The following is a 57671-nucleotide window of genomic DNA, read 5'->3' as shown; positions in this document are numbered from 1 at the left end:
TCTCTAATGTAACCTTCGGTTTATAGGATGTATTACTTACTATATTCATGATTCTCCTCGTCGTTCATCTTTTTTCTTCATTGCTTTCTCCCAATCTTCTTGTATATCTTCCATTGTGGGATGGACATACATTTGCATAGTAGTCTGTATATGAGCATGTCCAGCGCGCTTCTGAAGCGTTTCAGGTCTCATTTCTCCTGTCTTCCATAACTCCGTTATGTTGGTATGACGAAGCATATGAGGAGTTACTTCCATTTTAGTTTTTGTTTTCAAACGTTTGAAAAGGGACTGTACGCTTGCATAATCAAGTGGAGTTCCTTTCCGATCCCCTGTTAGTTTGATGAAAACAAAATCTGAATCTATCTCATCTGTATGTATCTCTAAAATATACCGCCGGTATAAATCAGCCAATTCTTTTGAAATATCTAGAGTCCGAGGACTACATACCGTCTTAATCTCAGCGCCATTAATCAATTCTCCACGATCCTGAATATGTATTTTTCTAATCGTAGGGACAATATCGGATAAATGAAGTGAAAGTGCTTCACCAATCCTCATGCCAGTTTCATATAAAAGAACCAGTAGAAACTTATCTCTGGTGTTACAACAAGCATCAATTAAGATTTGTACTTCATCCGGGGACAGTACTTTTAATGTCTCTTTTGAAACTTTTAGTTTGAGTATCTTAGTATCTTTCATTTTATTCTTAAAGGTATGATGAAGAAATCCCTTGAAATTCCCCCTTGAAGCTGAAGATTGCTTTTTTAATCGTTCTGATAAAGTTATCGAGTAATCTTCATGCCTCATAAGATAATCATAAAAAGCATAAATCTTGTCTAAATAGATATTAATTGTTCTTGCCTTACGCTTCTTTGAATTGTTACGAATACTTGTTACTTTCACATTCTGGAATGGATTTTGAAGCCATCTAACAAATTCAGCTAGCTCATCAATCCCCACATCTGTATAAGACAGTTCCTTTTGTTCTAAGAACTCAAAATAGAGTTTAAGTGCATAGCAGTAAGAACGAAGTGTATTACGTGCTGTACCTGTATTATCTTTATACTTTAGAAATTTCATCACAGGCATAATCATTTCCCTATACTGATTTACCAAGAGATAACGAATCTTATTATCGGAGATAATTACTTCCTCAACCTTCATCTTTTATTCCTCCTTTATCTGAAAAGACGTTTTCTTAAAGTACTTTATTTACGTTATTTTTTCAATATAGATATTTAGTAGATAAAGAAAAAAAAAGGAGCATTCCTGTTCGTTTAATACGTTCAGAACGCTCCTTAATTATAGTCTTGTTTTCTCGAAAAGGGGGAATAAGAAAAAATAGGATTTTTTTGTAGATGGAGCGCCAGAGTTACTGTCATGGACTGAAAAGTATCATTCAATACAATTGTGCAGTACATTTTTAAAAGGAGTTGTAGTAAATATTTTGGTAACATTGATCTGTGTGACAATAGAACCAAATCATGAAATAAAGTGTTAGCGGACATTAACCAGCAATAATAAGAGGAATTTACTATCTTTTCAAATAAATGTTTTTGTACTTATGGTATACTATATTTACTTTCGTTTTTACGAAATCCCTAGAAAGTATGTAGAAAAGGTTCTAACTTTTTTGTTAGAACCTTTTCTTATTTTTTCGTAACAAATGCTTCTTTTAAATTTCTGATCCAAACAGCTTTATGTAAATCGGTATGAGATATCCAATTCCCTGATTCATGAGAACCGACAAATTCATTATAAATGGGATGCCAAATAATAAGATATGTTTCATTTTCATATTGTATCTCATCAAATTGCCGCAGTGATTTTCCTAATATATCGGACTGGCCAATAGGTATGGCCCCTTTTTCTAAAATTTCTTTAAACTGTTTCAAAGGCATCACACTCCTTAGCATGGGTATATGTATATATTTTTTAAAGGATGTATTCTTTCCTCTTTTATTATAGTGAATATTTTAAAAATATATGTAGAAAATGCCCCTCTATACATAAAGAGTGAATGTCAGCTTTGTTATATTACTATGTATATAATGAATGATTTATTAATAGTATAATAGGTTATTAGATAAACAAATTAATTATAATTAATATATAGTTTTAATTATATAAAGAACCATAATAAAGGAAGGAGTGCAATCTTCATTAGAGTGAACTCCTTCCTTTCCTATATTTTATATTAAGACATAGAAGAACCTTTAAATCTTTGTTAGGGGTAAAGATTTAAAGAAAAGTTTAGCTTAATGTCATTTTACATCATTGCGTTTCTAATAAAATTGATAATCAATATTCTTATTATTGAGATTATTTAGGTGTATAATACAAAAGCACGTTCTATTGTAGAACGCGCTTTTCCTGAATGAGTCTATACTAATATTTCAAACCATTTTACATGTACATTATCATTATAACACATAACTGACAAAAAATAACGAAAAATCAAATTATTGAAAGGGGATTTATTTGACTTTTAATAATTTCTCTTGAAATAGGGTAGTATGTAAAAAGAAGCTTTTCTATTTAAGAAAGCTTCTTTTCTTCCAAATTATGTTCATATTCTTTAACTCTTCTATAAAATGTATTACTCTTCATGCCTACTCTTTGCATGGCTTCTACTGCAGTAATTTTATGATTTTTCCATTCTTGATAAGCTCCTTTAAAATTATCATCAATTTCAACTTTTTTGCGGCCAAATTTAACTCCTTTTTGAAGTGCAATTGTAATTCCTTCTTTTTGTCGTTCGCGGATTCTTTTTCTTTCATCTTCAGCCATATAACTTAATAACTGTAAAATCAAATCTGAAATAAGAGTTTCAATTCCATTTAAATCTTTATATTTCATAGTGTTAAGAAGTGGCATATCTAACACAACGATATCAATCTTTTTTTCTTTAATTAATTCTTGCCATTCGTCTAAAATCATTTGTTTATTTCTTCCCAAACGATCTAATGATTGAATATATAAAAGATCGCCTTTTCTCAACATACGTTTCATAAGTTGATATTCAGGACGTTTGAAATCTTTTCCACTTGCTCTTTCTATAAAGATGTATTCTTCAGGAATACTGATCTCTGTTGCGGTTGCGAGTTGTCTCTCAATAGATTGATCTTTACTACTTACTCTAATATAAAAGAATTTTCTCATTATGTATTCCTTCCCCATTTCAAATCCCACATAAAATCTATAATTATAAAAATTTGATGGTTATAAGATATAATTATTACACTTTAATGTCAAATTCTATACAACTCTAATGACATATTTCAAAAATAATTATGTTATAATTGTGAAATATTAAAACCTACTCAAACACACCATGTCAAAAAGTATACTTTTTGACATGGTGTAATCTATTATAACTATAACTCATAAGGAGATGTAGAAAACGATTGAATATGAATATTCAAAAAAGATTAACTATTTTAACTACAGATGAAATAAATCAACTTTATAGTAGACCTCTTTTTACAACTAAAGAGCGCGTACAATATTTTGCTCTTTCTCAAATGGAAACTGAATTGTTATATACTTTACGCTCAATAAAATCTAAAATTTATTTCATTCTTCAACTTGGATACTTTAAGTCAAAGCATTTATTTTTTCAATTTAACCTATGTGAAGTGAAAGAGGAGATTCAATATATTCTTAAAGTCCATTTCAATAATGCTGAGTTCTCAGATTTTGGATCTATTGATAAGAAAACTAGGCTAAATCAACAACAACTTATTCTCAAGCGATTTAACTATTGTCTTTGTGATTCACAATCTCGACTAGATTTAAAAGAACAAGCTCGTAGAGCTGCAGCTATAAGTGGGAAACCAATTTTTATTTTTCGCGAGCTTATAAATTATTTAACTACTAAACGAATTATTATTCCTGGTTATAGCTTTATACAAGAGGTTATAGGAAATGCTATTACATATGAACAAAAACGCCTTATAAGGATTATACAAAAACAGCTATCCGAGACGGATAAACAGCATTTAAAAGAATTATTATATAATCCTTCTGGTTTATATAAGATTACTCGAATCAAACATGAACCTAAAGACTTTAGTATGAATGAAATTAAACGAGAAATTGAATATGGGAAAGAAATGTATCCTCTTTTTCAACTGGCCAATTCAATTTTGCCACAACTAAAAATTTCTAATGAAAGTATTAAATATTACGCTTCTTTAGTAGAATATTATTCCGTATATAAATTAAAAAGGTTTAATGAATCCCTTATAAATCTTTATTTATTGTGCTTTATTTTTTATCGATACCAAAGAATGAATGATAATTTGATTAATAGTTTTATTTATAAAATGAGAAAATACAATGATGATATCGTATCCTTTGCAAAAGACCAAGTATATAACTATTACACAGAAAACCAAGAAGATTTCAAGAAAGTCGGAAATGTTTTACAGGTTATAATAGATGAAAATATTTCCGAATATACAGTATTTAAAGACATACAAAGACGGGTATTTTCTATCCTAGACCGTCCTAGATTAACCGAGCTAGCAAATCAAATCCTGAATACTTCGAAGATAGATGAAAAAGCGTTCCGTTGGGAACGTATTGATACATTAGCTTTACAATTCAAGAGACAAATTCGTCCGATTTTTATGACGATTGATTTTGTTACAACAGATATTGAAGATCCTCTTATGGATGCAATACATTTTTTAAAAGAAGTTTTTATGAAACGAAAAACTTTACTTAAATATGATATCGAAGATATTCCACAAACCTTTATACAAAATGGTACCAAACGTTACCTTTACACGAAAGATGATGTGCATTCAAAACGTTTACTAATAGATCGATATGAATTTTTAATTTATCATTCTTTATGGCATCGCTTACAATCAGGAGATATTTTTTGTAGAGATAGCATACAGTATAGAAGTTTTGAAGATGATTTAGTCGATGAAAATACGTGGGTACATAAAGAGAGTATGATTCAAGATTTCAATTTAACTAAGCTACAACAACCCATCGAACAACATTTAAAAGAACTTGAAAACAAATTGGACGCTCGTATCATCTCTATTAATAAAAGGATTACTTCTGGAAAAAACAAACATGTTCAAGTGAAAAAACATAAAAATCATCATTCTTGGACACTTCCATATACTCGAGCTTCAGCTCTTATTAATCATTCTTTTTTCGATGTATTACCACAAGTTGATATGAGAAGCATCCTGTATTTTGTAAATCAGCAATGCAATTTTCTAGATAACTTTGAACATATTCTGGGACGCTATGCCAATCAAAAAGCAAATGATTATACTCTTATTCCATGTTTAATAGCTTGGGGAACAAATATGGGGTTATATAGAATGGGAGAAGTCTCTGATATGGATTTTTCAAAATTAGCTACTACATCAGCTAATTTTATTCGATTAGAAACATTAAAAGATGCTAATGATTGTATCAGTAATGCCACAAGTCAACTTCCTATTTTCCCGTATTTTAACATTGATGATTTCATCCATTCAAGTAGTGATGGCCAAAAATACGAAACACAGATTCATACACTACAGTCCCGTCATTCTTCTAAATATTTTGGAATGAATAAAGGAATCACTTCTTATACAATGGTGGCTAACCACATTCCAATTCAAGCAAGAATTATTGGTGCAAATGAGCATGAAAGCCATTATGTATTTGATATTTTATACAATAATACAACCAATATAAAGCCTACTATCCATTCTACAGATACACATGGAACGAATGAAGTTAATTTTGCTATTTTAGATTTGTTTGGTTACCAATTTGCACCTAGATATAAAGATATTCAAGCAACGATATCTCGAAATTTATATGGTTTTCAACATCCAAGCCATTATGAAGAATTACTGATTAAACCTGTGCGTAAAATTAATACAGATCTCATTGTAAAAGAATGGGACAATATAAAACGAATTATGGTATCTCTTGCTTTAAAGACGACGACTCAAAATGTTATTGTACGAAAATTAAGTTCTTATGCACGAAAAAATCAAACCAAGCGAGCATTATGGGAGTATGATAACATCATTAAAAGTCTATATTTTTTAGAATATATTGATTCATTATCATTACGTCAAAATGTTCAAAAATCACTAAATCGTGGAGAAAGTTATCATAAATTACGTCGATCCGTATCATATGCAAACTTTGGGAAACTCCGTTTCAAGACTGAACAAGATCAGCACATTTGGAATGAATGTAGTAGGCTGCTCAGCAACTGTATTGTTTATTACAATGCGAGTATATTATCTAACTTACTAATAAAATCTAAAGATACAAGGATTGTGATGAAAATATTACAGCATATTTCACCAATTGCATGGCAACATATCAATTTTTATGGTCGTTATGAATTTAGTAAATCACCAACGGTAGTAAATATAGAGGAAATTCTTGAGAGTATCAATAAAGACGCTATTCTAACCAGCTTAACACGAGAAGACCCCTTGGAAAAATGAAGTATCGCTGTCCTTATTCCCCCTTTTCGGGAAAACAAGACTATAATTAAGGAGCGTTCTGAACGTATTAAACGAACAGGAATGCTCCTTTTTTTTTCTTTATCTACTAAATATCTATATTGAAAAAATAACGTAAATAAAGTACTTTAAGAAAACGTCTTTTCAGATAAAGGAGGAATAAAAGATGAAGGTTGAGGAAGTAATTATCTCCGATAATAAGATTCGTTATCTCTTGGTAAATCAGTATAGGGAAATGATTATGCCTGTGATGAAATTTCTAAAGTATAAAGATAATACAGGTACAGCACGTAATACACTTCGTTCTTACTGCTATGCACTTAAACTCTATTTTGAGTTCTTAGAACAAAAGGAACTGTCTTATACAGATGTGGGGATTGATGAGCTAGCTGAATTTGTTAGATGGCTTCAAAATCCATTCCAGAATGTGAAAGTAACAAGTATTCGTAACAATTCAAAGAAGCGTAAGGCAAGAACAATTAATATCTATTTAGACAAGATTTATGCTTTTTATGATTATCTTATGAGGCATGAAGATTACTCGATAACTTTATCAGAACGATTAAAAAAGCAATCTTCAGCTTCAAGGGGGAATTTCAAGGGATTTCTTCATCATACCTTTAAGAATAAAATGAAAGATACTAAGATACTCAAACTAAAAGTTTCAAAAGAGACATTAAAAGTACTGTCCCCGGATGAAGTACAAATCTTAATTGATGCTTGTTGTAACACCAGAGATAAGTTTCTACTGGTTCTTTTATATGAAACTGGCATGAGGATTGGTGAAGCACTTTCACTTCATTTATCCGATATTGTCCCTACGATTAGAAAAATACATATTCAGGATCGTGGAGAATTGATTAATGGCGCTGAGATTAAGACGGTATGTAGTCCTCGGACTCTAGATATTTCAAAAGAATTGGCTGATTTATACCGGCGGTATATTTTAGAGATACATACAGATGAGATAGATTCAGATTTTGTTTTCATCAAACTAACAGGGGATCGGAAAGGAACTCCACTTGATTATGCAAGCGTACAGTCCCTTTTCAAACGTTTGAAAACAAAAACTAAAATGGAAGTAACTCCTCATATGCTTCGTCATACCAACATAACGGAGTTATGGAAGACAGGAGAAATGAGACCTGAAACGCTTCAGAAGCGCGCTGGACATGCTCATATACAGACTACTATGCAAATGTATGTCCATCCCACAATGGAAGATATACAAGAAGATTGGGAGAAAGCAATGAAGAAAAAAGATGAACGACGAGGAGAATCATGAATATAGTAAGTAATACATCCTATAAACCGAAGGTTACATTAGAGAAAAAAGATGAATTACTGCAGCTATTACAGGGGTATCGGATAAACGATGTGTGGGATTTAAGGGATAACTTCTTCGAAGTATATGATAGCAAAGAATCTTGGCGATCAAATAAAAAAAGAATAGATTTCACATCATTTTCTTTCTATATTCGACAAGAGTTAAAATATTTCTTTGCAATAGAAATATTAAATAGAAGTGTAACTATTGGAACTCTATTAAGTTATTCATTTACGTTTAAACATTTAGCTGCTTTTTTAAACAAACATTATCCTAACATCCATAGTTTTATAGAGATACCATATGAACGTGGTCTTATGAAATACAAAAGTTATTTAATTAATAGGAATGTCAACATCACAAATTCAAAAGGACAGATTTCAAGTAAAGCTATTGCTTTTTTTAATCGAGCGTATCAATTTCTGTTTGATTTCTATGACATAAGAGAAGAGTTTGAAAAAGATATATGGGATGTAAGAAATATTCCTAATGTACGCTATTCTAAAAGTAAAGCTGAATATCGAATATCATTTCATGATATTCATCCATCCTATAGGGAAGCTGTTAAAAAGTATGCTAAGTTTACAACGGTTTCACGTAGTTTTTCATCATTGCAAACAATATTAAGAGGAATCAAACACTTTATAGTGTTCTTACAAAAATATTATCCTAATTGGAACGGTATCACTGATTTGCAAAGATCACATATTGAACAATATTTATTATACGTTAACCATAATTTGGGCCATTTATCTGAAGGAACTAAAGCGGATTATTTGTATGGAGTAAAAGTATTTATAGATTACTTACAACGTACTGAACATCCTAAAGCACCTACTACACCTGTTTTCACTTTGTTCTTCAAGGAAGATTTCCCAAAACAAAGACGATGGAATGAAAATGAGATTAAATATATTCCTGACTCAGTAATGAGTCAGTTAGAATTGTTATTAAGTCATAATCCTGATGAACTCAATCCCCCTATGAAAGATAGCGATAAGAAATATATTCCTGTTATCATTTTACTTATGGCTACAGGATGGCGAATAAGTGATATACTCAATATTCGTTACTATAATTGCTTAATTACTGATACGAACAGAAACTATTATCTTCAAGGAGATATTCCCAAAACTGATGTTAAACAACATCGTATTCCTATAGATAAAGATGTAGCACTAATTATTCAAGCTGTCATTGAACAAACTAAAGATATGTCAACTATAGAAAATAATCCTGATCGATACTTATTCGTTCATACAAAAGGAAAACGTAAGGGGAACCCATTTTGTAGTGGGAATATATCACGAGCATTAAATCGTTTGGCTAAACGATACAACATTGTGGATCAAGATGAAAGTATCTATCATTTTCGAAACCATGCCTTTCGGCACACCAAAGGTGTGGAGCTGATTAATCTAGGAATGAATCTTACTCACATTATGAAATGGTTTGCCCACTCTACACCAGAAATGACACTAGTCTATGCTAAGATAGCCGATGATACATTGAGACGAGAATGGGAAAAGGCACAAAAGAAAAAAGGACCTCTCCTTCGTGTAAATTTAGATAATGGTCAAGTAAATGAAATGGCCATGGACGAAGACTTGATCCATTGGGAATATATACGCAGTAATATCGAGGCTATAAGAGTACCACTTGGGTTTTGCCTGGCTTCGAAGAAGGAAGGTTGTCCTTATGTTGTAACCCCATGTCTGACATGCCCAAACTTCTGTACAACCCCTGACAATCTGTGTGACTTTGAAAGAGAAATCCGGCGAGTGGAAGAACATATTCAGATGACACAAAACTACCCAATTTACAATGAGAAAACCAAGGAACAATTGGATAACCTCATCAAAATTAGAAACCAACTTGTCGAAGGCAAGTCTCATCGGGGGGAGAGTGCTAAAAAAATTCTCTTTGATGCTCAAATTATTAAAGAAAAAGGTGTATCATCATGAAACATAAACGATCTACAGATGCTATTGTAGCCTTGGCTAAAAAGAAGCGAGAAGAAACCCTACAAAAGGTTGAGAAAGCAATTAGACAACTGATTAAAGAGAATAGACGTATTAATTTCAACTCTGTCTCCGACTTCGCAGAAGTGTCCAAGTCTTACTTGTATAGTCATACTACCCTTCGTGAACGAATTGAAACGCTTCGTAAACAACAGCAACGAGCTGTATCTCCAAAATTCGAAAAACGGAAAATGAGTGATGAAAATAAAGATGCAATGATTCAATTATTACGGGATCGAATCAAGGAAGTAGAGTACGAGAATAGGCGATTAAAGGATGAAAACAAAAGACTACAAGGAAAAATGTATGAACAAATTTAATGAAATAAGGCTCTTACTTTGTGGTCATATCCACAAAGTAAGAGCCTTATATTTTCTGTTTATTTTTCATTTTAGTCTTGATTTCTCGAAGGGATGGGCAAAAATACCCTAAATGAAAAACAACCATTTAAAACAAAGATTGATTAAAATGGTTGTCTCTATTTTGATTGTTAATTCAAATCTACAACTTTTCAAAAGAAATTCATCAATATCCTATGACAGTAGTATTAACTTCATTAATAATCTCATTAGATATTGTGCTTATAGGTAACAAATAGACTTTATTTAAACGAGGATTAAATATCCCTAAATTCTCAATTTGTTTGAATTCGGAATGAATAGAATGAACACCCATTAAATAATATATGAGTAACTGTAATGTATGCTTGTTAGTCGGTGCTGATTTTGAAACTTTAAAATCCCATATCGTGTTTTTCGTTAAAAAATCGCCATCACCAGTATTAATAGATGGCGTATAACCACCTTTAAAAGTAAAACCATCCTTTACAATAGGTCCATATAATTTAAAAAAATTCAATCCTCTATTCACCATAATTCTTATATTCGAAATAGTCTCTTTATCAGGATTAATAAGTTCTACTGGTTTATACCCTGCTACTCCTGCTCGATACGCTACATCAAACCCCACCATTTTACATGCACTTTCAATTGAAATATCATCTGTCCCCTGTATATTGAATAATAGATCATTCGCTAATTCAACCTCTTTAAGGGGTACCGCCAGCATTTCGGAAAAAAACCACGCTAAGAAAATCAGAGTTAAAAAATCAGAAAATATATCATTATTCCAAGACACATACAGTGTCTTTTTTTATACAAAAAATAATACAACACAATATTAATTGTGTTGTATTAGGTGTTATAATAAATATAAATCTAGGGGTTTAACGCAACACAATTTATCGATAAATAAATACTTTTAGACGCAACACAATTTATAGACGCGGAGGAAATCACATGGATGTTGCAAAACAGTTTTCTTCTTATCTTAAACAAGAGAATAAAACTGAGAACACTGTTCAGGGATACACATCAGGTATTAGACAGTACATAAAATGGTTTGAAGGTTCCTATGACAGAAAATTAACAAAATTGTACCGACAAAATATCTTAGAGTACATTAGTTATTTAAAGAATGTCAAAATGTTGAACGCCAAGTCCATTAACCACAAGATTAGTAGCCTTGCTAAATTTAATGAATTTCTAATACAGAAAGGAAGTCAACAAGATCAAGTAATTTTAAAAACAGACATGATAAAGGTTCAAACTGTCTATGCTTCTCCAACCCAAATTGTTGAATTAGATGTAAAAAAGTTTTTACAAAGTGTGTTAGAGGATAATAACAAACGTAATTATGCAATTGCCACTCTCCTAGCATATACAGGAGTACGTATTTCAGAGGCATTATCTATCAAAATGAATGACTTCAATTTACAGACTGGGGAATGTATTATTCGAAGTGGAAAAGGAGGTAAACAACGAATTGTATTACTAAATAGTAAGGTACTTAGTGCTATCAAAGATTATCTCATCGATCGAAAAACATACAGTACAGCACATGAATCTCCGTATCTTTTTATTAGTAAAAAGCGAGAAAAGCTCGACCGTACGGTCGTCAATCGTATCTTTAAATCATACAGCAATGTTATTACTCCACACCAATTACGACACTTCTTCTGTACGAATGCAATTGAAAAAGGATTTAGCATTCATGAAGTTGCAAATCAAGCTGGGCACTCTAACATCCATACGACACTACTTTACACAAATCCAAACCAACTGCAGCTAAAAAATAAAATGGAGCTCTTATAAAGGAGTAAAGGGGAAACAATGGGAGTTAAACAATTACTGTCAGAGGCACAACGAAATGAGTTAATGGATTTATCACGTTTAACAGAATGGGATTTGGTAACATTTCATACTTTTTCTAAACATGACTTACATTTAATATTAAAACACCGTAGAGGATACAATCGTTTAGGGTTCGCTCTTCAGCTTGCATTAATTCGTTATCCTGGCTGGTCCTTAACAGAATATAAAGACATTCCACAATATGTAGTGGCTTACGTTGCGAGTCAGTTACAGATTCCACCTGAAGAATTTTTAGTATATGCCAAACGTGGGAATACTTTATGGGAGCATCTTGGGGAAATTCGAACAGAATATGGATATCAGAATTTTTCTTCTGAATATAAAGAAACTTTATTACAATTTTTAGTGCAACAAGCAATGGATAACAATAATACCCTCTATTTAATTGAAATAACAATATCTACATTGCGAAAAATGAAAGTCATTCTTCCAGCTATGTATGTGATTGAAGATATCGTCTGGGAAGCAAAGCAACAAGCAGATCAGAAAGTGTATAGTATACTACATGACGGTTTGGTCCAAGAACAAAAAGATCAATTAGATGCGTTACTTTTACCAACTATAAATGGTAAATCTCCATTAGCATGGCTAAAAGATGTACCGGCCCAGCCTTCACCAGAATCATTTTTAAAAGTAATAGACCGATTACAATTTGTTCAAAAAATTGGTCTTACTATTGATACCACAAAAATTAATACAAATCGTCTTCGGCAGCTCGCTAGATTAGGATCAAAATATGAGCCATATGCTTTTAGACGATTCAATGAAGTAAAAAGATATAGTATGTTAGTCTCATTTTTATTGGAGATTACACAAGACCTTATAGATTACGCAATTGAAATTCATGATCGTCTTATGATGAATCTTCAAACAAAAGGGAAAAAAGAACAAGACGAAATACAGCAAGCAAATGGGAAAAAATTAAACGAGAAGATTTTACAATTTATTACTGTATGCGGGACACTAATTGAGGCAAAAGAAACGGGTAAAGATGCTTTTGCAGCCCTAGATGAAGTAATGTCATGGAATGAGATGGTCGAATCTGTTGAAGAAGCAAAACAACTATCACGGCCTTTAAATTATGACTATTTGGATTTGTTAAATACTCGTTATTCCTATGTTAGACGATATGCACCTACTTTATTACGCAGTCTTCATTTTAGAGCGACGAAATCTGGAGAACCCGTTTTACAAGCACTTGATACGATTCATGAATTGAATGAAACAGGTAAACGAAAAGTGCCTCATGGCGCTCCCTTACACTTTGTATCTAACCGTTGGCAAAAACATGTATATGATGATGACGGAAACATTAATCGGCACTATTATGAATTGGCAGCTTTAACCGAGTTAAGAAATCATATTCGTTCAGGAGATATTTTTGTATCAGGCAGTAGACATCATAAGGCATTTGATGATTATCTTATACCGTATGATGAATGGAACGAAGTTTCAAACATTCCAAATGGCCTTACAGCCCCTTTAAAAGCTGAAGATTATATAACTGACCGAATAAACCGATTAAATGAACATTTAGAATGGTTATCAAAAAATAGCGAGAAATTAGAAGGAGTAGATATTAGTCAAGGAAAACTACATGTTGAGCGATTGGATAGAGGAACTCCAGAAGAAGCAAAAGCATTTAGTAAACTTCTTCATAGTATGTTACCCAGAATAAAACTGACAGATTTACTAATAGAAGTGGCCAGTTGGACTGGATTTCATGATCAATTTATCCACGCCTCTACCAATCAATCTCCTGATCAAGAGGAACAGAATATTGTATTAGCTACTTTGATGGCAATGGGGACAAATATAGGTCTTACAAAAATGGCGGAAGCTACCCCTGGAATCTCCTATAGACAAATGGCAAATGCTTCACAATGGAGAATGTATGATGATGCAATGGTTCGCGCTCAATCTATTCTCGTGAATTTCCAAAAGGAACAAAAGTTATCATCCTATTGGGGAGATGGGACAACTTCTTCTTCTGATGGTATGCGTTTATCCATTGCTGTACGTTCTCTACATGCAGATTCCAATCCACACTATGGAACGGGAAAAGGTGGAACCATTTATCGATTTGTAAGTGATCAGCTATCTGCCTATCATGTGAAAGTCATTACTACCAATGCACGAGATGCTCTTCATGTATTAGATGGGCTTCTTCATCATGAAACAGATTTAAAAATTGAAGAACATTACACAGATACAGCTGGATATACAGATCAAGTTTTCGCTTTAACACACTTGTTGGGATTTCGATTTGCTCCTCGTATTCGTGATTTGGCAGATACTAAGCTTTTTTCTATACCTGGTGGAGAAGAATATGAAAATGTTCAAGCACTTTTAAAAGGAAAAATTAATGTAAAGTTAATAAAAGAAAACTATGAAGATATTAGAAGGTTGGCATACTCGGTTCAAACAGGAAAAGTATCTAGCGCTCTTATCATGGGGAAGCTCGGATCATATGCAAGACAAAATAAACTCGCAACAGCACTTGGAGAAATGGGACGAATCGAGAAAACCCTCTTTACGCTGGATTACATATCTAATAAAGCCGTAAGGAGACGGGTTCAAAAAGGTTTAAATAAAGGAGAAGCAATCAATGCATTAGCTAGAATTATATTTTTTGGACAACGTGGAGAATTTAGAGAACGTGCTCTCCAAGACCAGTTACAAAGAGCTAGTGCACTAAACATAATTATTAACGCTATAAGTGTGTGGAACACTGTATATATGGAAAAAGCCGTAGAAGAATTAAAAGCAAGAGGAGAATTTAGAGAAGATTTAATGCCATATGCGTGGCCGTTAGGATGGGAACATATCAATTTTCTTGGAGAATACAAATTTGAAGGATTACATGACACTGGGCAAATGAATTTACGTCCTTTACGTATAAAAGAGCCGTTTTATTCTTAATATAACGGCTCTTTTTATAGAAAAAATCCTTAGCGTGGTTTTTTTCCGAAATGCTGGCGGTACCCCATGCCCATCAACTTAAGAATTTGCACTACCCCCAAGTGTCAAAAAACGTTATTCTTTCTAAAAAGCTAGCTAGAAAGGATGACATTTTTTATGAATCTTTCAATTCAAGATGAATTACAACTATTTTCTGAAGAGCTGTATCGTCATTTAACCCCTTCTCTTTTGGAAGAACTCGCTAAAGAATTAGGTTTTGTAAAAAGAAAACGAAAGTTTTCAGGAAATGAATTAGCTACCATATGTATCTGGGTCAGTCAACGTACAGCGAGTGATTCTCTCGTTCGACTATGCAGTCAATTACACGCCGCCACAGGCACTCTTATGAGTCCAGAAGGACTCAATAAACGCTTTGATAAAAAAGCGGTTGAATTTTTGAAATATATTTTTTCTGCATTATGGAAAAGTAAACTTTGTAAAACATCAGCCATTTCAAGTGCAGCACTCACGTATTTTCAACGAATCCGTATTTTAGATGCGACGATTTTCCAAGTACCGAAACATTTAGCACATGTATATCCTGGGTCAGGTGGTTGTGCACAAACTGCAGGTATCAAGATTCAATTAGAATATGACTTACACAGCGGACAGTTTTTAAACTTCCAGGTAGGTCCTGGAAAAAATAATGATAAAACATTTGGAACAGATTGCTTAGATACCTTACGGCCGGGTGATCTGTGTATTCGTGATTTAGGATATTTTTCATTGGAAGACTTAGATCAAATGGATCAACGTGGCGTGTGCTATATATCAAGACTTAAGTTAAACCATACCGTCTATACGAAAAATCCATTTCCAGAATACTTTCGAAATGGGACAATCAAAAAACAGTCACAGTATATCCAAGTTGATTTAGAGAACATTATGCACACGTTAAAACCAGGACAAACGTATGAAATAAAAGAGTCGTATATTGGCAAGAATCAAAGATTATTTACAAGAGTAATTATCTACCGATTAACAGAGGAACAAATACTGGAACGTAGAAAAAAACAAAGCTATACCGAAAGTAAAAAGGGGATTACATTTTCAGAAAAGAGTAAACGATTAACGGGTATCAACATATATGTTACGAATACGCCTTGGGAAGTGGTTCCGATGGAACAAATCCATGATTTTTACTCCCTCCGCTGGCAGATCGAAATCATATTTAAAACGTGGAAATCTCTATTTCAAATTCATCATTGGCAAACTATCAAACAAGAGCGATTAGAATGCCATGTGTATGGAAAACTCATTGCCATTTTTATATGTTCTTCCACGATGTTTAAGATGCGCCAACTTCTGTTGCAAAAGCACAAAAGAGAACTAAGCGAATATAAAGCAATTGGGATGATTCAAGATCATCTATCCCTGTTATATCAAGCGATACAGAGAAACACCCGTATAATAACAAAGGTTTTAATCCGCCTGTTTACCCTACTAAAGAAAAATGGCCGGAAATCCCATCGATATGAGAAGAAAACTATCTTTGATATTATGGGTGTTGTCTATGAGTATAATGGATTGAGAAAACAAAAGAAAGCTGCATAAGAAAAAAATGAAACCCGTTAGGGTTTATTTCGTATGCTCATTTTTAAGAGGATTATACTGTTTAAAAGTTTGTTCATTTCAATTAATGGAAAACCGTAGAGTTTCTATCCTTAAGTTGATGGGCATGTGGCGGTACCCCTATAGGGATAAAACATTTATATCAATTTGCTATAATATACAAATGGTCTAATTTTATAATAAATGGAGGAATTTATAATGAAACACAAATTATTAAAAACAACGACAGCATTTTCAATTATGGGTAGTATGTTCTTTGGTGCAAGTTTATCTAGTGCAGAAACACCAGTATTTAAAGATGTACCAGCAAATCATTGGTCTACGGAAGCTATAAATGATTTAGGAAGTAAACAAATTTTTCTTGGTTATGGAAATGGCATCTTTGGTTTTGGTGATAATGTAACACGTGGTCAAGTTGCTAGAATGTTATATAACTTTTTAAAACCAGCAGATGTAGACGGAAGCTTTAGAAGTTCATTTTCTGATATTAGAGGTCATATGTTTGAAAAAGAAATTAAAGCTTTAGAAAACGCAGGTATTATGAATGGGTACGGAAATGGTACTTTTGGCGCAGAAAACATCTTAACTCGTGAACAATTAGCATCTGTTTTGACGAAAGCATTTAAATTAAAACCAAAATCTATGACTACTTTTGATGATGTAGAAAAAAATTATTGGGCTACAGATTCAATTAGTGCGGTGCAATCAAATGGTATTTCAATAGGGATGGGAAATAACACATTCGAGCCAAAAACACTTGTAAAACGTGAACAATACGTACAATTTTTATACAATACTATGAAAAAACAGCCGGATCACAACGGAAACAACAATGAAAATAACAATGAAAATAACAACGGAAACAACAATGGAAACAACAATGATGAAGTGAATTCACCATATTATGTTGCACCTCCAAAAGAGTCTTCAGAAAATAGTGCATTACGTCAAAAGCTTGGAAATTACGGTAGCTATACAGGAGTAAAGAAATCATACTTTGATAGCTTGAATCAAGATATTGCAAGCAGTAAGATCACAGAGGAAGATGCGAAGGTCAAAGCTGGAACATTAGAACCTTGGGAAGATGCAAAAATCCCTTCATTTTTACCTAAAGGAACAAAAGTTGCTGTAGAATCAGTAAATATTCAAAAATTCAATACATCTTCTAATGATTATAAAGTTATTGATAAAATGATACAAAAAGATTATGGTGGAACTTATTTCGGTATTAATGTTTACTGGAATGCTGAAACAAAACAAAATACTGTTTCTGTATTACATGTTCAATTTATATATCAGTAATAAAGTGTTTGTATTAAGTTATTTGTACCTTTAAAACGATAAAGGGAGGGAAAGTGTAATGGACTTAAAGACAGATGAATTTTTTAAAGAAGATATTATTAATTTAAAAGATACAAATCATCAAAATAATGAAGTGGTATTCTTTTGTGAAATTGGTGAATATAGATTAGAAGTACAAGTCATTCGAAAGGATCATGAGGATTGCTTCCTACAAGTCTATAAAAAAAATAATATAGAAATTGATGTTCCTATGTGGCTTTCTCCTACAATAATTAATTTTGAAGTAAGAAAACAAAGATGGAAAGATCTAATTTCGCTTATTAATAGGATGGAAGATATATCGTTTGAGATTAAAGAGACAAGTGAATTAAGTAACGAATTCAAGATTGTAGCAAGGAATCAACCGATTATTGTAATGAAAGAAAATGAGTATAAAGAATATCAAAAGATTATTGAAGAGTTAAATATAAGGAATGTCAAAGTAGTCGAAAAGAGTGTCAGAGTAATTGAAGAGACAAGTGAATTAGACAATAAAACCAAGATTATAGAAGGAGAACAACTAGTTAAAGTAATAAAGCCTTAAAAGAATTTATTACTTTAACTACAAAAATAAGCATTGAATCAGATTCAATGCTTATTTTTTGGGACTTATCTTTATAATATATAAAATTTCACGTACCACTAATTTATAAATAAATAAAAAAAACAAAATAAGCATTAAGGGATTATTGTCATTTCAGTTTTTTATATGAATCTAACCAATCATTTATTAATTGAGCAACATTAGTCGTTCCTGTTTTAATTTCATCCATTAAAAATGATAATAAAGCCCCCCACGATACTTCTTCTTCATATGGATTATGTTCATTTACATATTTTATTACCTTTTCTAATTCTTTTATACGTTTAAGATCCAAGTTTTGTTCAAGATAAGATCTAGCGTTTTCATTGACATAATCTGAATATAGAAGGCATGTTTCTAATAAAATAGCAGTTGCCATAGTTGGTGTAACATCTAGAGCATAGTTCAATTTACAAATGTTTTCATAAGTTGTTTTTGAAACACGTAAAGAAATTCTCTCTTTTGGGTAATCTTCCTTCTTTCTTGCCTTTGCTAATGATGTTCTATTCAAATCACCCATATACAGAGTATTGTGTATCGTTAAGTTTCTACGAAAACTTTCCGATAATATCTCCATAATTTCTTTTGAATGGAGAGCATAGTCACAAATATGTAGAGCAACATCTTTAACAGGTTTATTTGTAATATATGAAAGTCTGTAAATACATTCTTTGAGATCTACTGAAATTGTCGGCTTAATATCTACTTTTTTATCTTTTCTTACCTTCCTCTCTTGCTCAATCATTTCGATTCTCCTTTCAAATTTGCAATTTAAGAATTTGTACAGTGTCTTACTGTCCTAAGGAATAATATAATATATGTCCAAATTTTCGGAATTATGTTTAAGTCCCCTACTTATTGGACATACAAATAATAAAACAGTAGGGGAGAGGAAAACTGTATGAATATGTCGAAAACGGAAGCTAAAGATCTAGCTAAAAAAATAATTAAAAATGCTAAACATTATGGCTTACCATTAAAGAAGAAACCTAAAAAACAATAAAATATTCATCTATTTATAAATTCATAACTTTTTTTCTTATTCCAGCAAAATATAATATACTTACCGGAAAAATGACACTTCAGATTAACTTGTATCAGTTTTTGTATTCGTCCATAATACGATAGGTATCAATCAAACAAAATGCCTATATAAACTAATTTGAGAGTCCTGAATGAATGCATATTAAAAAACGTCAAAAATAAACTTAATTATTGATGAAAACACCATTTTGGGGTCTGTGTAGCAATGGAACCAAATCACGCAATAAGCATTAGCGGACAATAGGAATCCTATATCATGTAGAAATATAGGATTCCTATTCTATTCCATCAAACGATCTTCTTTATATGTTAAATTACGCAATTGGCCATCTTTTATTTCTTCAGGAAGTATAAATGAATAGCGCCCTACTATATTGATATGTTCATGACCAAGTGGAGACAGCCTAGCAATATTATTATCGTCCAGAGTATGACCACGATTTCGGAGAACTTGTAAGGCTGATTCCATATAACGAGTATTCCACACTACAATCGCATTTACGACTAACCCCAGTGCACCCAATTGATCTTCTTGGCCCGCTCGATAAGCTTGATGAAGCTCTCCTCGCTTTCCATAAAATACAGCTCTAGCTAAACTGTGTCTTGCTTCTCCTCTGTTTAATTGCGTTAGAATTTTCCGACGATAATTCTCATCATTTAAGTATAAAAGCAAATAACGTGTTTTAAAAATCCGTCCAAATTCTCCAATCGCTCGCCCTAACATGGTTGGTTTTCCATTCTGTTGCAATGCTTGGATAAGATGAGTTGCATTGACTTTATTTAATGAGAGAGAGCCGGCAACTCGAAGCATGTCTTCCCAATGACGATGTATCAAATCTTCACGAATGCGCCCTTTAGATAACGGATTTAGAATTCCATAATCTGATGTGGCATCAAAACGCCAGAGACGTGATTTTCCAACATCGGCTAATCGTGGACTAAATTGATAACCTAATAATCCAAATAGCCCAAAAATAATATCACTATAACCAGCTGTATCTGTCATGATTTCTTTTGGCTGTAAACTCGTATCTTGTTCTAACACACATTGAAGTAAATATAAAGAATCATGAATGGTTCCTGGAATCACAAGGCCGTGAAGTCCTGTAAATTGATCACTAGTAAAGTTGTAAAAAGTAACTCCACGACCTGTGCCAAAATATTTAGGGTTCGGTCCAGAATGTACAGATTTTACTGGAGTAAAGAAACGTAGCCCGTCTGCTGAGGCGATTTCACCGCCTCCCCACATATTTGCTAGGTCTAACTGACTATGAAAATCTACAAGTCTTGTATTAGCTTCTGTAAGAGTTTCTGCACGAAAATAATTTTGTTCAATCCATGTAAGACGATCACGTGCCAATGCAGGAACACCATCTTGAACAAGAGGTCGTAATCCTATATTACAAGCTTGAGATATAAGTAATGCACAAATACTTATGGGTAACTCATTAATCCTTGATTTAGCTTCACTAATATGTCGGAAATCATTCATAAACCCAGTCCAACGATTTACTTCTAATAATAGTTGAGGAATATCTATGTTTGGTAACATATCCTGTATGCGTTTTTTTAATATCTCTAGTGTCTCTGATTCTTGAAGCTTCTGTAGAGGTGTAAGAGTAATTCTTTGTTTACCAGCAAACGTCTCTATTTGAACTGCAGGATTATTGTCCCAATTTTCAACGGTTTGATGATAAGCCAAGTCTAATTCTTCCTTAAGAGGTGCTAAAGATTCATAAGAATCTAAAGACCAGTCTAGTGAGCGAAGAACATTAGGACGGATTGCTTTCCATTCTTCTCCTTGTAGCAATTGTGCGCGGAGATCTCCATATTTTACACTTCCAACGATATAAAGGTCATGACGGCGTAGAGCATCTACTACCTGTTCAAGCATCCAAAATGTATAAGCACGATGATTTACAGTTCGTGTTTTCTTATCAACTACAATTTTAGACCAATTTGTATTTAAACCAACAAGAGGAGCATTTCTCCATCTTTTCTTGCTAGAATCCCCATGTTCTTTTACAAAATTCCATGCTTGTAAAATAGGAAGTCCAGCGGGTGTTGCTTGTAATTCAATCTCTTCCATGAGTAGCGGAAGGAATTTTCGAATTGTACCGTAATATTGCAATAACTCTGAATATGCTAGCGTTTGATCTGGCGGACAGGTAAGTGAATCAACAATTTGAACAGCCTGTATCAAATCTTTTTCTGGGACTTTCTTGAACACTGCAACCTTTGGATGGATAGAAGGATCCGTATGCTCTAATAATGTTATACAAGCTTCCCGGAGTTGACGTGCCGCTTTATCTAAATCTTTAATTGTACGAAGACGTTCTTTTTGTTCTTTTCGATAAGTCTTAGCAAATAAATCTGTTAAGTATCGATCCAGTATATCAATCACATCATCTTGGGCATTTTGTGTATAAATTTTAGCAAATGCTACTAACACAGCTATGCGACGCTCATCATTCATTCTGGCAATGGCTTGTGATCTCACAGCTACAGCATGCCGAGCAAGTTGTTGCAGTCTTTTGGTAGGGATTCCAGATGTATCCCAATATTCAGCTTCTAATTGCCGAAGCTCTTGTAGTCGGTGAAGAGAATGTTTAATACCTGTAATACTGATAGTAAACGGAGGATTACTCAGACGCTCTAAATGTGTTTTCTTTTTTTTAGGACCTGATTGAAGAAGATTCTCCAATTGTTTGCGCTGTTCAGTACAAGGAAGTTCCGCAAGTTTTTCCCATAGATTTTCTGACGCACGATCACGAACTTTCGCGACTAACTTTGTTAATACTGATACACCAGGTAATAAAATTTTTTGTTCTATACATCGTGCTGTGGCTAGATCAAACAATATACTTGGTCGGTCATTGTGTAGCCAAGCACGTGTATATAACCATCTGATCAGACGCCAATGTCCGGGCTGATCTGTAAAATTTTTGTATTCATAAGTAGAGCGTATTTCATTCATGTGTTGCCAATGATTTCGTTTACTTCGGTAATCAGCAAAGCATTTGGCGTCTAACCCAAGTTGATCTGCTATATATGTCACCACAGCATGTGGTACATCTGTAGGGTCAGATAAAAATGTACCTAGGAACCTCACGGTTCCTAGCTGAACAGCAAAACCAAGTTGATTATGCTCTCCACGACGATTCCATATAAGCTCTTTATCTTTATCATCTAACCAAAAATATTTTGCTAATTGCTCTGATGTTGGAGTGTCACAAAAACAACCATATTTCTCCTCTTGTTCAGGTGTTAAAAAATCTACAGGCATAATCCTTGTTCCTCCTGTTACAATTATTAGTTTGTATCAAATGACAAAATTAGTATGATGATATTTATTCCTTAATTCCAGGCAATCTTCTCCACTTCTCCCTGTAAATCTTCTTGAGTAGCTCTCACATAAATCATCGTGGTATTCAAGTTATCGTGGCCCATAATTTGTGCCAGACGATGTAAGGGTGTACGTTCAGCCATTACATAACCAAAACGATGCCTTAAATCATGGGCACTAAATCCATCTAAATTAGCAAGACGCATGTACTTCTGGAGAATATGGCGGATAGCTCTTTCTTGTAGCCGTTTTCCTGTTTTAGAAGAAGGAAACAAATAGCTATGTGTAATATTATTCGATCCAATATATTCTTCTAGTGCAAAACGAACTGTACTATTCAGAGGAACTTCCCTCTGTTTATTTCGCTTTCCAGATCGAACAATGACATTGCCTCCCCTTTTTCTCATAACAATATCTTCTATTTGAACATCGCAAACCTCCATTGAACGAAAACCAGTATGAAGCATAAAAATAATCATTGCTTTGTCACGTAGCGTGCCATATTTCTCAACAGCATTCATTAAGGCTGCTTCTTCTTTATCCGTCATTTGCTTCGGACTCGTTTTTACTGCTGGAACAAATTTAATTGACTTGGAATAATCAGTTTGAATGATTCCTTGTTGTTTCGCCCAGTCAAAATAACGCTTAATAGAGTTAATTCTTCTATTGATTGTAGCCGGCTTTAGAGATCTGGTAATTTGCATATGTTCTCGATACCTTGCAATTGTTCGAGCAGTAACTTCAGTTGGATGGAAGAAAGTTTCTTCCGAAAGATTTCCCCATAGATGTTCAAACCAGTATACAAAATCTTTAAGATCACTTTTATATTCTGTAAGTGTTTTTGTATGCAAATCTCCTTCAAGAGATAAGCTAGAAATAAAATCTGAGATAAAAGATGTTCCTTGTAGTGAAATAATCTTGATGGATGACATATATTCCTCCTCCGATATTGACTTATATTAGTGGACATGCTAATCTAATCTTATCAGTTACATTAGCGGACATCAATTGTTTATTTCAAAGCATCATATGTCCGCTAATATTAATTAGCGGACATTAAAAATACCGAAGGTAGGTGTAGAATATGGCTGTTCGTAAAGAAGAGTTATATCGATTAATTGATTGTCTTGGTCACCAAGATGAAAAAGCAGCATTTGATTTTTTAGAATTCCTTGTTCAACGCTCAAAAAAGAAACCTAACGATTGGGAAAAAATTGATATAGCGGATTCAGATGATGAACCCTTGTCTAAACAAGAATTAGAACAGTTAAATAGTGAAGAAGGATATGTATCAGGGGAGGACGCAAAACGTGAATTCGGACTACAAATTGATTTACCATAAGTCCGCGGTGAAATTTATTGCAAAACAAGAAAAAGGCATACAAAAAAGAATTGCTGAAGGGTTGAAGGGGCTTCTTGAAATTCCTCCTGAAGGAGATATTAAAAGTATGAAGGGTTACACAGATTTATATCGATTGCGGGTTGGAACCTTTCGAATCTTATTTGAAATAAATCATGATGAGAAAGTCATATACATACAAGCTATCGGAAATCGTGGTGACATTTATAAATAATGCTAACATGAATTTTTAAAAAGGAAGGTTCTTGAAATTAGAGAAACTTCCTTTTTTTGCGCTGATAATGTCCGCTAATGCTTATTGCGTGATCTGGTTCCATTGCTACACAGACCCCATTTTTAATAAAACACATAAAAAAAGAAGGTAACTCCTACAAATGAGTTACCTTCTTTTTAGACTGAATCATCTTTTTCATATCTAAATAATTCATCTAATGATACATTTAATCCTTTAGAAATTCGTTCTATTGTTTTTAGATCTGTACGTTTAAAATCGTGATTTTTTATTTTCCCTATTTGGTTTCTATGAAGACCTACAATAGTAGCTACTTGATCTATATTTAAATTCATTTCTAACATTAATTTATCTAGATTCCATTTTAGTTGTCCTGATCGTTCCATAGGATCATCACTCTTTTGCTTTTCAGCACGATAATACGTAACAAGGCCTACTAATTCATCAAAAGATATATCAAGTAATTTTAATGTCATTTCTAATTTTTCTAATCGCTGATCTATACTTTTAGTGCTATTTTTTCTATCCTTCTTGTGACTTATCTGATTCTGTTCATTACTCATGCATATAATCTCCTTCCTTTATATTCATTATACTTAATAAACCTTTAAAAATAAACTACATTTGGTTTAGGTAATAACCTAATATTGTTATATTGCGTATTTTAATTTAATATTAACTTCTACACTAAATTTACAACCATAAAAATAAACTACATTTGGTTTAAATATGTGTTGATTTTAAAGCACATATGGTTTATTATATACCTATAAGCAATTATTTACTATATTATAAAAATACAATTAAAAAGGGGTTAGTAAAAATGAGTAAATTATTCACAAAAATTTTGATAGGTAAAAAAGCTGTAATTGGTGCAATTAGTGCTGTAGTTGTTGGTGGCGGTGTAACAACAGCAGTCGTAATGACTCAAAATAATGATGAGCAAGCAAAAGATTCAAATCAAAAAAATGTAGAGAAGTACAAAAAAAGGGATCGTAATGAAAAAGAAACAGATAAAACTAAACAAGAAGAACCTCATTCTGATGTAGTAGTAACAGAAGAAAAACCTGTAGATGTTATAGAACCTGTAGAACCTTCTCCTGAAACAATCAACCATAATAACACTGAACCATCAAATAAATTAATTGTTTCCTTAGAACCTACAAAAGAACAACCTTCTACCAATAACATTGTCGAAAAGTTAGCGAGTCTGACGAAGCCCGAAGGTCTTAGCAAACCATTTAGCGAAGACAAAGGGAAACTTGAAGATCTTGGCGAAAAATTTAGCGAAGACAAAGCGAAGCCTGAAAATCTTGGTAAACCATCTAGCGAGGACAAAGCGAAGCCTGAAAATCTTGGTAAACCATCTAGCGAGGACAAAGTGAAGCCCGAAAATCTTGGCAAACCATCTAGCGAGGACAAAGTGAAGCCCGAAAATCTTGGCAAACCATCTAGCGAGGACAAAGCGAAGCCTGAAGATCTTGGCAAACCATCTAGCGAGGACAAAGCGAAGCCTGAAGATCTTGGCAAACCATCTAGCGAAGACAAAGTGAAACCTGAAACAGAGAAGCCTGAGACTAAGCCTGAAACAGAGAAGCCCGAGACTAAACCTGAAACAGAGAAGCCTGAGACTAAACCTGAAACAGAAAAGCCTGAGACTAAGCCTGAAACAGAGAAGCCTGAGACTAAACCTGAAACAGAAAAGCCTGAGACTAAGCCTGAAACAGAGAAGCCTGAGACTAAGCCTGAAACAGAGAAGCCTGAGACTAAGCCTGAAACAGAGAAGCCTGAGACTAAACCTGAAACAGAGAAGCCTGAGACTAAACCTGAAACAGAAAAGCCTGAGACTAAGCCTGAAACAGAAAAGCCTGAGACTAAACCTGAAACAGAGAAGCCTGAGACTAAACCTGAAACAGAGAAGCCTGAGACTAAACCTGAAACAGAAAAGCCTGAGACTAAACCTGAAACAGAAAAGCCTGAGACTAAACCTGAAACAGAGAAGCCCGAGACTAAACCTGAAACAGAGAAGCCTGAGACTAAACCTGAAACAGAAAAGCCTGAGACTAAGCCTGAAACAGAGAAGCCTGAGACTAAACCTGAAACAGAAAAGCCTGAGACTAAGCCTGAAACAGAGAAGCCTGAGACTAAACCTGAAACACAAGATCCATTTTATGTAGAGCCACCAAAAACTTCAGGATTTAATCATAATTTAAGAAGTAAGTTAGGTAGTTATGGAAGTTATAATGGAATCAAAAAATCATATTTTGATAGCTTAGTACAAGATATTGCAAGTGGAGAAATTTTAGAACTAGATGCAAAAGAAGAACTGTATAAATTGGATTTATGGAATGAAAATAATATACCATCATATCTACCAAAAAATACACAAATGGGTGTAGCTGTAGTAAATGTTCAAAAATTCAGCACTTCATCAAATAATTATCGTGATATTGATAAAATGATTAGCAAAAACTATGGTGGGAAATACTTTGGAATCAGCATTTATTGGGATGCACAGGCTAAGAAAAACACCATTGCTGTATTAAATATTCAATTTATGTATCAATAATTAAGAAATAACAAGAGAAAGGAAGCAAAAAAGTTTCCTTTCTTCTTTTTAATATTATGAACTTTAGGAGATTGATAAAAAATGAATTTTTTCTTTGCACTTATCGGATATTTTATATTGAGTACGTTATTATTATTGCTATTTTATATTTATAGTAAACAAACAGACAAAAAGACAAGATATTTAAAAGCTCTCCTTAGTTCCTTATTGGGATTAATAGCATCAATAATATTAATAGTAGTTTATAAATTTAACCAAGATACTATTAATTTTACATATGGTAAAATAAAAGATAATTACCTAGATGGACTACAAGGTGTGTTCTGCAACTAAAAAGTTGTGCGAAATGCAATTTTTTTTGTTAGCACCCCAACTCATTTTATAAATTCATATAAGAATGTTTTAATCGATAACTTTCCCCTGAAAATGTTAACAAATAACTATGATGAACCAAACGATCTATTATGGCAGTTGTTAATCGTTCATCGTGGAAAATACTATTCCATTTACTAAACTCTAAATTTGTTGTGATAATAATACTTTGTTTTTCATAACAACTGGCAATGACTTGGAAGAGGAGCTGCGCTCCTTCTTGGCTTACCGGTATATATCCCCATTCATCACAGATTAAAACCTCTGTTTTTTCTATTTGATTCATCATTTTATATAGCTTACCTGCATTTTTTGCTTCAATTAATTCGTTTACTAATGCAGCTGTTCGATAAAACTTTACACTTTTCCCTTGATTACAAGCTTCTACACCTATAGCGGTAGCTAAATGTGTCTTACCTGTTCCTACCCCACCATATAATACAAGGTTTTCTTTTCGTGTTGTAAAATCAGTCGATTTAAGGTCTTCTACACTTAATTGTTTTGGTAGTTCCACTTCAGTAAAACTATAATTTTCAAATGTCTTTATCACATCGAATTTTGCTTGTTTTAACAACCTATTCTTTTTCTTAATTTGCCTGTGCTGTACTTCTAGAGCTAACAGTTTCTCCAAAAACTCTTGATGTGTAGCTGCTTGAATAGAAGGATATTGTTCCACTATACGGGTTCCTAACTTTAATTCTCGGCAATAGAATTCAATTGAATTTTTCATGTAGCGTCATCCACCATGAGTTTGTCATAGCGTTTAAAGTCTATTTCAAATACTACTTTTTGTTCAAGTTCCGATGGAACTGGTACATCCACACATTTTGGTAATTTTCCATTTAACCGATACCAAGTTGTTAAAATGCTATCAGAATCTTGACAACCACCTTGTAGTGTTTGAATTAACGCTTCTGTCGCTATCGATGCATCTCCATCTTCATGTATCATCTGAGATAATACATGTATTGCACGCTTTTTCTCTGCTGTTTGCGTTAAATATTCTTTCCATGGATGTGGTAATTCTTCATAAAAAGCTAAATTTTGAATGGACTTAGGACGCTGTACCATTAATTTCAAATAAGGAATCCACTTCATTGATTCTAATCCTTCTCCATACAAACGTGGATGGCTTACAATTTTTTGATAGTTCTCATTTAAAATTTCAATTTGCTTATAAGTAACTTTGAGCCATACTTCTCTTTGAGCAAATTCAGGTGCGGTAGAATAAATGTTTTTTGCATAGCGAACTTTCCCGTATTTATCAGCTTTCGCTTTTTGTAAACGGTGAACATCAAACGCTACCTGTGGTAAAGGGATAAAAGCTTGGTGATCTACCTGAAACAACTTATCGATATGTTCTTTTTTACGATAATGTCGGCGATTCATATCATGATCACAACGTTGTAATAATTCCTGATTATATGCTTCTAAATCTGGAATAGATGGTATCGGAACAAAAAAATTACGACGTATATAACCGACTTTATTTTCTACATGACCTTTCTCATGGCCACTGTTTGGATTACAAAATACATGTTGAAAATTATAATGACATGAAAACTTTTGAAATTGTTCTGTCAGTATACGTTCTCCCTTTTTTGGAATACTTGTTACTGCCGCTGATAAATTATCAAACCAAATTTGATGAGGTACACCTGCGGTGTATTCAAATATTTGCTTTAATCCCTGTAAGAGACATTCTTGGTTTTGTGCTGGCAACACTTGTACATAACTGGCATTGCTATAAGGAAAGGAAACCGCTAGATAGGAACCTTTTGTTTCTATTCCTTTTTCATCTAGATAAACAAGATGGCCAAAATCTGCTTGCGCTTCTCCAGGTGAATGCTGTAAGGGGAGATAACCTTCACAACTCTGATACAATTCTTTCTTTTTCCGAGATACATAATATTGAACAGTCCGTATAGAAACAGAGAGGTCTCCACCATATATTTCAATCAAGCGTTTGTAGACACGAGCTCCGGTATGTCTTTGCTTTACTGGAACCTTTTTATCTTCTTTTAACCATTGATCAATTTGTACTTTGTAAGGATCTAATTTGCTTCCGTGTACTTTTCTTGAGGTTGGAACGGTATTTGGGTTCTCCAGATACGCATATTTTTGCACAGTTTGAAAACTATGCCCTGTTTCTTTTGAAATGGCTCGTAGAGACATCCCTTTATACTGGTGTAAATATTTGATATGATGTTGTTGAATCATTGTAAGCATCCTTTCTCCTCCTTCTAACTGTCTTTTCTCACAATTAGAAGGTTAGTGGAACGAGAGGGGTGCTGACAATGATTTTTTATTTATCAGCCTGTTAACCTTTTATTTTGCATAATGCACTACTTTCATTTTGCACTAAACATACAAGGGGATATTTTCTCATATAATTTTAGTGATAATACTTTATTAATCATTATTTCTATTATTACTTTCATCTTCTTTTTCTATGTGGGACGAAAATCTAGTAAATAACAAATGGGGGGCTTGAATTGGAAGAAATAGTTGTTACATTATTTTGGGTAATAGGTATTATGTACTTACTATTAGAAATGAGAGAAACAATACAGAAAGACACTATACAAGGTAAGGATCATACAACACTATGACTATAACAGTATTAATAATAATATATTCATTATTAGCTTTATTGATGGACTCTCTAAATGGAATTAATAATAATTTAAAGTTTAATAGATTAATAAATATCGTACAATTTATTCTATTAGTTATTGGATCAATATTCCTAATCATAGTAATCTATGTTTAATATTTTCAAAACAGGTATTCTTGAATACCTGTTTATTTTATATACGAAATGACAGCGTTGTGATAACAACACTGTCACCTAACATAACCAATTACCTTTTATTTTAGATCCATTAAAAATCCTTCTAAAGATTTAATACAGCTTTTTGCCCATTTTAAACTTATTTCTTTATTAGGTATAACCGCCGAATCCTTCATCATCTCTTGGTAAACTTTTAATTCTTCGTCTATTTCCTGATTAGCACCTAATAAAATAAAAATTTCTAATATAAAGCAATGTAAATACGACATATAAACTACAAAGAAATATCGGAAATCATATAAGTTGTTCTCACTAGCTAATAAATATCCTTGATCATATATGACATGATTGACATCTAAATCATAGATTTGGAATGGAATCTTTTCATAATCAAAAATTTCAAAAGCTACACAAGTATATGCATTATGGACTATATCATTTCTGTTTCGGGATATGGAATAAAACCATGAGTTATCAATTAAAAACATTTTAAAATTATTTTCTTGTGCCTTCATTTTTAAGAAATAAAATATTAACTCTACTTCACTTTTCTTTTTAACGTCTTTTTGTTTTTCCTCTTTTTGTTTTTCCCATTCCCTATATTTTTTCAATTCTTTTTTTAATTTATTACCATAATGGAATTTAACTATATCAATTAGATATCCAATTACTATACGATATTTTACTAAAAATAAATCAATATCTAACGTAATATGCGCTGGTTTTCTATTAATGCTAGATTCATAATCTAGTCCTTCTTGAAGGCGACCAATAATTTGATATATTTTATCAATTTCTTGTCTAATTGCTTGAGTATACCTCAAAATTTTATTCTTTTTTTTCAAATTTTTCTCACTATCTAAACCCAATTCATAGTCAAACATGGAATTGTAAAATATATTTTTTTTACCTTCTCCTTTTTCTAACATCGGTAAATAATACTCAATAATTTTTTTATCATATCTAGTGGCTAATTCTTGCAATTCTAATTCATTCATAAAGAACGCTCCTTTTAAAAAGTTTTGCTATTAGATATAATTTATCACATTAAACCTTAATATTCCAAAATAAACCATCTGAAAAGGTATACCTTTTCAGATACTACATAACAACCTAAAATATATGTCGATAAAGGTATTTTTTTAGTTTTATAGATAGCGTTTAAATCCAATATACCTTTTTAGATACATTTAGTATAATATTTTTGAGGTGTATAAAATGGAACATAAAATTTTTGGCTATGTACGTATATCTAGTGAAGATCAAAATGAAGGTAGACAAATAGAAAAGATGAAAGAATTAGGAATAGCGGAACGTGATATTATTGTCGACAAAAAAACAGGTAGTAATATGGATCGTGAAAATTATCAGATGTTAAAAAATCACCTAGTTCGTTCCGGTGATACAATTGTATTTGATTCTCTCACAAGACTTGGAAGAAATATGGAGAATACATTAGAAGAGTTTAAGTTCTATGAAAACAATAAAATAAATCTTAAATTCATAGAAGAACCGTATATTAACTTAATACATACTGATGATCATACTAATGACATTATTCAAGTTGCCATAAAAAAATCTACACTAACTGTTCTTTCCGCCTTTGCTCAAAAAGAAAGAGAGGACACACACAAAAGGCAAGCTGAAGGAATCGCCTTAGCAAGAAAAAACGGTAAACACTTAGGAAGACCAGCTATCCCAATAACTGATGATTTCATTAAATCCTATGATCGATGGAAAGCTGGAGAAATTACCGCAGTCAAAGCAATGGCTGAATGCAACTTAAAAAAAGACACCTTTTATAAACTTGCAAAAAAATACCAACAACAAACAAAATAAATATTATTAAATTTAAAATAACACTTGATTTAAGTTACTTTTATCATGTATAATAAAGGTAACTTAAATCAAGTTTTTTAATAATTACATTTTAAAAGGAGATATTTTAAAATGAATCCGTTAATCAAAAAATATGTTGAAGAAGTTAATTTTGAACAGGTTGAGAATTTATTTTTAACATTAGAGAAAATCGAAAATTTAAAATCTCAAGAAGGAGTTGTATGTCCCACAAAAACAACAGATTTATGGATATCTAGAAAGTTATCAGTAATTGAAGTATTGGGTGTTCCAACTGTAATGGAAAGTACAACCGAATATATGATTTTAGATTCATTTGGTAATCCATTGTGGGTAGATGATGCAAATGGGACTTTAGACTATATTAAAGGATTTGTTGGATAAAATGACTTTTGTAATACAATTAGATTTTCATAAGAAAAATGAGGTGAAAAAATGAGGTCACATGGAGGAAAGCGAAAAGGTTCTGGAAGGCCTAGTATGGGAGTGACGAAAAAAGTATCAGTTAACTTGCCCGAAGAAGTTTGGGACTTGATAGAGCGAGAATGCGAAGATGAAAATAAAAAACTTGCACAAGTTTTTAGAGAAGCAATATTAAAAAAGTATAGTAAGGAGAATTAAAAATGAATTTCGAACAATTTTTTACTATAAGTTCGTTCATCTTATTGCTAACAATAATACTAGTTATGATAGATCATTTATTATTCACTAAAACAGAAGGTATTTTCAAAAAGGATACTAAATAAACAAATAAAAAAAGACTCCTTTTCAACCGCCAAGCCAAAAAGAGTCTTTTATACAAATACACTTAAATTTGAAAGGATGATTCAAATGTCAAATGTACTACTTAAACTAACAACTGATGAACCCATTTTACCACAATATAAGCGAAAAAATAACCCACTCAAGAAACTATTTATAAGTTTTATTAATCACTATGATAGACTCAATAGATGGTTCGGAATTCAGGATAGCAAAAGTGATCGAGTTTGGTATTATGGTACATTATTTTTAATGATATTTCTTCCTTCTGTTACATATGTACTTTCAAAAATATATTTTGGATTTTAATTAAAATTAATGTATACCATATACCCTTTTTGCCTTAAAATTATATAAAAGGGTATATGGTGAGAAGGAGTGAACAAATTGAAATATTGTGCTTATTGTGGAGAGAAAATTTCAACTAAACCTGAACAGGATCTTACCAAATTGAAATGTACATACTGTGATGCTAAATTATATGATACAAAAAATCGAGTATTAAAGATTTATGATGGCAATAGTAGATTTAAATTTAACAACCTCCAAAAAACGGTTTCTTTAGATGATGCTAAAGGCTCTGTAGAGTTCCTAAAGTCCTATAATATATTTGATTTATATCTACTATTAAAAGAAGTTAGAGAAGCACGAAGCGGTCACTATACTACATTTAACATATTTAAAGAAGCTTCTAAATGCTCTAAAGCGACCAAAGAAGATGCTAAACAATTTTATAAACTTAGTCAAACTGAAAGACAAGCTTATGTATATTGGACACGTAGACAATGTATAATTGAAAACATTTTAATAGAAAAACAGGGTTTTTTCCCTGAAGCTATTACGCAAGAATTACTACATGAGAAGTATGAACAAATATTAAAATCTAAAAATCGGAGAATGGTCTTATCTAACTAAAAATCTTATAATTAGAAATAATAAAATCTTTTAAAAAGACCTGCGGTAGTATGTCAACGGAAAAACAACAGAAATCAAAGTTATCAAAGGACATTTTGTTGAAAAAAGACATTACGAAACTAGACCAGTAATGTATGTAATTTACTGGAAAATATTTGAAAGGTAGCGATGACAGGTTTTATGTCACACTTTCACGCACCTTTCTGGCGTAAAGAGTTGGTGATTGCGTAGTAGCGCATCCACCAATCGCACAAATTTTCTTGCGGTTAGAACGAGTGCACGTTTGTGTTGATGCTTTGGTACTTCATTATATTTTTTTACGTAATATTCTTGGTAATCAGATACATACTTTCTTACAGAGTTGGCGGCTTCAACTAGGTAATAACGTAAGTAGTGATTTCCATTACGAGATAATGAAGTGTTTTCTGCAATGAAACGACCAGATTGATGTTTGCGCCAATATAATCCGGCATATTTTGCAATCTTAGTTTCATCATCAAATCTTTCGATTTGACCAATTTCAGCGATAATACCAGCAGCGAATACGGGACCCACTCCAGGAATGGATTCAAGTGTTTGAGGTAATCCAGCCATGATTTGCTTAATGGACTTTTCTATTTCCTTAATTTGTTGTTGATAGGTACGAATGACCGCAATTGATGTTCCGAGAAGGACATCGATTGAATCTTCCACTACCTTATCTAAACGATAGGAAGAGCGAACAGCCTTTTGAATGGTTGACGCAACACATTTTGGATCACCGAACCGATTCTTTCCTTTTGCTTGTAGGAACTCAGCGAGTTCGTTTAAAGGCATGTCAGCTAATTCCTCTAGACTAAGTTTTTCAAGGAATAGCTCCATCATGGCGTTGCCGAATATAGAAGAATCCACCTCTTGTGAGAACGTATTACACTTATAACTTAGGTGTTGTAGAAAATGTTGCTTTTCCTTTGTCAACATTCTAACGAGCTGATAACGAGATCTTGTCAATTGTTGTAGTGCTACGTACTGGCTTTCTTTTACGATAGACATTTGATTTCGTCCGAACCGTAAATAGTCAGCGATGACGAAGGCATCAATCTCATCTGTTTTATCCATGTCAGAATAGCTTTTCTTGAAGTTCGTAATTTGTTTTGGATTCATTAGAAATACTTTTGCTCCAAAACTTTGTAACTCTTTATCATAATGAAGAAACATAGATGGATGAAAACTATAAACAGATGTAGATTCTAAACCGATTTTAAAAATTTCTACTTTTTGATTGGCTATACGCTGTAATAATCGCTCTTTTAGCGCTATGGCACCTGGTAAATCATTATTGACTGAAAAGGAGTCTAGCTTTTCTCCGTCACCATTTAGAATACAAGTTTTTATATCAAACGAACTTACATCTAATCCAACAAATAATCTCATGTAAGAGACCTCCTTTCGATTTAGAATCATTGCTTGGACGTCTCGAGATATCTCTAGTGTGCACGCCGATCAACAACCTCGTGTATGAGAGCTAGTCCTGAATCGAAAGCCGCCCTAGAGCTACTAACATCTAAGTTCGAGGGTCAGGCTGCTCAGCCTGCGAGTAGGAAGTCCCGCACGTTCACTGAGAAACACTCTTTTTATGTGGTAAATCCACAGGAGAAGAAAGAATTGTCCCAAATGATCCTAAGACCATTATCTAGAAATATCTTGAGACGTCCAAGGATTATTTATAAGTCTCATAGTAGGAAGAAAACCTAAGTTTGAATTACAGCTTAAATATAATATACGAGGAGAATTTACAATGAAAATTCCGTTTAATACCCATACTATTTATGTTACTTTGGATGATGATAAAATCTATGAATTAAAGAGTGATTATACAAAAGTTGAAGTTTCGAAAATTCAAAACTCTAGTAAAGAAAACCCTGTTATGGTGCTTCATAAAAGCCAATTTGACTTTGCGAAAGGGTATTTATTAAATAAAGAAAATCCTTTCAAAATTGATGAAGAAGATGCAAAAATTTATCAACAGATTGGCTTCATAAGTGTTGAAGAATTAAACGAATTTATTATTGTTTAAAGAAATTTATTATTTGTCTACATCCTAGTAAGCCTTGAAAGAATACAAGATACTAATTTCATTTTTTAAATAAAATCACCAGCGCCTTTTTAAGATGCTGGTGATTTTATAATATATAAGGGGTATCTATACTAAGAAAACTATTACCTTTAGGCTATACACCAATGATAAATAGAATACCCTATAGCCATTAACCCAAGTTGAAAACTAGTCATTGTAACTATGCGACTTAATGTATCATCGTTTTCCGTAAACATTCACGATCCTCCTATTATAATGATTCATATTGCTACTTATTTACTAAAATTAGCATCAATATTGGCTGTAGAAATTGGTACTAAACATTTTAACTTTTCATCATACTGTTGTATTGAATATAACACCCTTAATGCTTTAGCTATCTCTTCTCTTAAATAACTAGAGTCCTTTCTTTTTATATGATCGGATATATTATGGATACTATTACTAATCATAGAAATCCAAGAGATTACCTGACTATGTGTTATATCAAAAATCTCAATATAACTAGGATTCATTATCAAAGAACTAAATCTCCTTATTATAAGGATTGAATCTGTTAACACATCATATCCTAATTTGAATACTTGCTCTTCTGAAAATCCAATTAGTTGCTTCTCTAATTTTGAAACATGGATTTCCCCTTTCTTAAAAAAATGGACGTTCCTTTCATTTGAGAAAGCATTCATTCCTTTTTCCTTCTTTGAATTCTTTTTAAAATAGCTTTTAAGGTGTGTTAACAATTTCTTACCTCCATATACCCTTAATTGAATAAAAAACACCAAAAAGGGTATTTAATACCCATTAAATATTTTAAACTAACTCACTGATAAACTTTCATATGAACTCAGATCATTAGTTGCAATTGACACTCTAATCCCCTTACAATACTGAGCAATTATATTAGCAACATTCCGATCAGGATATTGATTACCAAAGGCTTTTGCTTGTCTTAATTGATTTTTATTATTTATTTCTAAACAATATTCAATTTTATTTTTAGTAACATTCTCTAAAAAAATTAAATACCCTCGACCATTACTAATATATCCAGCATATAGATCCACACATAATCTTAAATCACAATGAACTTTATATAAATCTTCACCACTCTTAGGTAATATAAATTTAAATCCTTTCATTTCTTTTTCAAATTTTAAAATTTCATCTTCTGAATAATGAAATTTTTTTCCGCAAAGATGCAAATAAGAATCCATACGCATCAAACTGTCATGAATAGTTTGAAAGTCTCTAGCATTTCTAAAAATTCCATGATTATCTTCAAATTCGTGTTCAGTAAGATACATAACCGAGTGCAAAATATACATTTCTAATCTTTCATATGACCTGACTCCATGTATCGTATTGATCATGGCTCTAACAAATGCTGTTTCTGAATCATATAAACCTCTTATTACTTGTAAGTTTATTAGAAGATTACATTCCTTCATTCGACATTTGGGATTCAGGAAATATTTAAAATAGAATTGAGATAGTGAAAAACAATCTGTATTTTTCCATTCACTCATACTTTTTAAAACATTTACAATATGATTATTATCCTTGATTATTCTTTTTAGAATTGGATACATTACTAGATTCAAACTGTTCTCTGTTATTATTTTTATTTCTGATTTAGTAGGTTTAAACCCATGTAATTCTTGAAATAAAGAATATATACTTTCCTCACATTTTAACAATTTATTCTTCACTACAGGAGATATTAATCTTGTACATCTTCCAAGCGGAAAATGTGATAGATGGGGTAGACTCATTAAAACTGGATACCTAATAAGACTAACAAAGTTATAAAAATCTATTTCTTTATTTTGCATCCAATTCGGTAACTCTTTTTTTAGCCTATTCATATAATGCTTATAGTTTTTATCTTTGAGTATTGTATCAAAATGATCTCTATTAACCCATTTAGCAATTGCTCCATTAGATATAGGACTAACCTTAGTTTTTTTTCCTTTAGGAGTTTTTGTGAATATATACAATTGCTTCGACTCTTTATTATAAACTAATTTATAATAGAATTTCTTATAAATAGGCTTATCCCTACCAAGAAAACTCCATTCACTCAAACAGATACTCCATCTAATTTTATTATCTTCATCGTAAATTTTGCTAAACATAACGATATAATCTCTATACTGACCCCTATCCATATAATGTTTAAAACCTACTTTACAAATAGGGCATCTATACCCATATCTTTTCTCACAAGGTTCAGCGAGTAATAAGGTTTCCGAACATCTAGGACAAAAACATTTAGTAATCTCTTTATAATTAAGATCCTCGTCTTGAATTATACATTCTAATAAAACTCTTTTTTTAGGAAAATGTTTTTTCACATAAATCCCTTCCTACATCTTATTTTTTCCTTTTTTTATATTGAAGATAAGACCAACTTATATCAATAATTCCCATCACGCATAACATAATAAGAGCAAATAGAATATTGTTCATATACATTATTCACCTTGTAACTAAAATTCTTCTTCATTCTCTGACTTATTGGAAAGATTTTCACCCTTATAACATGCAAAGAACAAAATTGTTAAAACTAAATATCCCATAATAACTACAAATATAAGATTCCACCAACTCTGTATTAATTCAGGATAAATAATTCCAGCATAACAGCATAAAAAAAGGATCACCATAAGGGTAATCGAAATAACTATAAATAAACTTTCGTAAATCCCCCTAAAAATGTTCACCTTCCTCACCTCGAATTTTTATAGTATCATTTCGGTAATTGAAATTTTAACATCTATGTTTTTTTGCAAAACACGAACATAATTAATTGACTAGATATCTATATTTCATGTTTCTAAATAGAAATAAACTTGTCATAATAATAATAAGAGACATACACTCTACAAAAAACATAATAATTCCAAAGGGAATTGTTATAATGGCAAACAATGTCTTAGTAGATAATACACATACAAACAATATTCCTCTAAATTCTCTTGCTTTTACAAGCGTTGAGATAGTGGAGTAAATATATCCAAATATAAAACCAAATAATATAAAATATGTGCTCATGTTACTATAAATAAAAGGGAATTCTCTTACGATACTGTTAATTTGTCTTACAGCAATATTAACGAAATACAAATCTGTAAAATTTTGATATAGGTAATACCAAATGAAAGCGTATAATAAGGGATAACCAAACAATCTTTTAACAAAAAATGTTCTCAATTGTAGATTCCTCCTTTTTTAAAATTATATCATATTTTGTTTATTTTTTATACATATATTGTTGAATTTATAAACATCAATTGATACTCTGAAATAGTACACAAAAAAGCGTGTTTTTTCTTATAAAACACACTTAAAACTTACATATATATCTAATTATATAAAAATAATGGAAAATATTTTTTTGTAGGAAATAAAACTGTAAAAAAATTAAACAAAATTTGTTTAACAATATTGAGTGAAAAAAAGCGATTGGGGAAAAATTAAATTGGTATTTCAAAAGTTAAGTCATACACATTTATTTGAACATTACTCTTATGAGGATGTGTCGAAAGGGGGGAACTCTGTTGAAAAAATCTCTTGAAGAAATTTATAAAAAATACCCAAAGGTTAAAGAAAGAATGAACGGTACTCTATGTCCATTGACCAATGTTGAAGATACATTTTATCAACTGTCACTTTTTATTAACGATCCTTGTTTATATTCATTTAATATGAATACATTGTATACACATTTAAAAGATAATGATCTCTTATTTGCACTACAAACTATTATTAAATTCTTTCAACAAGATACAAATTTAATATCAGAAAAAGACATATTAAAAATTTCTGAAGAAGATCTTCATAAAGAAAAAATATATAATCAAAAAATGTTCTCAGAATATTTAACTCAGAGCGGAGTTCCATATTCACAAGGTAAATTCCATACTTATTATAAGCGTGGAAAGATAATTGATGCGGATATTATTATTGCTGAAACTCCATATTGGTTTGAGTCTTCAGTTATTAAATTCACAAAAAAAGAACTAAATAAAGCAACTAAAAAAAAGTAAACAGGGTTCGACTTCAATTTAACAAATCCCTAATAACAAAATATCTATATATTTCATTATTTATAATTTAAACCATATTTATTTTACATTCGCATTTGATTATAAACTATATATAGTTTATAATCAAGTTATATTAGAATTTATAAAATTTAATAAGATGTTGGTAAATGTACTATTTTAGTATACAGGAGAAGAAATCTACAATTTAATTGTTTGAGTGATAATAGGAGAGTGATAATTTTCAAAATGCATATATCATTATAATTAGAAGAATAGTTTTGAACTTTGATAAGTTATAGAATAAACTACTAATTGCATTAATTCAAGTGGTAATATAAACCAAATTTAACCAACTTACATACGTAAAATCAAATTTAATACTAAATAGAAGACAAGGATTGGGGACACATGAGTAAACTTAAAGCCAAAACTTATATTATTACATATCAGATTGAAGATCATTCTGAAGTGCAAGAACACACAGTTAAAGCTTTCTCAGAGAAAAATATAACACTACCATTAGAAGAAGAAGTTAAAAGAAGGTTTAAGAAAAAATGTACTATCATTGCGGTAAGCGAATCTAAAACTAATTAAATAAAAAAGTAAAAAGCAACCCTATCTATAAGTAGGGATTGCTTTTTACTTTTTTTCTTTTTCTTTTTCTTTTAAATGCTCTTGCTCTTGTAGGATTTGTTCTATGCCTTCAAAGGAAATAAAAGCGTTCCCGATTGTTTGTCCTTGATCTGTTATTTTACCAGTCACCGCACAAACAAACTCAGGTTGATGCTTTCTAATTTTAATAAACTGTTCATCATGCGTTATTTCTACTTGATCATCCTTTTTTAAACCAAATTTGCCACATAAGTCTTTTGGCAAAGTAATTCTACCTGTATGATCAATTTTTTTTAATAATGTCACCTTTTCACACCTCTATTCAGAGAAAGCTTTTATCTCTTCTAACAATACAGGATTTCCGACCTTTTGAGCAAAATCTTTAGCTTCTTTGTATTTCTTCAGAGACGTAAACGCTTCTACAATCTGTTTTTCTCTTCTTCCATTTAAATCTACTTCATCTTTTAATTCAACAACCTTTTTCCAGTCCTTATTAATATATGCAACTTCAAAATCTACATATGGACTTTTAGATTCCATTTTCTCTTGAATCTTTAATAATTCGTCACCTTTATTATTTGCCAGCATTTCATTTACAATACCTTTTACAAGAGAAGGCTTCTTATCAAATAATTTATATACCTGATCCGTTTTCTTGTATAAATTATCTAATACTTGTTGGTCTACACTTCGAAGGTTTTCATATCCAATGTTTTCTAATGATTCAATTGCCTTCTGATTTTCGCCTATTAAAGCTGTTTGATATGCATCAAACAGTTTATCCTTTTCGTCTTGGCTCAATGGTTTATTATCAAGCTTATTCTTCTTTAAGACTTCAGCATGATACTGTTTCTTTGCATTTTGCTTATTCTTTTCCGCACTCTTACTATCATTTAAAGACGTAAGGGCAAAATTTAAACCTATGGCTAATATTATAACACTACCTAATATAATATAGGTTTTTTTGCTATTATTTTTTTTCTTTTTCTTTTGCTGTTGCTGTTTCTTTTCTCTTTTTTTTATATCATTTTTGTTACTTTTTAACTTTAAACTCCATTTTTTATCCTTAGTAACCTTTTCTTCTTCTACTTCCGTTTCTTCAGGTTCAAAGTGTTCTGATTGAATCATTTTTGTATTAACAAAATGATCTAGATCTTCAAGATCATCAATTTGTAACAAGGTTTCCGCAAATTGAATTATTTCATCACTAGGATCTATAAAGTCCGTACGGCGTGGTTTTCCATAAATTTGAGTTAATTTTGTTAGACTTAACAAAATTAACTCCTTAACGCCAATTAGTGAGTCTTTTGTGTCATAAATTTCCAAATCAGTTGTTTCATAAATAACTACTTTCATCTTGTCTTCATATTCGTCTAAAACAAAATTATATTTATTCCATAAAGTTTTTGTATGCACACTATTTTTAGCTATTTGAATTATGGATGAAAAATATTTTAATTGCTCACTAAATTCTAATGATCTAAGATATTCAAAACTTTTATATTTCTCCATGTCATAATAAAGTATTAAAGATGCATTTAATATTTGCATCTCAAATGGAACTAAATAATGTGGATCATTATCTATACTCTGTATTTTTCTTTTAAGATTTTTTTCAATAATATTAAGATCATCTTGATTTAATTCTGTTATTGGAATCCGATATTTGAGTGTATTATCTTCAATTTCTATGTTTGCTACTTTGTTAATATTAACTCGCACGTTCCATCACCACCATATTTCTTAAAAAATGTTATACGACTTTATTTCTTTTAGTGTTTTAGATTGTTTTTCTATCTTAAGTTCCTCTTCCGTTTTATCTTCTAAAGTTTTAAAATCATTCAGAATTGTTGAACTAATACCTAATCCATGAATTAATTTCATTCCATCTTTGGTTTTTACAAAATGGAACGAAGGTACTATTAAATCTTTCCCCTCATAAGTCATTGGAATAATTAACTCATGCACATTAATATTTTTATAATATACAATTTTCGGAGATTGTAATTTCACCTTATTCCCTTCAAATTTATAAGTTAAAAAGCAATCTGGATCATACGTACCTAGCATTGCTCCTTCTTCTTTCTTATAACAATTATTAGGATCTTCTAAAAAATCATCTTTTCCTGAACGTTCATGATGATTATCTACTATATTGACTTCAACATCATCAAAGTACGCATCTTTTAATTGTTCAGATATATCTTGAGCAATAGACTTATTTACTTCTTCAAACTCATCCATTGTTAATTGTTTTTGATGATTCTCATATGTGTAAAATACCTTTTCTATAATATTTTTTGCTTGTTTCATATCATTTTCGCTAAAAAATACTTTTTCATTTGTTTCTGTTTTCTTATTTGCATCCTCACAGCCAACTAAAGTGGTAAATGCTAATGCACCAACAAGTATTATGTTTTTTATCTTCATAAAGTCCTCTCCTTCTATCTTCTCCTTGAAAGGTATCGTAAGGATTGTCCAATTGCTCTACTAGAACCTGTACTTGCTCCCAATTGTCCAAGTAAATGAGGAATTGCTAAGGCCAAAATAAAGAACGCAAACGCTACTGTAAATGAAACACCATGACCAAAAGCATTATTCTTTACTAGCGCCATAAAACCTAATGAAAACGTTAATGCTTGTAAACACAACGTAACACTATTATTTACAAATAATCTAATCCATAAAGAGAAGTAATTGTATTCATCATTTAGTGCTGTAGGGATCGCTACAACTCCAATGACATATAATAGTCCAAACAAAACAAATCTATACATAAACGCTAATGCGAATACAAACAAAACAAACATTACTATCAATGCAATGAAGAAACCATATAATGAACCTTTTATAAATATCATTAAAACGACTTCTTCCATTTTGATTGGTTCATACAATACGGATGTCACAATTACTTCTTGAAATCCCAATACCCAATTTATAAACGGATCATATATACCTAATAGCACCCCAGCTGTAAGAGTCATAATCATTTTCTCGTTGATTACTAAAAAACCATCCCCATCAGGTTCTACATACCTCATGGAATAGATTTTTAATATTTGCCACATCAAGAATATAGCTAACATAGTTGAAGATAGACTATTAAATGCATTTTTGTATTTTTTAAATTCTTTATTTCCTGTTATATCGCTTGGTTTAATTACAGTTGATTTCAAACTGTCATATGTTACTTTTATTGTTCCAATAATTGATTCATAAGCCAGTCCCGAAACTTTGCAAGAAACATCAAATGTCCCACAATCAAAGTAATTATCTTTGTAATCATAGTTTTTTATAAACTCTTGTTTGTCTTTATTTTTAATTTCTTTTTCAATAGCCTTTTTATTTTGATCGTAAAATTCACCTTTTTTTGCATACGCTGTAGTAAGATTAGTATTCATTGCGACAAATATTAAAAGAACTATAGATAAGATCTGATACATCTTTTTTAGTTTCATAGCGGTTTCTCCTTTAACTTGCAATACTTATAAGACCCATCATGATTAAAAAGATTACAGCAAATAATGAAATTCCTTTTCTCATTATGATAGTTTTTTTAATTTCGAGAATTTCAGAATCATTAGGATCTCTGTGATACAATCTATAAAAGCCCTTTTTTTCTTTATCAAGATTTTGATCTATAGTTTTTTCAATTAAATTGTTTACCTTTTTATTTACTGAAAAGTAAAAAGTAGAAATTTTGTCTGATAGGTCATTCACAATAATCACCAGCTTTTAAGATTATTTTTCTAAACTTTTTAGATAATCATCCAAACTATTTTTTAAGACATTAATTCTATAATCAGAAACTTTATATTCTCCATTAACTTTTTCCCAATCAACAATCATTGTTAAAGTCATTACTTGCTGGGGCATTGAATCTGTTGCGTATGGATTCGAGTTATAGATAGATTTATAGATTGCATATGATTTCGCTGTATTATCTCCTGTTTTCACAGCAAAAATATGATCTATATCTGTTCTTTCTAAAATAGAGTGAGAGCGACTGTCTTCAGCACCCTCACGCTCTTTTTGTTTAATTGCATCTTCAAACATTTCCTTTGCTTGTCCAGTTAACATATCCCCATGATCAGCAATACTAGACTTTTCAATAAACTCTTTTGATCTATCGTAAATAACACTAATTTCTTTTTCCTTTTTTAATTTTTCTTCTAATAAATGAATATCATTATTTATCTCTTTATTCTTTTTATAAACTGAGAAAGAATAAAGTGATGAAATAACCAACAATAGAATTAAAAGGAAATTTATAATTGGTATTTTCTTTTCTCTTTTATTCATTTTTTTCACCTTATAACCTCATATTTTATTTATGAGTTATTCTTCCAGCACCATAATAATACTTTCCCCAATAAGGCGAAAAGACATCATCTATCTTTACACCTGAATTATTCGAATTAATCATTTTTCCGTTTCCAATGTACATTCCCACATGTGTAACAGTTTTCCCGACATACGTTCCGGTGAAGAATATTAAATCACCCGCTTTAAGTTGCTCTTTGCTGACCCTTGCTGTTGCATGATACTGTTCTTCGGCTGTTCTTGGTAGATTAATGCCAACAGTCTGTCTAAAGTTCCATTGCATCAAACCTGAACAGTCAAATCCTGTTGGGGATGCTCCACCCCATACATATGCTTGCCCTAAGAACTTTGCCATACTGTTATACACAACATTAGGATCAAAAATTTGATTTCCACTTCCGTCAATAACTACACCGCCAGATCCTTGACCCACCGCTTGACAATTCATTGATAAACCGCCTAATTCATTAGTCATATTTGTAACTATAGGAACCCAATGAATGTTTAAATTTGTAGGATCATTAGAAGCGCCAACAGGCGCATATTTATTTCCGATTTGTGGTATCGTAACAAGTCCTTGCGATATATATAATCTGAATAAGTTACCAGCCATATAATCTAGTCCTTCATCTAGTGTTGAAAATGTACGTAAACCGCCTTTCCCCATGATTCCCCCGGGGTTATTTTTATTTTTCACAGCGTTAGATGTACCTCTTCCTGTTTCATGGAAAGCAATTGCCGTAAGAAGAACTGGATCAATATTATTTTTCCTAGCAATTTGAATAAAATCCTTCCCCTTTCCAGTAAACACACCAGCCTTTTCAAAGGCCTTCATATACACACCTTCATTTACTTGTCCCTCTGTACACATATAACTTCCATTGCCCATATTATTATCTTGGGAATTATCTTTACTTCCAGCATCGGCAAAGAAAAAGATGGACATTAATCCAAACGTAAAAACAAGCAATAGAAAAAACGCTAAAATATACGGGTTTTTAAACAATAGATAAGTAATGTAACTTCCATTTCTACTATTCATCTAGATCTCACCAATCTATATTGCTATATCTTCTATATTTTTATTTTCAAACCATAATTGTTTTTCTAAAGGCGTTAGTTGTACTTCTAATTTAATTTTCTTAGATCCTGAGAACAGAATGCCTTTACCAGCCTGTTTATCCTTATCTCCTTCTCGTACAACTAATGTCGTTTTCTCCTGTTCGGAAAAATCATGAGATAATTCTTTTTCTAAATAGGTTACTTCTTCTTGTGTCATAGGAAGATATAACCTTTGTACAGATTGACTAATAACAGCCTCACCATAGTTTCGTTTTTCATCTTTTGCACTCATGAAATCTTTTATAGACTGTGTTGCTGGTGTAATCCCAACATTGAAGGAACGTAAGACTTTCATCATAAAGTATACATATTGCATAGCTAATGGTACTTTAGGATCAGCAATTACATGGGCTTCATCTATGTAAACTTGTGTCGCCCTTTTATCTCCTTTAAGGAGTTCGTATGTTGTATGAGAAAGTAAATTATAATAAATAATACGTTGAACTTTTTCGTTATTGTTTAAATCAAAAATATCGTAAGCAATCAAATCATTCGAAATATTTACATTTGTATAACCGTTAAATAAATTGCTATACAAACCATATGTGTATGTTTCTAATGTTGTATGGAAATTTCTAATTTCAGAATATAACTCTATATCTTTATCTTTATATTCAGTTAGTTTTTTGTACAGATCCTCCATAATTGGTACATCTTCTACGCCTAATTGAGTAGTATCGGTATCGTAATCAATTTTTTTATCTTGATATACTTCAATCAAGATTTTGGAAATTATATCTTCTTCTAAATCTGTCATTGACGGATACATAAGCCTAAACATTGTTAATAATTGTGTGATTTTAACTAATAAAATACTTCCAGTATCGAGTTCCTCTGTATCTGTACTACCTGAAGTAATCTTTGGAAGATCAAACGGATTAATTCTATTACCACCACGTAACTTAAATTTCACCCATTCTCCACCAAGGTTTTTGAATTTTCTTCCAAACTCTCCTTTTGGATCAATTGCTATAATCCTTCTTCCAAATATCCATTTCCGTATTATATCGGCGAATAAATAAGTAGACTTACCCGAACCTGAAATACCTATTACGAATTCATGCTTATTTAGTAATTTTTCATCATCAACAATAACAACATTACCTGTCGTCATATTTTTCCCTTTTACAATTCCAGTTTCAGAAAACATTTCATTTTCATGAAATGGGAAGAAATACGAAACCGCTTCAGAGTTCATCATTCTATAAGTCATTTCTGGAATTGTATTATTTGCAAGGGGTAAAAAAGCACGAAATGCATCTAAAGCACGTATAGAGGGAGAATGTGCTGTTCCAATCGCACCCATTCTACTTTTTATTAATGTTGTTAAATTATTTAACTCTTCTAAAGAAGTACAAGATAAATGAATGTACGTGTGAAATAAGTAAATCTTGTCATTAGCGGTTGCTATATCTCTTAACATTTGTATAGCTGAATCAACTTGTGCTTCAGCATCCGCTACAGTATAAGCATCCGCATGTTGAGATTTCATTTTGATTTTATTTTGCTTAACTGACTTTGAAAGTTGTTCTTTAACCTCAGATGAATTAAATTCCTTAATAAAATAAGTAAAACTTACGTTTTCGGATAACTCATTCAACTCTTGGATTCTTTGTTGATGGATAATAGTTTCATAGTCAAGCACTAATAATGTTCTTGTATAGTTAGACCCTAATTTCACTCCATTTTCCATTTCTAAAATGTGTGATGGAGAAATTGCAGTTAATATTTGTTCATTAGGATCACCGACTGTATGAGCAAAATTGTTTTTTTCTTTTTTAGACCTAAATAATTTAGGGATTTTGAGACTGTATTTCATATAACATCTTCCTCATTAATTAATATTTTCATTCACTTTTTTCTGAAGCTGATTAATTAACTTTTGAGCCGATTCACTTCCTAATGATAAATCGAGAGAATTACTAGCCCGCCCAATAATAAACTCACCAACGGACTGTGCATTATCATAGTCAAGGCATGTATAAATTAATTGTAGTAATTCCTCATTATTTAGTGGTTTTGCTATCAACCTTGCATGTCCAGTTAACATATTTTCAAGGTTAGCGGTTACAAGAGAAGCTTTTCTTTCAATATCACTTAATGATTTTTCACGATTGTTTCCAATCGGCTGATCAATAATTACATACCGTTTCCTTGCAACCATATCTCTTGTTTTTTGAATTCCCTCAACGTATTCTTTATAGCTTTTTGTAAGCATTCTTTTTGAAGGATTCTTTTCTCCATGCGTTATTTTATCAACATGAATCAAATGTTTAGATAAATTAACAGGTTGAGCCACTTGTGATATTTGAATTTCATTAACGAATTGCAATTCATTAATGAATGTTTTATAGGAAGTAAATATTTTTTGTCTCTCATTGCTACTCATTAATGACAAATTAACAGCGGATACATCTATTACTTTGACAAAACGATTGTCATTTGTTTCATAACAACTCGAAAAAATATCACGAATACCTAACTCTTTTCTTATGTCCTGATCATTTTGTTGCATATTAATTTCACCCTTTTTATAGAAAAATTCTTTATGTCTTCTTTGATATTTAAATTTCCATATCAGCCGATATTGTAAGAAAGATATATTTGATCTAATCGGGTGTTTAATTAGCTGAAATGCTGTTAACGTAATCGTTGGTGTTAGACAAATTAAGGCTGTGTCTCTCGTAAGATTTCCCTGAGTATAAAAAATCACCATGCCTACAATTGATATTAGTAAAGCTGGTGATACTACGACTAAATCCCAAAATGAGATATTACCTACTAAATATTTTTTGGAATCAATATTAAGGGGAAGTTCAATTTTACCTTCCCCTTTTAACCGATCCTTTCTTTCTCTAAAGCTTTCTATCATTTTTTTTCACCTACTTTTATAGACCAGCTTTGATGTAATCAACGAATGGTTTAGCAAGTAAGAAGACTACTACGCCAGCACCACAGAATAAAAGACCTTTTTTAAATTTAGGTGCATTTTGCTCGTCACCTTGCCAAATCATTAGACCACAAACTAAACCACCAATAATGAATGCCCAAATAAATGTACTTTGCATGTCAGTAAATAGCGTTTGTAATAAATGTTGAATTCGAGTAAACATAATTTCACTCCCTCCTTAGAATAAGTTAGTAAGATCAGATAATACCTATTTTTAAATAAAATAACCAAAAAGGGTATAAAAGGATTGATTTACAAACCCAATTACGATCTTCAGGCTAAATTATACCCTCATTACCCAAAATAGGCAATAAGGGTATAAAAATTTTTATAATTTTTATTTCTATTAAAAATAAAACCATTATTTTCTCATTAATAAGGTTCTATATCAGTTCTTACCGAAACCTGTTGCCGTATAGTAATTCGTCCTTCCCTTCATGCAAGGGGCATTAAATTTTTGAATCATTGTGTTTCGTTTATGCTTTCACGTCGCTCCGCAATTCGCATTGTAAGTTTAGCAAATTTCTACACTTGTAAAAGCCCAACTCAACATCAATTCTAAAAAATTTAATACTATTCCCTTGCATTCCGATCACTCCTCATTACGTATAAGGCAACAGGTAACAGAGAAAAACCTATCAACACTACTACGAAAAGAGGAAATTTTATGTTCTTATCACAATTATCTTTTTATCAATTAGAGATTAAAAACACATCCCCGAAAGAAGCTATTACAAGCTCTACAACTGAATCATTTTATGCTTATGGAAGTGCGTGGTTAAAAGCCTGTAATACTATCAGCAATTTTTTACAACAAAACAATTATAAAAAAGATGATTTAAATATTGTATTCAATGAAGACCCAAAGAATGAAGTTTATCGTTATACTTGGTCAGGAATTCACAAGTCTAGTTTCAAAAAACTTGAAATTACTGTGTTCTGCAACTAAAAAGTTGTGCGAAATGCAATTTTTTTTGTTAGCACCCCAACTCATTTTATAAATTCATATAAGAATGTTTTAATCGATAACTTTCCCCTGAAAATGTTAACAAATAACTATGATGAACCAAACGATCTATTATGGCAGTTGTTAATCGTTCATCGTGGAAAATACTATTCCATTTACTAAACTCTAAATTTGTTGTGATAATAATACTTTGTTTTTCATAACAACTGGCAATGACTTGGAAGAGGAGCTGCGCTCCTTCTTGGCTTACCGGTATATATCCCCATTCATCACAGATTAAAACCTCTGTTTTTTCTATTTGATTCATCATTTTATATAGCTTACCTGCATTTTTTGCTTCAATTAATTCGTTTACTAATGCAGCTGTTCGATAAAACTTTACACTTTTCCCTTGATTACAAGCTTCTACACCTATAGCGGTAGCTAAATGTGTCTTACCTGTTCCTACCCCACCATATAATACAAGGTTTTCTTTTCGTGTTGTAAAATCAGTCGATTTAAGGTCTTCTACACTTAATTGTTTTGGTAGTTCCACTTCAGTAAAACTATAATTTTCAAATGTCTTTATCACATCGAATTTTGCTTGTTTTAACAACCTATTCTTTTTCTTAATTTGCCTGTGCTGTACTTCTAGAGCTAACAGTTTCTCCAAAAACTCTTGATGTGTAGCTGCTTGAATAGAAGGATATTGTTCCACTATACGGGTTCCTAACTTTAATTCTCGGCAATAGAATTCAATTGAATTTTTCATGTAGCGTCATCCACCATGAGTTTGTCATAGCGTTTAAAGTCTATTTCAAATACTACTTTTTGTTCAAGTTCCGATGGAACTGGTACATCCACACATTTTGGTAATTTTCCATTTAACCGATACCAAGTTGTTAAAATGCTATCAGAATCTTGACAACCACCTTGTAGTGTTTGAATTAACGCTTCTGTCGCTATCGATGCATCTCCATCTTCATGTATCATCTGAGATAATACATGTATTGCACGCTTTTTCTCTGCTGTTTGCGTTAAATATTCTTTCCATGGATGTGGTAATTCTTCATAAAAAGCTAAATTTTGAATGGACTTAGGACGCTGTACCATTAATTTCAAATAAGGAATCCACTTCATTGATTCTAATCCTTCTCCATACAAACGTGGATGGCTTACAATTTTTTGATAGTTCTCATTTAAAATTTCAATTTGCTTATAAGTAACTTTGAGCCATACTTCTCTTTGAGCAAATTCAGGTGCGGTAGAATAAATGTTTTTTGCATAGCGAACTTTCCCGTATTTATCAGCTTTCGCTTTTTGTAAACGGTGAACATCAAACGCTACCTGTGGTAAAGGGATAAAAGCTTGGTGATCTACCTGAAACAACTTATCGATATGTTCTTTTTTACGATAATGTCGGCGATTCATATCATGATCACAACGTTGTAATAATTCCTGATTATATGCTTCTAAATCTGGAATAGATGGTATCGGAACAAAAAAATTACGACGTATATAACCGACTTTATTTTCTACATGACCTTTCTCATGGCCACTGTTTGGATTACAAAATACATGTTGAAAATTATAATGACATGAAAACTTTTGAAATTGTTCTGTCAGTATACGTTCTCCCTTTTTTGGAATACTTGTTACTGCCGCTGATAAATTATCAAACCAAATTTGATGAGGTACACCTGCGGTGTATTCAAATATTTGCTTTAATCCCTGTAAGAGACATTCTTGGTTTTGTGCTGGCAACACTTGTACATAACTGGCATTGCTATAAGGAAAGGAAACCGCTAGATAGGAACCTTTTGTTTCTATTCCTTTTTCATCTAGATAAACAAGATGGCCAAAATCTGCTTGCGCTTCTCCAGGTGAATGCTGTAAGGGGAGATAACCTTCACAACTCTGATACAATTCTTTCTTTTTCCGAGATACATAATATTGAACAGTCCGTATAGAAACAGAGAGGTCTCCACCATATATTTCAATCAAGCGTTTGTAGACACGAGCTCCGGTATGTCTTTGCTTTACTGGAACCTTTTTATCTTCTTTTAACCATTGATCAATTTGTACTTTGTAAGGATCTAATTTGCTTCCGTGTACTTTTCTTGAGGTTGGAACGGTATTTGGGTTCTCCAGATACGCATATTTTTGCACAGTTTGAAAACTATGCCCTGTTTCTTTTGAAATGGCTCGTAGAGACATCCCTTTATACTGGTGTAAATATTTGATATGATGTTGTTGAATCATTGTAAGCATCCTTTCTCCTCCTTCTAACTGTCTTTTCTCACAATTAGAAGGTTAGTGGAACGAGAGGGGTGCTGACAATGATTTTTTATTTATCAGCCTGTTAACCTTTTATTTTGCATAATGCACTACTTTCATTTTGCACTAAACAGAAATTACTATTATTTATACTCAATTCGCTGATACAGAGGACTTTTACAGAGAGTGTACATGCTGTAATAAAGTTATGTTTGAAGGATATTGTATACACGAGGGACTAGAATATTTTTGTTCTGATAAATGCTTATATACACAATACACGCCTGATGAATATGAGGAAATGCATGAAGATGATTATGCTTACTGGACAGTATGGCTTGAATAAATAACTAACTAATCATATTACATTTCGGAAAATAAATAATTGGAGGAATTAAAAATGGAATACAAATGGGAAAAAGAGAGTTTACAAAAATATGGAGAAGAAGCTACTCAAATTTTAATTACTAAACAAAAAAAATACGAAGCATTACACAAGGATAATAACTGTGAGTATTGTGGCAAAAAAAATGAAGGTGCACTTATTGAAATAGGAAATGGTATACCTTTTATTATGCGCTATGGAATGTGGAGTAGTAGTGGACGATGTGGATATTGTGGCGAGTTCACAGGTAGACGCACATCAAAAATCTAATAAAACATTTAACATAAGGGAGTAGTTAACATGAAACAAGGACAAGAAGAATTATTGCATAAATTTCAAACAATTTTACTGGAACTTAGTTATGAATGTGAGGTAGATGATACTTTTCATAATACAATTATTAATCTAAATGCTTTTAGTAGATGTATTGATGAAATAGCATCGGATATTTCAATAGATAGAACAATAACTAAAAAGATTAATAACCAAACTTACAGTAACTCATTAATTAATAAATTATTAATATATCTAAAAACAAAATTCTCAAACCTTATGACCCACAATAGATAATTTATAAAAAATTATTATCATGGAGGAATTTTATATGTGTATCCCAATAGTAGTTCTAGTAGAATATGATTTTTATAATGACGGAACAGGAAGCAACGTCTATTTATTCAAAGATATCAATAATGCGATTATATTTGCTAAAAGAGAAGCAAAAACATATCTAGAAGATAATAGCCTTACTCTAGAAGACTTTAAAGGGCAACATGATACTCTAGACATTATGGAAACAAATGATAGTTATTATTTCAATTCATGGAATGATAAAAATTGTGATAAATACAATATTGTTGTCTATGAACAAGAATTTAAAGATAAAACAACGAAACTAATAAACTAACTACCTATACTTAATATACACAGGGCATAGATTAAGTTCAAAATCTTCTATGCCTGTTGTATACCTTTCTTATTCCAAAGAAGGGCTATATACCCCCGAAGAAGTGGCGTGTAAAGGGGCAAAATGTTTTTAATCGCTGTGTTTCGTTTATGCTTTTATGGCGTTCCACAATTTGCATTAGCATTATAGCAAATTGTTCCACTTGTAAAAGCCCAACTCAACATCAACTCTAAAAACATTTGTGCTATTCCCTTGACACGCCACTAGAGAAATCCTTTTATGTAGATCCTACTCAAAAAATCCCTCTTAACATATTAAGCTAAAAATCTTGTAAAGAACGGGTAGTATTTTTTGAGAAACCATTCAAAAAATCTCCACACCTTACTCTTTACAAATTTTTTTCGACTGGGTTATCAGCTATCGCCAAGCTGATAACAAAATAGGGGGTGATGATCATCACAGCTTGGATTAACTAGTATACCCTGTCGAATCGCTAGTTTAACGTTCATAAATAGTTTTTTATTCGATATTAGAATACGGAAGTTCTCAGGGGCTAAGCCCACCGAACCCCCAGCCAATGCTTCCACAAAATAGTAAGGGAAAAGCATTTTTCTATACAATATATTTTTATTCAAAATAACAAAAGGTTTAAAAGGAATTCAAAATGAATTCTAATAGAATTTCAATTGATAATCCAAAGGAATTCATTTTGAATTTAACACTTTATTTTATTGAATCGCATTCTTCATTTCATCAATTTCTTTAAATAGTACGCCTATTTCTGTCCAATCCCATTTTGCATCTAAGTAGATCTTAGCTACTTTCCAATTGTCTTCTGTAATTTCTTCTGTAATATATTTATTTAGCTTTTTTTCATAAAAGCGAATCTTTTCTTTAATAGTTTCAGTAGTCACTTGTACGCTTTCACTGTTTTGATGCAACTCTTTATTAGTTTGTACTTCTTCATCTTTAAGTTTTTGTTCTTTAAGCCACTCAGGAACAATATCTTTCTTTCCGTATGATGGTTTAAGAGATTTTGTTTTTTGTTGAGACTTTGGTTTCTGTAATTGTTTTCTTTCTTCAAGATACGCTTTCTCAACATTTTCAATATCAGAAAAAGATTTCATTCCTTGTGATATCCATTTCTTGATAATACCTTTTATAGTAGCTATGTATTTATCAGTCTTCATGTCACTGATTCTTTTAATTGCTTCATTTACAATATCTTTTCCATATGTAGTAGTTAAATTATTTAATTCAATCTCTACATATTTTGATGGTGAACTTACAATAGCAAATTTAAAAAAGTCGATAGGAGATAGATCTATACTTACATACTTACTAAAATAATTTAATAAATTATTAAGTTCTTTAGTATTATTAATAGGATTCTGTGGAGAATCCTTTAAAGGATTCTGTGGAGAATCCTTTAGTAAAGGTTTCTGTGGAGAATCCTTTATTTCGTTTTTAGGTCTTCCACCCTTTATAGCATAGAACTTTCCTGATGATTTATAGTCTTTTTTCCAATCACGTACTTTTTCTAAAGGCTTTGTTAAAAGAGTAATGTCATTACAAGGGTAACGATAAATAACAATATTCATAGGTTTATGTCCAGCTCTTGCATGTTCTCCTTGATACTCTACTAAATCAACTAAGCCATATTCCCATAATGGAATAAGAATCTTTTGACGAAAATACTTTTCTTTACGGTCTAAAGCTTCCCATAAACTAGAAAGCGCTCGTGGAACTCTATCATATTCTCTATCTTTATCTCTACGATCAGCCATTGTATACATTTTTAAATAATCACAGTAAGCGGATTCTCCTAATTTATCTATCCAATCCATTGCGGTTATAAAATGTTGGTTTGGTAATCTTAATTCTTCTTTTGGGACATGTCCCTGAGTAATAAAGGTAGGTGTTTGACCTACTAATTGTGTTTCAGACATATAAAAAACCTCCTATTTTCATAGAAGGGCACTTTTAACATCGAACTCTCTAATTGGAGGAAATTACAATCTTATTGCATCTTTATATAAGCCAATATAACATTGACAAACAAAATGTAGAAGATTATAATTAAATTAATAATAATAGGAATTAGAGAGGAGTTCGATTACTTGGCGGTTGTCGGTGCTCCTTCTTTTTTTATATTTTTTTATATTTTTTACATCTTTATATGTTGTTTTTTTACAAAAAATAGCAAAGATACAAATTAGAAATCATATCTTTGCTAACGAGTATATCATATTTTGTTGAAATATGGGATTGTTTTTTACTGACACTGGTGAAAAAAGCCTAAAAGGGTATTTTGTGATTAATACAAACGCCATTAAAGGGCGTTTGTATTAATCTGATTATATATATTATCTTTGTCGTCATCAGAACTCTGTTCCTTTTCAGGAATAGAGTTCTTTTCTTCTGTCTCAATCTTTTTTTGAGAAGTATGAGTATCATTTGTTTTCTCAGATTTACTATCATGTGTTTTTTCTATTTCTTTCACAGAATCAAAGGTAGCTTCTTCTGTGCTAATACCCGTTAGAGGGAATTCTTGATGTAGTAATTTCTGAATTTCATGATCAGTAATATTTTTATAACCGAAACGATCTATCATATGAAGAACTAAGCTAGTAAGAGAAACTTGTATTTTCTCTTGGTTATCACACCACTTATTAATCTTATTTCTAGCTTCTTCATCTTTAATGTCTTTTATTTTCCAACTAACGTTGGCTCTCACGTTCTATTCACCCCTTTTTAAAAAAGACTTTTTTATTTAATATGTCTAATCCTTCCATGTTCATATCAACAGCATATTTTTCAGGAATCCACAGTAACTTACAATTTACTTCTTCACAAAACTCTAGTAAATCATCGTAAAGTAAAGATTTAAACTCTATACTTCCACCACCGTAAACACAAATGATATCAGCGTCACCAGCAATTTTTTCTGTGTATTTTTCTTGAATATCTTCTAGTATGCGCATAGCTTGAATATATTTACCGTTTTCTAAGAATCTAGATGCTTCGTCAAACAGACGATGGCTAGGATCTTTTAAGATATTCATATATTGTTGGCGCTTTAAGAGAACTCGTCCATTTGTATCTTCTTTTAAAAGTGCAATTGCTGATTCTGTAGCATGTCCAACGCCACGACGTTCACCGGTACAGTTATCAGGAACAGGGTTTAAACCAACTGTGTAGACATATTCTGTTGTTCCATCGCCAATATCGGCATGAAGAATCTTTTTGTTTACAAAGTCTTTAGGGACAGCTTTTTCTTTATATTGTTCATTATATATATCTAAAATTGCTTGTTCTCCTTCAATTAAGGCATAAAGTGGTGGAACTCCTTCTTTTGTTACTTTTACTTTCTCAAATGTAATTGAAACGGTAACAGATTCTCCGCCAACATAAACAATTACGATATGTTTATTATTAGTGAAACGATCTTCTAAAAATTTAGCTTTATCAACCGTATATTCACTCATAGGTATTGCGGTACTTAACTTTGATTTAATGTTAATAGTGGAAGGTAATTTACTTTCTTCACTAAATGCCTGTTTTACACTTTCACAAGCCATCATACCTAGTGTCATAACAACTGGAATTGTGTGTTTATATTTATTTCCTAGTTTTATATTCATGTTTTCAACGTTGGCATCAGATGTAATAGTTGCTCTTTTACCAATATTGTATAAGCCACTACGTTTAATAGCATTACTTGTAATATGTACAGTTAGTTCATCTTCTAAGTTTGAAACAAGTTTTGTTAAGTTTGTTTCTGTAACAGGCGGTTGTTGTAATAAATATTGGATTACAGATGGTTGTTTTAATACTTTCCCGTTGATCTTAGCTTTTACATTCGCATTACCAACATCAAAAGCTGAATCCATTTTATATGCTTTAGTTAGCATTTCTAATTCCTCATCTTCTCTTAAAAAATCTTCTTTTTCTTTAACATTTGACATGTTATTCACCTCATATTTTATTTGGTTGTTTAAATCATCCTTGAGTTAATTATACAATAAAAGAAAAAATAAAACAACTCTTTTTTGAATTCATTTTGAATTCTTTTTAGTTAAAGAAAACAATGTTCTTGAATTTAGTTCAAATAGAATTCAATTTAAATTCAATTTAAATTGAATTTGAGTTTTTGTTTTGGATTTTAAGAGTGTGAATGAATAAAAACTAATAATGAGTTTAAGTGAAATTTAATATAAATTTTTTTTGAATTTATTTTAGCTTCAT

Annotated in this window: 53 protein-coding genes and 1 pseudogene (1 of these 54 running past the window's edge); 24 read left to right on the top strand and 30 right to left on the bottom strand. The window is 31.7% G+C overall.

What is annotated here, in order from left to right; translation table 11 throughout:
• The 4 genes from QCI79_RS33260 to QCI79_RS33245 form a co-directional block, all read right to left on the bottom strand.
• On the bottom strand, positions 1-49 hold the 5' end (the start) of the coding sequence (locus QCI79_RS33260) for a tyrosine-type recombinase/integrase (protein WP_001028548.1). Its footprint begins 1961 nt before the window's first position; only the first 49 of its 2010 coding nucleotides appear in the window; it begins with the start codon at positions 47-49; the stop codon falls past the left edge of the window.
• Positions 46-1164 (bottom strand): tyrosine-type recombinase/integrase, encoded by a 1119-nt coding sequence (locus tag QCI79_RS33255; RefSeq protein ID WP_000861877.1) that lies wholly within the window; start codon positions 1162-1164, stop codon positions 46-48. The genes QCI79_RS33260 and QCI79_RS33255 overlap by 4 nt, the downstream gene beginning before the upstream one ends.
• Positions 1165-1649: 485 nt before the next feature.
• Complete coding sequence (locus QCI79_RS33250) at positions 1650-1901, bottom strand: hypothetical protein (protein ID WP_031303061.1); 252 nt, start codon at positions 1899-1901, stop codon at positions 1650-1652.
• A 637-nt stretch (positions 1902-2538) separates the two neighbouring features.
• On the bottom strand, positions 2539-3162 hold the full coding sequence (locus tag QCI79_RS33245; RefSeq protein ID WP_021727887.1) for a recombinase family protein: 624 nt from the start codon (positions 3160-3162) through the stop codon (positions 2539-2541).
• Between the two features lie 251 nt (positions 3163-3413).
• On the opposite strand from QCI79_RS33245, the gene QCI79_RS33240 reads away from it, so the two are divergent.
• From QCI79_RS33240 to QCI79_RS33225, 4 genes are all read left to right on the top strand, one after another.
• The gene (locus tag QCI79_RS33240; protein WP_021729420.1) at positions 3414-6485 is read left to right on the top strand and encodes a Tn3 family transposase; all 3072 of its coding nucleotides are present in this window, start codon (positions 3414-3416) and stop codon (positions 6483-6485) included.
• A gap of 184 nt (positions 6486-6669) precedes the next feature.
• Positions 6670-7788, top strand: a complete 1119-nt coding sequence (locus QCI79_RS33235) for a tyrosine-type recombinase/integrase (RefSeq protein WP_000861877.1) — start codon at positions 6670-6672, stop codon at positions 7786-7788.
• Positions 7785-9794, top strand: a complete 2010-nt coding sequence (locus QCI79_RS33230) for a tyrosine-type recombinase/integrase (protein ID WP_001028548.1) — start codon at positions 7785-7787, stop codon at positions 9792-9794. The genes QCI79_RS33235 and QCI79_RS33230 overlap by 4 nt, the downstream gene beginning before the upstream one ends.
• The gene (locus QCI79_RS33225; RefSeq protein ID WP_000681129.1) at positions 9791-10171 is read left to right on the top strand and encodes a DUF6262 family protein; all 381 of its coding nucleotides are present in this window, start codon (positions 9791-9793) and stop codon (positions 10169-10171) included. Before QCI79_RS33230 ends, QCI79_RS33225 begins: the two co-directional genes overlap by 4 nt.
• A gap of 205 nt (positions 10172-10376) precedes the next feature.
• Here QCI79_RS33225 and QCI79_RS33220 read toward each other — a convergent pair whose 3' ends face one another.
• On the bottom strand, positions 10377-10946 hold the full coding sequence (locus tag QCI79_RS33220; RefSeq protein WP_423743002.1) for a hypothetical protein: 570 nt from the start codon (positions 10944-10946) through the stop codon (positions 10377-10379).
• Between the two features lie 203 nt (positions 10947-11149).
• On the opposite strand from QCI79_RS33220, the gene tnpI reads away from it, so the two are divergent.
• The 5 genes from tnpI (at position 11150) to QCI79_RS33195 (ending at position 18482) form a co-directional block, all read left to right on the top strand.
• Positions 11150-12004 (top strand): TnP I resolvase, encoded by an 855-nt coding sequence (tnpI, locus tag QCI79_RS33215; protein WP_000382147.1) that lies wholly within the window; start codon positions 11150-11152, stop codon positions 12002-12004.
• Positions 12005-12022: 18 nt separating this feature from the next.
• Positions 12023-14986: a Tn3 family transposase gene (locus QCI79_RS33210; RefSeq protein ID WP_000538375.1), complete on the top strand. Its 2964-nt coding sequence runs from the start codon at positions 12023-12025 to the stop codon at positions 14984-14986.
• Between the two features lie 156 nt (positions 14987-15142).
• Entirely contained in the window at positions 15143-16579 is a 1437-nt protein-coding gene (locus tag QCI79_RS33205; RefSeq protein WP_001053969.1) for an IS4-like element IS231C family transposase, read from the top strand.
• A gap of 216 nt (positions 16580-16795) precedes the next feature.
• Entirely contained in the window at positions 16796-17899 is a 1104-nt protein-coding gene (locus QCI79_RS33200; protein WP_021729504.1) for an S-layer homology domain-containing protein, read from the top strand.
• A gap of 58 nt (positions 17900-17957) precedes the next feature.
• Entirely contained in the window at positions 17958-18482 is a 525-nt protein-coding gene (locus tag QCI79_RS33195) for a hypothetical protein (RefSeq protein ID WP_012552643.1), read from the top strand.
• A gap of 148 nt (positions 18483-18630) precedes the next feature.
• On the opposite strand, the gene QCI79_RS33190 is transcribed toward QCI79_RS33195, so the two are convergent.
• The 3 genes from QCI79_RS33190 to QCI79_RS33180 form a co-directional block, all read right to left on the bottom strand.
• Positions 18631-19266, bottom strand: a complete 636-nt coding sequence (locus QCI79_RS33190; protein ID WP_000572427.1) for a hypothetical protein — start codon at positions 19264-19266, stop codon at positions 18631-18633.
• Positions 19267-19845: 579 nt separating this feature from the next.
• Complete coding sequence (locus QCI79_RS33185) at positions 19846-22851, bottom strand: Tn3 family transposase (RefSeq protein ID WP_021727715.1); 3006 nt, start codon at positions 22849-22851, stop codon at positions 19846-19848.
• A 71-nt stretch (positions 22852-22922) separates the two neighbouring features.
• A complete protein-coding gene (locus tag QCI79_RS33180) occupies positions 22923-23843 on the bottom strand; it encodes a tyrosine-type recombinase/integrase (RefSeq protein WP_021727716.1) in 921 nt (306 codons plus the stop codon).
• A 152-nt stretch (positions 23844-23995) separates the two neighbouring features.
• On the opposite strand from QCI79_RS33180, the gene QCI79_RS33175 reads away from it, so the two are divergent.
• Both QCI79_RS33175 and QCI79_RS33170 read left to right on the top strand, forming a co-directional pair.
• Complete coding sequence (locus QCI79_RS33175; protein WP_021727717.1) at positions 23996-24253, top strand: hypothetical protein; 258 nt, start codon at positions 23996-23998, stop codon at positions 24251-24253.
• Entirely contained in the window at positions 24222-24485 is a 264-nt protein-coding gene (locus tag QCI79_RS33170; RefSeq protein WP_002163075.1) for a type II toxin-antitoxin system RelE family toxin, read from the top strand. Before QCI79_RS33175 ends, QCI79_RS33170 begins: the two co-directional genes overlap by 32 nt.
• Positions 24486-24661: 176 nt before the next feature.
• Here QCI79_RS33170 and QCI79_RS33165 read toward each other — a convergent pair whose 3' ends face one another.
• Positions 24662-25066, bottom strand: a complete 405-nt coding sequence (locus QCI79_RS33165; RefSeq protein ID WP_000064260.1) for a helix-turn-helix domain-containing protein — start codon at positions 25064-25066, stop codon at positions 24662-24664.
• A 1472-nt stretch (positions 25067-26538) separates the two neighbouring features.
• Here QCI79_RS33165 and QCI79_RS35110 point away from each other — a divergent pair.
• Positions 26539-27072: pseudogene (locus QCI79_RS35110) on the top strand (hypothetical protein); the annotation flags it as partial.
• 379 nt (positions 27073-27451) lie between these two features.
• On the opposite strand, the gene istB (QCI79_RS33155) reads toward QCI79_RS35110, so the two are convergent.
• The 3 genes from istB (QCI79_RS33155) to QCI79_RS33145 all read right to left on the bottom strand — a co-directional run bounded on the left by istB (QCI79_RS33155) (position 27452) and on the right by QCI79_RS33145 (position 31236).
• Complete coding sequence (gene istB / locus QCI79_RS33155; RefSeq protein WP_021727480.1) at positions 27452-28174, bottom strand: IS21-like element helper ATPase IstB; 723 nt, start codon at positions 28172-28174, stop codon at positions 27452-27454.
• Complete coding sequence (gene istA, locus QCI79_RS33150; protein WP_021727481.1) at positions 28171-29673, bottom strand: IS21 family transposase; 1503 nt, start codon at positions 29671-29673, stop codon at positions 28171-28173. The genes istB (QCI79_RS33155) and istA (QCI79_RS33150) overlap by 4 nt, the downstream gene beginning before the upstream one ends.
• A gap of 642 nt (positions 29674-30315) precedes the next feature.
• On the bottom strand, positions 30316-31236 hold the full coding sequence (locus QCI79_RS33145) for a hypothetical protein (protein WP_021728940.1): 921 nt from the start codon (positions 31234-31236) through the stop codon (positions 30316-30318).
• 220 nt (positions 31237-31456) lie between these two features.
• On the opposite strand from QCI79_RS33145, the gene QCI79_RS33140 reads away from it, so the two are divergent.
• From QCI79_RS33140 to QCI79_RS33120, 5 genes are all read left to right on the top strand, one after another.
• A complete protein-coding gene (locus QCI79_RS33140; RefSeq protein WP_000400312.1) occupies positions 31457-32077 on the top strand; it encodes a recombinase family protein in 621 nt (206 codons plus the stop codon).
• Positions 32078-32188: 111 nt separating this feature from the next.
• Entirely contained in the window at positions 32189-32479 is a 291-nt protein-coding gene (locus tag QCI79_RS33135) for a hypothetical protein (RefSeq protein ID WP_001068663.1), read from the top strand.
• Positions 32480-32530: 51 nt separating this feature from the next.
• The gene (locus tag QCI79_RS33130; protein WP_001256462.1) at positions 32531-32716 is read left to right on the top strand and encodes a hypothetical protein; all 186 of its coding nucleotides are present in this window, start codon (positions 32531-32533) and stop codon (positions 32714-32716) included.
• Positions 32717-32926: 210 nt separating this feature from the next.
• Entirely contained in the window at positions 32927-33166 is a 240-nt protein-coding gene (locus QCI79_RS33125; RefSeq protein ID WP_000073193.1) for a hypothetical protein, read from the top strand.
• Positions 33167-33235: 69 nt separating this feature from the next.
• Positions 33236-33772 carry a hypothetical protein gene (locus tag QCI79_RS33120; protein WP_228220138.1) on the top strand — a complete coding sequence of 179 codons (537 nt, stop codon included), beginning with the start codon at positions 33236-33238 and terminating at the stop codon, positions 33770-33772.
• 183 nt (positions 33773-33955) lie between these two features.
• On the opposite strand, the gene QCI79_RS33115 is transcribed toward QCI79_RS33120, so the two are convergent.
• Positions 33956-35185 (bottom strand): IS110 family RNA-guided transposase, encoded by a 1230-nt coding sequence (locus tag QCI79_RS33115; RefSeq protein ID WP_021728073.1) that lies wholly within the window; start codon positions 35183-35185, stop codon positions 33956-33958.
• Between the two features lie 364 nt (positions 35186-35549).
• Here QCI79_RS33115 and QCI79_RS33110 point away from each other — a divergent pair, with 364 nt between their 5' ends.
• Positions 35550-35828, top strand: a complete 279-nt coding sequence (locus QCI79_RS33110; protein ID WP_000701130.1) for a hypothetical protein — start codon at positions 35550-35552, stop codon at positions 35826-35828.
• A gap of 293 nt (positions 35829-36121) precedes the next feature.
• Here the strand turns inward: QCI79_RS33110 and QCI79_RS33105 are convergent, their stop codons facing one another.
• Together QCI79_RS33105 and QCI79_RS33100 are read right to left on the bottom strand one after the other, a co-directional pair.
• A complete protein-coding gene (locus QCI79_RS33105; RefSeq protein ID WP_000955422.1) occupies positions 36122-36589 on the bottom strand; it encodes a hypothetical protein in 468 nt (155 codons plus the stop codon).
• A 75-nt stretch (positions 36590-36664) separates the two neighbouring features.
• A complete protein-coding gene (locus QCI79_RS33100; protein WP_021728932.1) occupies positions 36665-38203 on the bottom strand; it encodes a PcfJ domain-containing protein in 1539 nt (512 codons plus the stop codon).
• Positions 38204-39409: 1206 nt separating this feature from the next.
• Between QCI79_RS33100 and QCI79_RS33095 the strand changes: the two genes are divergently transcribed.
• Together QCI79_RS33095 and QCI79_RS33090 are read left to right on the top strand one after the other, a co-directional pair.
• Positions 39410-39898, top strand: a complete 489-nt coding sequence (locus tag QCI79_RS33095; RefSeq protein WP_000749018.1) for a hypothetical protein — start codon at positions 39410-39412, stop codon at positions 39896-39898.
• A 408-nt stretch (positions 39899-40306) separates the two neighbouring features.
• Positions 40307-40492: a hypothetical protein gene (locus QCI79_RS33090; protein ID WP_000040171.1), complete on the top strand. Its 186-nt coding sequence runs from the start codon at positions 40307-40309 to the stop codon at positions 40490-40492.
• Positions 40493-40537: 45 nt separating this feature from the next.
• Here the strand turns inward: QCI79_RS33090 and QCI79_RS33085 are convergent, their stop codons facing one another.
• The 10 genes from QCI79_RS33085 to QCI79_RS33040 are packed head-to-tail and all read right to left on the bottom strand — an operon-like array spanning position 40538 to position 49071.
• Complete coding sequence (locus QCI79_RS33085; protein WP_000173531.1) at positions 40538-40816, bottom strand: AbrB/MazE/SpoVT family DNA-binding domain-containing protein; 279 nt, start codon at positions 40814-40816, stop codon at positions 40538-40540.
• A gap of 12 nt (positions 40817-40828) precedes the next feature.
• Complete coding sequence (locus QCI79_RS33080; protein WP_001265611.1) at positions 40829-42232, bottom strand: hypothetical protein; 1404 nt, start codon at positions 42230-42232, stop codon at positions 40829-40831.
• Between the two features lie 21 nt (positions 42233-42253).
• Positions 42254-42940: a hypothetical protein gene (locus tag QCI79_RS33075; protein WP_021728930.1), complete on the bottom strand. Its 687-nt coding sequence runs from the start codon at positions 42938-42940 to the stop codon at positions 42254-42256.
• Positions 42941-42954: 14 nt separating this feature from the next.
• Entirely contained in the window at positions 42955-43971 is a 1017-nt protein-coding gene (locus tag QCI79_RS33070) for a conjugal transfer protein TrbL family protein (protein WP_000768554.1), read from the bottom strand.
• 13 nt (positions 43972-43984) lie between these two features.
• On the bottom strand, positions 43985-44233 hold the full coding sequence (locus tag QCI79_RS33065; RefSeq protein WP_000999086.1) for a hypothetical protein: 249 nt from the start codon (positions 44231-44233) through the stop codon (positions 43985-43987).
• A gap of 21 nt (positions 44234-44254) precedes the next feature.
• Entirely contained in the window at positions 44255-44815 is a 561-nt protein-coding gene (locus QCI79_RS33060) for a hypothetical protein (RefSeq protein WP_012552649.1), read from the bottom strand.
• 25 nt (positions 44816-44840) lie between these two features.
• Complete coding sequence (locus tag QCI79_RS33055; RefSeq protein ID WP_001088572.1) at positions 44841-45878, bottom strand: C40 family peptidase; 1038 nt, start codon at positions 45876-45878, stop codon at positions 44841-44843.
• Positions 45879-45893: 15 nt separating this feature from the next.
• Positions 45894-47777, bottom strand: coding sequence for a VirB4 family type IV secretion system protein (locus QCI79_RS33050; protein WP_000877726.1), 1884 nt, complete (start codon positions 47775-47777; stop codon positions 45894-45896).
• A gap of 15 nt (positions 47778-47792) precedes the next feature.
• Positions 47793-48830 (bottom strand): hypothetical protein, encoded by a 1038-nt coding sequence (locus QCI79_RS33045; protein WP_000572920.1) that lies wholly within the window; start codon positions 48828-48830, stop codon positions 47793-47795.
• Between the two features lie 16 nt (positions 48831-48846).
• Entirely contained in the window at positions 48847-49071 is a 225-nt protein-coding gene (locus tag QCI79_RS33040) for a hypothetical protein (RefSeq protein ID WP_000495110.1), read from the bottom strand.
• Between the two features lie 504 nt (positions 49072-49575).
• Here QCI79_RS33040 and QCI79_RS33035 point away from each other — a divergent pair.
• Positions 49576-49857, top strand: a complete 282-nt coding sequence (locus QCI79_RS33035) for a hypothetical protein (RefSeq protein WP_021728929.1) — start codon at positions 49576-49578, stop codon at positions 49855-49857.
• A gap of 46 nt (positions 49858-49903) precedes the next feature.
• Here the strand turns inward: QCI79_RS33035 and istB (QCI79_RS33030) are convergent, their stop codons facing one another.
• Together istB (QCI79_RS33030) and istA (QCI79_RS33025) are read right to left on the bottom strand one after the other, a co-directional pair.
• Positions 49904-50626 carry an IS21-like element helper ATPase IstB gene (gene istB, locus QCI79_RS33030; RefSeq protein WP_021727480.1) on the bottom strand — a complete coding sequence of 241 codons (723 nt, stop codon included), beginning with the start codon at positions 50624-50626 and terminating at the stop codon, positions 49904-49906.
• A complete protein-coding gene (gene istA, locus QCI79_RS33025) occupies positions 50623-52125 on the bottom strand; it encodes an IS21 family transposase (protein WP_021727481.1) in 1503 nt (500 codons plus the stop codon). The genes istB (QCI79_RS33030) and istA (QCI79_RS33025) overlap by 4 nt, the downstream gene beginning before the upstream one ends.
• Positions 52126-52531: 406 nt before the next feature.
• Here istA (QCI79_RS33025) and QCI79_RS33020 point away from each other — a divergent pair, with 406 nt between their 5' ends.
• The 3 genes from QCI79_RS33020 to QCI79_RS33010 are packed head-to-tail and all read left to right on the top strand — an operon-like array spanning position 52532 to position 53423.
• A complete protein-coding gene (locus QCI79_RS33020) occupies positions 52532-52786 on the top strand; it encodes a hypothetical protein (RefSeq protein ID WP_000456046.1) in 255 nt (84 codons plus the stop codon).
• A 30-nt stretch (positions 52787-52816) separates the two neighbouring features.
• A complete protein-coding gene (locus QCI79_RS33015; RefSeq protein WP_000809081.1) occupies positions 52817-53086 on the top strand; it encodes a hypothetical protein in 270 nt (89 codons plus the stop codon).
• Positions 53087-53120: 34 nt separating this feature from the next.
• Positions 53121-53423: a hypothetical protein gene (locus QCI79_RS33010; protein ID WP_021728912.1), complete on the top strand. Its 303-nt coding sequence runs from the start codon at positions 53121-53123 to the stop codon at positions 53421-53423.
• 728 nt (positions 53424-54151) lie between these two features.
• Here the strand turns inward: QCI79_RS33010 and QCI79_RS33005 are convergent.
• From QCI79_RS33005 to QCI79_RS32995, 3 genes are all read right to left on the bottom strand, one after another.
• On the bottom strand, positions 54152-55372 hold the full coding sequence (locus QCI79_RS33005) for a replication initiation and membrane attachment family protein (protein WP_021728913.1): 1221 nt from the start codon (positions 55370-55372) through the stop codon (positions 54152-54154).
• A gap of 383 nt (positions 55373-55755) precedes the next feature.
• Positions 55756-56160, bottom strand: a complete 405-nt coding sequence (locus tag QCI79_RS33000) for a hypothetical protein (protein ID WP_021728914.1) — start codon at positions 56158-56160, stop codon at positions 55756-55758.
• A gap of 7 nt (positions 56161-56167) precedes the next feature.
• Positions 56168-57337: a ParM/StbA family protein gene (locus tag QCI79_RS32995; RefSeq protein ID WP_031310466.1), complete on the bottom strand. Its 1170-nt coding sequence runs from the start codon at positions 57335-57337 to the stop codon at positions 56168-56170.
• Positions 57338-57671 lie beyond the last annotated feature (334 nt).

The sequence above is a fragment of the Bacillus cereus group sp. MG1 genome, from assembly GCF_040460035.1.
GTDB classification, from domain to species: domain Bacteria; phylum Bacillota; class Bacilli; order Bacillales; family Bacillaceae_G; genus Bacillus_A; species Bacillus_A cereus.
Note: the sequence above shows the minus strand (reverse complement) of the source record. Positions and strands in the feature narration are given on the sequence as shown.

What these genes read in the sequence shown, in the direction of transcription:
- QCI79_RS33255 (WP_000861877.1), bottom strand. Translation starts at nt 1,164, where the DNA reads ATGAAGGTTGAGGAAGTAATTATCTCCGATAATAAGATTCGTTATCTC.
- QCI79_RS33250 (WP_031303061.1), bottom strand. Translation starts at nt 1,901, where the DNA reads ATGCCTTTGAAACAGTTTAAAGAAATTTTAGAAAAAGGGGCCATACCT.
- QCI79_RS33245 (WP_021727887.1), bottom strand. Translation starts at nt 3,162, where the DNA reads ATGAGAAAATTCTTTTATATTAGAGTAAGTAGTAAAGATCAATCTATT.
- QCI79_RS33240 (WP_021729420.1), top strand. Translation starts at nt 3,414, where the DNA reads ATGAATATTCAAAAAAGATTAACTATTTTAACTACAGATGAAATAAAT.
- QCI79_RS33235 (WP_000861877.1), top strand. Translation starts at nt 6,670, where the DNA reads ATGAAGGTTGAGGAAGTAATTATCTCCGATAATAAGATTCGTTATCTC.
- QCI79_RS33230 (WP_001028548.1), top strand. Translation starts at nt 7,785, where the DNA reads ATGAATATAGTAAGTAATACATCCTATAAACCGAAGGTTACATTAGAG.
- QCI79_RS33225 (WP_000681129.1), top strand. Translation starts at nt 9,791, where the DNA reads ATGAAACATAAACGATCTACAGATGCTATTGTAGCCTTGGCTAAAAAG.
- tnpI (WP_000382147.1), top strand. Translation starts at nt 11,150, where the DNA reads ATGGATGTTGCAAAACAGTTTTCTTCTTATCTTAAACAAGAGAATAAA.
- QCI79_RS33210 (WP_000538375.1), top strand. Translation starts at nt 12,023, where the DNA reads ATGGGAGTTAAACAATTACTGTCAGAGGCACAACGAAATGAGTTAATG.
- QCI79_RS33205 (WP_001053969.1), top strand. Translation starts at nt 15,143, where the DNA reads ATGAATCTTTCAATTCAAGATGAATTACAACTATTTTCTGAAGAGCTG.
- QCI79_RS33200 (WP_021729504.1), top strand. Translation starts at nt 16,796, where the DNA reads ATGAAACACAAATTATTAAAAACAACGACAGCATTTTCAATTATGGGT.
- QCI79_RS33195 (WP_012552643.1), top strand. Translation starts at nt 17,958, where the DNA reads ATGGACTTAAAGACAGATGAATTTTTTAAAGAAGATATTATTAATTTA.
- QCI79_RS33190 (WP_000572427.1), bottom strand. Translation starts at nt 19,266, where the DNA reads ATGATTGAGCAAGAGAGGAAGGTAAGAAAAGATAAAAAAGTAGATATT.
- QCI79_RS33185 (WP_021727715.1), bottom strand. Translation starts at nt 22,851, where the DNA reads ATGCCTGTAGATTTTTTAACACCTGAACAAGAGGAGAAATATGGTTGT.
- QCI79_RS33180 (WP_021727716.1), bottom strand. Translation starts at nt 23,843, where the DNA reads ATGTCATCCATCAAGATTATTTCACTACAAGGAACATCTTTTATCTCA.
- QCI79_RS33175 (WP_021727717.1), top strand. Translation starts at nt 23,996, where the DNA reads ATGGCTGTTCGTAAAGAAGAGTTATATCGATTAATTGATTGTCTTGGT.
- QCI79_RS33165 (WP_000064260.1), bottom strand. Translation starts at nt 25,066, where the DNA reads ATGAGTAATGAACAGAATCAGATAAGTCACAAGAAGGATAGAAAAAAT.
- istB (WP_021727480.1), bottom strand. Translation starts at nt 28,174, where the DNA reads ATGAAAAATTCAATTGAATTCTATTGCCGAGAATTAAAGTTAGGAACC.
- istA (WP_021727481.1), bottom strand. Translation starts at nt 29,673, where the DNA reads ATGCTTACAATGATTCAACAACATCATATCAAATATTTACACCAGTAT.
- QCI79_RS33145 (WP_021728940.1), bottom strand. Translation starts at nt 31,236, where the DNA reads ATGAATGAATTAGAATTGCAAGAATTAGCCACTAGATATGATAAAAAA.
- QCI79_RS33140 (WP_000400312.1), top strand. Translation starts at nt 31,457, where the DNA reads ATGGAACATAAAATTTTTGGCTATGTACGTATATCTAGTGAAGATCAA.
- QCI79_RS33135 (WP_001068663.1), top strand. Translation starts at nt 32,189, where the DNA reads ATGAATCCGTTAATCAAAAAATATGTTGAAGAAGTTAATTTTGAACAG.
- QCI79_RS33130 (WP_001256462.1), top strand. Translation starts at nt 32,531, where the DNA reads ATGAGGTCACATGGAGGAAAGCGAAAAGGTTCTGGAAGGCCTAGTATG.
- QCI79_RS33125 (WP_000073193.1), top strand. Translation starts at nt 32,927, where the DNA reads ATGTCAAATGTACTACTTAAACTAACAACTGATGAACCCATTTTACCA.
- QCI79_RS33115 (WP_021728073.1), bottom strand. Translation starts at nt 35,185, where the DNA reads ATGAGATTATTTGTTGGATTAGATGTAAGTTCGTTTGATATAAAAACT.
- QCI79_RS33110 (WP_000701130.1), top strand. Translation starts at nt 35,550, where the DNA reads ATGAAAATTCCGTTTAATACCCATACTATTTATGTTACTTTGGATGAT.
- QCI79_RS33090 (WP_000040171.1), top strand. Translation starts at nt 40,307, where the DNA reads ATGAGTAAACTTAAAGCCAAAACTTATATTATTACATATCAGATTGAA.
- QCI79_RS33075 (WP_021728930.1), bottom strand. Translation starts at nt 42,940, where the DNA reads ATGAAGATAAAAAACATAATACTTGTTGGTGCATTAGCATTTACCACT.
- QCI79_RS33070 (WP_000768554.1), bottom strand. Translation starts at nt 43,971, where the DNA reads ATGAAACTAAAAAAGATGTATCAGATCTTATCTATAGTTCTTTTAATA.
- QCI79_RS33060 (WP_012552649.1), bottom strand. Translation starts at nt 44,815, where the DNA reads ATGAATAAAAGAGAAAAGAAAATACCAATTATAAATTTCCTTTTAATT.
- QCI79_RS33055 (WP_001088572.1), bottom strand. Translation starts at nt 45,878, where the DNA reads ATGAATAGTAGAAATGGAAGTTACATTACTTATCTATTGTTTAAAAAC.
- QCI79_RS33050 (WP_000877726.1), bottom strand. Translation starts at nt 47,777, where the DNA reads ATGAAATACAGTCTCAAAATCCCTAAATTATTTAGGTCTAAAAAAGAA.
- QCI79_RS33045 (WP_000572920.1), bottom strand. Translation starts at nt 48,830, where the DNA reads ATGATAGAAAGCTTTAGAGAAAGAAAGGATCGGTTAAAAGGGGAAGGT.
- QCI79_RS33040 (WP_000495110.1), bottom strand. Translation starts at nt 49,071, where the DNA reads ATGTTTACTCGAATTCAACATTTATTACAAACGCTATTTACTGACATG.
- QCI79_RS33035 (WP_021728929.1), top strand. Translation starts at nt 49,576, where the DNA reads ATGTTCTTATCACAATTATCTTTTTATCAATTAGAGATTAAAAACACA.
- istB (WP_021727480.1), bottom strand. Translation starts at nt 50,626, where the DNA reads ATGAAAAATTCAATTGAATTCTATTGCCGAGAATTAAAGTTAGGAACC.
- istA (WP_021727481.1), bottom strand. Translation starts at nt 52,125, where the DNA reads ATGCTTACAATGATTCAACAACATCATATCAAATATTTACACCAGTAT.
- QCI79_RS33020 (WP_000456046.1), top strand. Translation starts at nt 52,532, where the DNA reads ATGGAATACAAATGGGAAAAAGAGAGTTTACAAAAATATGGAGAAGAA.
- QCI79_RS33015 (WP_000809081.1), top strand. Translation starts at nt 52,817, where the DNA reads ATGAAACAAGGACAAGAAGAATTATTGCATAAATTTCAAACAATTTTA.
- QCI79_RS33010 (WP_021728912.1), top strand. Translation starts at nt 53,121, where the DNA reads ATGTGTATCCCAATAGTAGTTCTAGTAGAATATGATTTTTATAATGAC.
- QCI79_RS33005 (WP_021728913.1), bottom strand. Translation starts at nt 55,372, where the DNA reads ATGTCTGAAACACAATTAGTAGGTCAAACACCTACCTTTATTACTCAG.
- QCI79_RS32995 (WP_031310466.1), bottom strand. Translation starts at nt 57,337, where the DNA reads ATGCTAACTAAAGCATATAAAATGGATTCAGCTTTTGATGTTGGTAAT.